At 63.8% G+C, this 57,671-nt stretch carries 50 protein-coding genes and 1 pseudogene (2 of these 51 only partly in view); 21 read left to right on the plus strand and 30 right to left on the minus strand.

What is annotated here, in order from left to right:
* The 4 genes from HAV22_RS01145 to HAV22_RS01160 all read left to right on the plus strand — a co-directional run.
* Positions 1-218, plus strand: the 3' portion of a protein-coding gene (locus HAV22_RS01145; protein ID WP_166855641.1) for a hypothetical protein. The gene continues 193 nt to the left of window position 1, outside the view; only the last 218 of its 411 coding nucleotides appear in the window; its start codon lies off the left edge, out of view; its stop codon occupies positions 216-218.
* Between the two features lie 146 nt (positions 219-364).
* Complete coding sequence (gene pstS, locus HAV22_RS01150; RefSeq protein WP_166855643.1) at positions 365-1,408, plus strand: phosphate ABC transporter substrate-binding protein PstS; 1,044 nt, start codon at positions 365-367, stop codon at positions 1,406-1,408.
* A gap of 169 nt (positions 1,409-1,577) precedes the next feature.
* Positions 1,578-2,285, plus strand: a complete 708-nt coding sequence (locus tag HAV22_RS01155; RefSeq protein ID WP_166855645.1) for a YukJ family protein — start codon at positions 1,578-1,580, stop codon at positions 2,283-2,285.
* Positions 2,286-2,357: 72 nt separating this feature from the next.
* The gene (locus tag HAV22_RS01160; RefSeq protein ID WP_166855647.1) at positions 2,358-3,746 is read left to right on the plus strand and encodes an esterase-like activity of phytase family protein; all 1,389 of its coding nucleotides are present in this window, start codon (positions 2,358-2,360) and stop codon (positions 3,744-3,746) included.
* Between the two features lie 25 nt (positions 3,747-3,771).
* On the opposite strand, the gene HAV22_RS01165 is transcribed toward HAV22_RS01160, so the two are convergent.
* The 6 genes from HAV22_RS01165 to HAV22_RS01190 all read right to left on the minus strand — a co-directional run bounded on the left by HAV22_RS01165 (position 3,772) and on the right by HAV22_RS01190 (position 12,883).
* Positions 3,772-4,887, minus strand: coding sequence for an extracellular catalytic domain type 1 short-chain-length polyhydroxyalkanoate depolymerase (locus HAV22_RS01165; protein WP_166855649.1), 1,116 nt, complete (start codon positions 4,885-4,887; stop codon positions 3,772-3,774).
* A gap of 98 nt (positions 4,888-4,985) precedes the next feature.
* Complete coding sequence (locus HAV22_RS01170) at positions 4,986-6,182, minus strand: AraC family transcriptional regulator (protein WP_166855651.1); 1,197 nt, start codon at positions 6,180-6,182, stop codon at positions 4,986-4,988.
* An 89-nt stretch (positions 6,183-6,271) separates the two neighbouring features.
* On the minus strand, positions 6,272-7,705 hold the full coding sequence (locus HAV22_RS01175) for a polysaccharide deacetylase family protein (protein WP_166855653.1): 1,434 nt from the start codon (positions 7,703-7,705) through the stop codon (positions 6,272-6,274).
* Positions 7,706-7,939: 234 nt separating this feature from the next.
* A complete protein-coding gene (locus HAV22_RS01180) occupies positions 7,940-9,130 on the minus strand; it encodes a helix-turn-helix domain-containing protein (protein ID WP_166855655.1) in 1,191 nt (396 codons plus the stop codon).
* Between the two features lie 50 nt (positions 9,131-9,180).
* Positions 9,181-11,577, minus strand: coding sequence for a TonB-dependent receptor (locus HAV22_RS01185; protein ID WP_166855656.1), 2,397 nt, complete (start codon positions 11,575-11,577; stop codon positions 9,181-9,183).
* A 412-nt stretch (positions 11,578-11,989) separates the two neighbouring features.
* Positions 11,990-12,883, minus strand: a complete 894-nt coding sequence (locus tag HAV22_RS01190; protein WP_166855659.1) for an NAD(P)/FAD-dependent oxidoreductase — start codon at positions 12,881-12,883, stop codon at positions 11,990-11,992.
* A 106-nt stretch (positions 12,884-12,989) separates the two neighbouring features.
* On the opposite strand from HAV22_RS01190, the gene HAV22_RS01195 reads away from it, so the two are divergent.
* Entirely contained in the window at positions 12,990-13,637 is a 648-nt protein-coding gene (locus HAV22_RS01195; RefSeq protein WP_166855661.1) for a TetR/AcrR family transcriptional regulator, read from the plus strand.
* A 216-nt stretch (positions 13,638-13,853) separates the two neighbouring features.
* The gene (locus HAV22_RS01200; RefSeq protein ID WP_166855663.1) at positions 13,854-14,120 is read left to right on the plus strand and encodes a hypothetical protein; all 267 of its coding nucleotides are present in this window, start codon (positions 13,854-13,856) and stop codon (positions 14,118-14,120) included.
* Here the strand turns inward: HAV22_RS01200 and HAV22_RS01205 are convergent.
* Positions 14,077-14,739, minus strand: a complete 663-nt coding sequence (locus tag HAV22_RS01205) for a hypothetical protein (RefSeq protein WP_166855665.1) — start codon at positions 14,737-14,739, stop codon at positions 14,077-14,079. The two genes, HAV22_RS01200 and HAV22_RS01205, sit on opposite strands and share 44 nt — an antisense overlap.
* Before the next feature lie 522 nt (positions 14,740-15,261).
* Here HAV22_RS01205 and HAV22_RS01210 point away from each other — a divergent pair.
* The 5 genes from HAV22_RS01210 to HAV22_RS01230 all read left to right on the plus strand — a co-directional run bounded on the left by HAV22_RS01210 (position 15,262) and on the right by HAV22_RS01230 (position 20,372).
* Complete coding sequence (locus HAV22_RS01210) at positions 15,262-16,380, plus strand: Re/Si-specific NAD(P)(+) transhydrogenase subunit alpha (protein WP_166855667.1); 1,119 nt, start codon at positions 15,262-15,264, stop codon at positions 16,378-16,380.
* A 22-nt stretch (positions 16,381-16,402) separates the two neighbouring features.
* Positions 16,403-16,717 carry an NAD(P) transhydrogenase subunit alpha part 2 gene (locus HAV22_RS01215; RefSeq protein ID WP_166855670.1) on the plus strand — a complete coding sequence of 105 codons (315 nt, stop codon included), beginning with the start codon at positions 16,403-16,405 and terminating at the stop codon, positions 16,715-16,717.
* Complete coding sequence (locus tag HAV22_RS01220; RefSeq protein WP_166855672.1) at positions 16,714-18,168, plus strand: NAD(P)(+) transhydrogenase (Re/Si-specific) subunit beta; 1,455 nt, start codon at positions 16,714-16,716, stop codon at positions 18,166-18,168. The genes HAV22_RS01215 and HAV22_RS01220 overlap by 4 nt, the downstream gene beginning before the upstream one ends.
* A gap of 143 nt (positions 18,169-18,311) precedes the next feature.
* Complete coding sequence (locus tag HAV22_RS01225; protein WP_166855674.1) at positions 18,312-18,896, plus strand: LysE family translocator; 585 nt, start codon at positions 18,312-18,314, stop codon at positions 18,894-18,896.
* Positions 18,897-18,905: 9 nt separating this feature from the next.
* Positions 18,906-20,372: an aminotransferase-like domain-containing protein gene (locus HAV22_RS01230; RefSeq protein ID WP_166855676.1), complete on the plus strand. Its 1,467-nt coding sequence runs from the start codon at positions 18,906-18,908 to the stop codon at positions 20,370-20,372.
* Between the two features lie 278 nt (positions 20,373-20,650).
* Here HAV22_RS01230 and HAV22_RS01235 read toward each other — a convergent pair whose 3' ends face one another.
* The 3 genes from HAV22_RS01235 to HAV22_RS01245 all read right to left on the minus strand — a co-directional run bounded on the left by HAV22_RS01235 (position 20,651) and on the right by HAV22_RS01245 (position 23,015).
* Positions 20,651-20,842 carry a hypothetical protein gene (locus HAV22_RS01235; RefSeq protein WP_208296004.1) on the minus strand — a complete coding sequence of 64 codons (192 nt, stop codon included), beginning with the start codon at positions 20,840-20,842 and terminating at the stop codon, positions 20,651-20,653.
* Positions 20,843-20,916: 74 nt separating this feature from the next.
* The gene (locus HAV22_RS01240) at positions 20,917-21,822 is read right to left on the minus strand and encodes an efflux RND transporter periplasmic adaptor subunit (protein ID WP_371869499.1); all 906 of its coding nucleotides are present in this window, start codon (positions 21,820-21,822) and stop codon (positions 20,917-20,919) included.
* A gap of 281 nt (positions 21,823-22,103) precedes the next feature.
* The gene (locus HAV22_RS01245; RefSeq protein ID WP_166855680.1) at positions 22,104-23,015 is read right to left on the minus strand and encodes a LysR family transcriptional regulator; all 912 of its coding nucleotides are present in this window, start codon (positions 23,013-23,015) and stop codon (positions 22,104-22,106) included.
* Positions 23,016-23,134: 119 nt separating this feature from the next.
* On the opposite strand from HAV22_RS01245, the gene HAV22_RS01250 reads away from it, so the two are divergent.
* From HAV22_RS01250 to HAV22_RS31750, 7 genes are all read left to right on the plus strand, one after another.
* Positions 23,135-24,025 carry an MBL fold metallo-hydrolase gene (locus tag HAV22_RS01250; protein ID WP_208296005.1) on the plus strand — a complete coding sequence of 297 codons (891 nt, stop codon included), beginning with the start codon at positions 23,135-23,137 and terminating at the stop codon, positions 24,023-24,025.
* 31 nt (positions 24,026-24,056) lie between these two features.
* Positions 24,057-24,554, plus strand: coding sequence for a nuclear transport factor 2 family protein (locus tag HAV22_RS01255; RefSeq protein WP_166855681.1), 498 nt, complete (start codon positions 24,057-24,059; stop codon positions 24,552-24,554).
* Between the two features lie 10 nt (positions 24,555-24,564).
* Positions 24,565-25,266: a DsbA family protein gene (locus tag HAV22_RS01260; protein ID WP_166855682.1), complete on the plus strand. Its 702-nt coding sequence runs from the start codon at positions 24,565-24,567 to the stop codon at positions 25,264-25,266.
* A 15-nt stretch (positions 25,267-25,281) separates the two neighbouring features.
* Positions 25,282-25,674, plus strand: coding sequence for a nuclear transport factor 2 family protein (locus tag HAV22_RS01265; protein ID WP_166855683.1), 393 nt, complete (start codon positions 25,282-25,284; stop codon positions 25,672-25,674).
* A gap of 4 nt (positions 25,675-25,678) precedes the next feature.
* A complete protein-coding gene (locus tag HAV22_RS01270) occupies positions 25,679-26,485 on the plus strand; it encodes an alpha/beta fold hydrolase (protein ID WP_208296006.1) in 807 nt (268 codons plus the stop codon).
* Positions 26,486-26,732: 247 nt separating this feature from the next.
* On the plus strand, positions 26,733-27,227 hold the full coding sequence (locus HAV22_RS01275; RefSeq protein WP_166855684.1) for a flavodoxin family protein: 495 nt from the start codon (positions 26,733-26,735) through the stop codon (positions 27,225-27,227).
* A 266-nt stretch (positions 27,228-27,493) separates the two neighbouring features.
* A complete protein-coding gene (locus tag HAV22_RS31750; protein WP_267874734.1) occupies positions 27,494-28,228 on the plus strand; it encodes a hypothetical protein in 735 nt (244 codons plus the stop codon).
* A gap of 133 nt (positions 28,229-28,361) precedes the next feature.
* Here HAV22_RS31750 and HAV22_RS31595 read toward each other — a convergent pair.
* The 3 genes and pseudogenes from HAV22_RS31595 to HAV22_RS30770 all read right to left on the minus strand — a co-directional run.
* Positions 28,362-29,871, minus strand: a pseudogene (locus HAV22_RS31595) (ABC transporter ATP-binding protein/permease); the annotation flags it as partial.
* A complete protein-coding gene (locus HAV22_RS30765; RefSeq protein WP_208296007.1) occupies positions 29,753-30,265 on the minus strand; it encodes an RND family efflux transporter in 513 nt (170 codons plus the stop codon). The pseudogene HAV22_RS31595 and the gene HAV22_RS30765, both read right to left, overlap by 119 nt.
* A gap of 66 nt (positions 30,266-30,331) precedes the next feature.
* Positions 30,332-30,997 carry an efflux RND transporter periplasmic adaptor subunit gene (locus HAV22_RS30770; protein ID WP_503827420.1) on the minus strand — a complete coding sequence of 222 codons (666 nt, stop codon included), beginning with the start codon at positions 30,995-30,997 and terminating at the stop codon, positions 30,332-30,334.
* A gap of 1,445 nt (positions 30,998-32,442) precedes the next feature.
* On the opposite strand from HAV22_RS30770, the gene HAV22_RS01290 reads away from it, so the two are divergent.
* From HAV22_RS01290 to HAV22_RS01300, 3 genes are all read left to right on the plus strand, one after another.
* Positions 32,443-33,378 carry a hypothetical protein gene (locus tag HAV22_RS01290; RefSeq protein WP_166855685.1) on the plus strand — a complete coding sequence of 312 codons (936 nt, stop codon included), beginning with the start codon at positions 32,443-32,445 and terminating at the stop codon, positions 33,376-33,378.
* Between the two features lie 102 nt (positions 33,379-33,480).
* Positions 33,481-35,559 carry an ATP-binding protein gene (locus tag HAV22_RS01295; protein ID WP_166855687.1) on the plus strand — a complete coding sequence of 693 codons (2,079 nt, stop codon included), beginning with the start codon at positions 33,481-33,483 and terminating at the stop codon, positions 35,557-35,559.
* 8 nt (positions 35,560-35,567) lie between these two features.
* Positions 35,568-36,203, plus strand: coding sequence for a response regulator transcription factor (locus HAV22_RS01300; RefSeq protein ID WP_166855689.1), 636 nt, complete (start codon positions 35,568-35,570; stop codon positions 36,201-36,203).
* A 63-nt stretch (positions 36,204-36,266) separates the two neighbouring features.
* Here HAV22_RS01300 and HAV22_RS01305 read toward each other — a convergent pair whose 3' ends face one another.
* The 17 genes from HAV22_RS01305 to HAV22_RS01390 all read right to left on the minus strand — a co-directional run.
* Positions 36,267-37,637: a polysaccharide deacetylase family protein gene (locus HAV22_RS01305; RefSeq protein WP_503827419.1), complete on the minus strand. Its 1,371-nt coding sequence runs from the start codon at positions 37,635-37,637 to the stop codon at positions 36,267-36,269.
* Positions 37,631-38,521 (minus strand): helix-turn-helix domain-containing protein, encoded by an 891-nt coding sequence (locus tag HAV22_RS01310; RefSeq protein ID WP_166855693.1) that lies wholly within the window; start codon positions 38,519-38,521, stop codon positions 37,631-37,633. Before HAV22_RS01310 ends, HAV22_RS01305 begins: the two co-directional genes overlap by 7 nt.
* A 655-nt stretch (positions 38,522-39,176) precedes the next feature.
* Positions 39,177-39,770, minus strand: a complete 594-nt coding sequence (locus HAV22_RS01315; protein ID WP_166855695.1) for a sugar transferase — start codon at positions 39,768-39,770, stop codon at positions 39,177-39,179.
* Positions 39,767-40,954: a DegT/DnrJ/EryC1/StrS family aminotransferase gene (locus tag HAV22_RS01320; RefSeq protein ID WP_166855697.1), complete on the minus strand. Its 1,188-nt coding sequence runs from the start codon at positions 40,952-40,954 to the stop codon at positions 39,767-39,769. Before HAV22_RS01320 ends, HAV22_RS01315 begins: the two co-directional genes overlap by 4 nt.
* An 11-nt stretch (positions 40,955-40,965) precedes the next feature.
* Positions 40,966-42,216 (minus strand): glycosyltransferase family 4 protein, encoded by a 1,251-nt coding sequence (locus HAV22_RS01325; RefSeq protein WP_166855699.1) that lies wholly within the window; start codon positions 42,214-42,216, stop codon positions 40,966-40,968.
* A 9-nt stretch (positions 42,217-42,225) separates the two neighbouring features.
* Positions 42,226-42,957 carry a hypothetical protein gene (locus HAV22_RS01330; RefSeq protein WP_229421003.1) on the minus strand — a complete coding sequence of 244 codons (732 nt, stop codon included), beginning with the start codon at positions 42,955-42,957 and terminating at the stop codon, positions 42,226-42,228.
* 31 nt (positions 42,958-42,988) lie between these two features.
* On the minus strand, positions 42,989-44,875 hold the full coding sequence (locus tag HAV22_RS31000; RefSeq protein ID WP_229421004.1) for a glycosyltransferase family 4 protein: 1,887 nt from the start codon (positions 44,873-44,875) through the stop codon (positions 42,989-42,991).
* Positions 44,805-46,019, minus strand: a complete 1,215-nt coding sequence (locus HAV22_RS01345; RefSeq protein ID WP_166855703.1) for an O-antigen ligase family protein — start codon at positions 46,017-46,019, stop codon at positions 44,805-44,807. Before HAV22_RS01345 ends, HAV22_RS31000 begins: the two co-directional genes overlap by 71 nt.
* Entirely contained in the window at positions 46,009-47,283 is a 1,275-nt protein-coding gene (locus tag HAV22_RS01350) for a lipopolysaccharide biosynthesis protein (RefSeq protein WP_166855705.1), read from the minus strand. Before HAV22_RS01350 ends, HAV22_RS01345 begins: the two co-directional genes overlap by 11 nt.
* Positions 47,280-48,389 carry a DegT/DnrJ/EryC1/StrS family aminotransferase gene (locus HAV22_RS01355; RefSeq protein ID WP_166855707.1) on the minus strand — a complete coding sequence of 370 codons (1,110 nt, stop codon included), beginning with the start codon at positions 48,387-48,389 and terminating at the stop codon, positions 47,280-47,282. Before HAV22_RS01355 ends, HAV22_RS01350 begins: the two co-directional genes overlap by 4 nt.
* A 4-nt stretch (positions 48,390-48,393) precedes the next feature.
* Positions 48,394-48,996 (minus strand): N-acetyltransferase, encoded by a 603-nt coding sequence (locus HAV22_RS01360; RefSeq protein WP_166855709.1) that lies wholly within the window; start codon positions 48,994-48,996, stop codon positions 48,394-48,396.
* Between the two features lie 2 nt (positions 48,997-48,998).
* The gene (locus HAV22_RS01365) at positions 48,999-50,093 is read right to left on the minus strand and encodes a Gfo/Idh/MocA family protein (protein ID WP_166855711.1); all 1,095 of its coding nucleotides are present in this window, start codon (positions 50,091-50,093) and stop codon (positions 48,999-49,001) included.
* A complete protein-coding gene (locus HAV22_RS01370) occupies positions 50,090-51,418 on the minus strand; it encodes a nucleotide sugar dehydrogenase (protein WP_166855713.1) in 1,329 nt (442 codons plus the stop codon). The genes HAV22_RS01365 and HAV22_RS01370 overlap by 4 nt, the downstream gene beginning before the upstream one ends.
* A gap of 35 nt (positions 51,419-51,453) precedes the next feature.
* Positions 51,454-53,385 (minus strand): polysaccharide biosynthesis protein, encoded by a 1,932-nt coding sequence (locus tag HAV22_RS01375; protein WP_166855715.1) that lies wholly within the window; start codon positions 53,383-53,385, stop codon positions 51,454-51,456.
* A gap of 204 nt (positions 53,386-53,589) precedes the next feature.
* Entirely contained in the window at positions 53,590-55,869 is a 2,280-nt protein-coding gene (locus HAV22_RS01380) for a GNVR domain-containing protein (RefSeq protein WP_308789179.1), read from the minus strand.
* A 12-nt stretch (positions 55,870-55,881) separates the two neighbouring features.
* The gene (locus HAV22_RS01385) at positions 55,882-56,970 is read right to left on the minus strand and encodes a polysaccharide biosynthesis/export family protein (RefSeq protein WP_166855720.1); all 1,089 of its coding nucleotides are present in this window, start codon (positions 56,968-56,970) and stop codon (positions 55,882-55,884) included.
* Between the two features lie 127 nt (positions 56,971-57,097).
* Positions 57,098-57,671 carry the 3' portion of a sigma-70 family RNA polymerase sigma factor gene (locus HAV22_RS01390; RefSeq protein WP_166855722.1) on the minus strand. It continues 20 nt past the right edge of the window, so 574 of the gene's 594 nt are visible here — the last part of the coding sequence; the start codon falls outside the window, past its right edge — the gene reads right to left on this strand; its stop codon occupies positions 57,098-57,100.

The following is a 57,671-nucleotide window of genomic DNA, read 5'->3' on the forward strand; positions in this document are numbered from 1 at the left end:
CCATCACCGAAGACGCGCTTCTGCAGGTCCTGGAAGAGGTCGCGGACTCGTACTGGCGCGTATCCGAGGGGCAAAGCGTTTCCACCGGATTCTTTCTCGACAGCTTCGGCCTGTCGCACCTGTCGGGATTCGTCCATTTCCAGTTCGACCACGACTTCGTGACGGTACTGGAACTGATCAGCCGCCAGTTGCGCGACGATGCCGAACGCCCGCCATGAATCCCAGCGAGCATGCCTGACCGGATCGGTCAGCCGCCGATGTCCCCTGGCGGCATCACATCCCTTTGACAACAATAGTTATGTCATGAACATGTTATTTATCTTGCTTACAATGCGTCCACTTTCTTAATAGCTGAGAGGCTGATATGCGCATGAAGCAACTGCTGGCAACCATCATCATCGGCACCACCGCCGCGTTCGCGAGCACCGCGACGCTGGCCGCCGACATCACCGGTGCTGGTTCGACCTTTGCCTACCCGATCTATTCGAAATGGGCGGAGATGTACAAGAAGACCAGCGGCAACGGCCTGAACTACCAGTCGATCGGCTCGGGCGCCGGCATCAAGCAGATCAAGGCCAAGACTGTCGACTTCGGCGCGTCGGACATGCCGCTGCCGGTCGAAGAATTGAACGAAGCGGGCCTGATGCAGTTCCCGACGATCATGGGCGGCGTCGTCGCCATCGTCAACCTGGACGGCGTGGCGCCGGGCCAGCTGAAGCTCACGGGTCCGGTGCTGGCCGACATCTACCTGGGCAAGATCACCAAGTGGAACGATAAAGAGATCGCCGCCCTTAACCCGGGTGTCAAGCTGCCGGCCGAAGACATCACGGTCGTGCACCGCGCCGACGGTTCGGGCACGTCGTTCCTGTTCACCAGTTTCCTGTCGCAGACCAACGCCGACTTCAAGTCGAAGATCGGTGCCGGCACCGCCGTGAAATGGGTCGTGGGCGTGGGCGGCAAGGGCAATGACGGCGTCGCCGCCAACGTCCAGCGCATCAAGGGTTCGATCGGCTATGTCGAGTGGGCCTACTCGAAGAAGAACAAGCTGGCGCACACCCAGCTGAAGAACCACGACGGCAACTTCCTGCAGCCGGACGATGACGCGTTCAAGGCGGCCGCCGCCAACGCCGACTGGGCCAAGGCACCGGGCTTCGGCGTCGTGCTGACCGACCAGCCGGGCAAGGCCGCATGGCCGATCACCGGTGTGACGTACGCCATCGTGCACAAGCAACAGCTTGATGCCGCCAAGGGCAAGGACGTGCTGAACTTCTTCAACTACGCGTTCAAGAACGGCGCCGCCGCAGCCACCGAACTGGACTACGTGCCGATGCCGGAATCGGTCGCCAAGCTGATCGAAACCGCCTGGAAGAACAACCTCAAGGACGGCGCCGGCAAGGCGGTCTGGTAAGCCGGGCCGCTGCACCATCCCCTCCTCCGCGCCCGCGTTTCAGCGGGCGCTTTTCGTCCGTTTCTGCTCGTCGGACGTAGAAACCACGAGAATTTCTGGCACTCTCGATGGATGGGCGAGCGTCATGCCATTCCGGCCATCGGCTTGCCCCCATCGAAAGGAACCATCCATGCCTGTTTCGAAGTACGGTGTCCTGAAGGGCACGATCGCCGGTCATTTGCGCGATGCCGACGACGACCATTACCAGATCCTCGTTTCCGCAGACGGAACCATGTTTCGCATCGCGGTCAACGTCAAATCGTCGGCACCCAAGGCGCCATCCGATTTACTGTTCATGACGTCGAACAGGATTCCCGACACGTACGTGGCCGCGCTGCAGGAACTGGGACCGGGTTACACGCGGTTGGCGTCGAAACCCGGTGGGCTCGCGCTCGATTACGTCCGTTGCGACTGGATCAAGCCAACGGCAATGCGCGCCGTGCCCCCGTATCAGGCGGGAGCCGATAACGACTTGAAGGACAAGATCGAAGCGGCCGTCGGCGCGGCGATCCGCCAGGAAGGCAGCGTCGTCTATGCGTTCGGCAGCAAATGGGGGCCCGAGAAAGATAAAAAGGACCGCTACTTTCGCTTCTTGCCCGGCAACGGCATCCACGATATCCACATGAACCAGGGGAATGGCGCCGGCTATCGCAAGGACAACGGTGTGTTCCAGGACGGCGGCCTCGTCTTCGAATACCCGAACGGCAAGCGCCAGGCGTTCTTCTTCGCTTTCCAGTCGCAGACGTTCGCGACGGATGACAAGACGGGCAACGCGCTGGACGATCGGAAACCAAAAAAGAACAAGCCGTCCAAGCGCGCGAACAAAAAATCCGCGTAATCCGACAGTAATCGTCCGGTAACCATCCAGCTTTAAAGTTGAATTATTTTCAATCAACTGGAGCTGGAGACAATGAAGAAATCGACACTTTCGATGGCCCTTCTCGTGGCGCTGTGCGGGCTGAAACCCGCGCTCGCCGCGCCCGTGTTGCTGGCGGCCGGAACACTGAGCGGCAGCGGTGGCGACCTGTCTGCCGCAACGGCTGGATCACTCGAAAACGGGACCGCCGGCAACCTGCTGGGCGGTATCGGTTCCGGCCTCGCGTGGGCGGGTGGCAATACCTTCATCGCGACACCGGACCGGGGCCCGAACGCGACGAACTGGAATGCGGCACTCGATAACACGACGTCCTATCTCTCCCGTTTTCAGACGCTCCAACTCGGCCTGGTCAAGAACAGCGGCGGCAGCGGCTGGACGTTGACGCCGACGCTGACCGCCACGACGCTGATGTACAGCGCCACGCGGCTCGCCTACGCGGCCGGCGCCACCCCGGCACTCAACGACGCCAGCCATTATTACTTCTCCGGGCGCTCGGACAATTTCGACCCCTCGCAGCCGTCGACCAACCCGCACAATGCGCGTCTCGACCCGGAAGGCGTACGCGTGTCGAAGGACGGCAAGTCGATCTTCGTGTCCGACGAATACGGCCCGTACGTCTACCAGATCGATCGCGCCACCGGCCAGCGCGTCCGCTCGTATGCCTTGCCGGGCAACCTTGCAGTCACTCACCTGAGCGCACAAGCCGATGCGGAAATCAGCGGCAACGCCGTCGGCCGCGTCGCCAACAAGGGCATGGAGGGGTTGGCGATCACGCCCGACGGCAAGACCCTCGTCGGCATCATGCAGGCCCCCCTGGAACAGGACGCGGCCAAGAACCTGCGCATCGTGACGGTCGATATCGCAACCGGCACCACGCACGAATACGCGTACATGCTGACCAGCGGTTCGGGCGTGAGCGAGATCGTCGCCCTGAACGACCACCAGTTCCTCGTCGACGAACGCGACGGCAAGGGCCTGGGGGATGGCACCAAGGCGTCGGTCAAGCAGATCTTCAAGATCGACCTGAATGGCGCACAGGACGTCGCGGCGCTGAGTGGCGACCTGTCGGCGAAGGCGGTTGCGAAAAGCCTCGTGCTCGATGTGGTGGCCGTGTTGGGCGCCAACGGCATCGCGCCCGCGCAAATCCCGGCCAAGATCGAAGGGCTGGCGTTCGGCGCGGACGTGGTCGACAACGGCGTGCTGATGCACACGCTGTACGTCGCGAACGACAATGACTTCGTGCGCGCGACCGCGGGCGACAACAAGTTTTACGTGTTCGGCATCAGCGACGCGGATCTGGGCAAGGTGGGCGCAACCTACTCGGCCCAGCAATTCGCTGCGGACGTACCGGAGCCGGCATCGATCGCGCTGGTGTTGGGTGGCCTGGGCATGCTGACGGCGCGCGTACGACGCCGGGCCTGAGCCGCCGGGCGGGCCTCGGCCCGTGTCATCTGACGGCGCGCCGATGCTTGCCAAGGAACTCCAGCAGCATGCGGCTCGCGTCCGGTCCCGCTTCCGCATTGAACCGCATTGCCGGATCGCCACCGCTCCAGGCATGGCCCAGACCCGCAATACGAACGACGCGCAGCACGACCTTGCGGCCTACGAGGTAGTCGTGGATCTCGTGAGCGTTCCGGCTTCCACCCCGCCCTGCGGGCTTGATGGCGACGCGCGTTGCAGGACCGTGCGGCAAGCCATTCAGTTGCAGCCACTGACGGGCCAACTGGTGCTGGTTGATCGGATGTACGACGCGATCGTCATCGCCCTGGATCAGCAGGGCGGGCATCGACGGCATCGCGCCGCGCGCCAATACGGCGACAATCGCCGCCTCCGACTGCACGGCCGCTCCGTGGCGCATTACCTGCAGCGCGCCCATCGGCGTGTGGCCGGCGCCGAACACGGGGCCGGAATGCATGCCGACGGCCGCGATCAGGTCCGGACGATTCACGGCGAGCACGGCCGCCATGCCGGCGCCGGCGGACAAGCCGCACGCGTAGATGCGGCGTCGATCGACCGGATGCTGCTCGCACACGCGCTCGATCAACCCTGCCAGCGCACCAGTCTCCCCGCCGCCTTGCTGGATCGATCGTTCGTACCAACGCCAGCAGCGCTGCGCCTGCACACGCATCGGCTGCTGGGGATACAGCACGGCGTACCCTTTTTCTTCCGCGAGCCGGTTCATGCGCGTGCCCTCGGCGAACTGCGTCGCGCTCTGCTGGCAGCCATGCAGCATCACGATCAGCGGCCACCCGTCCCGTGCCGCGCCGTCGGCACGAGGCGTCGGCAGGTACAGCCAGTACGACATGTGCTGCACGACGGCCTGTCCCGGCCGCGATGGCAGTGGATACCGTCCCGCCAGCCACTGGCCCTGCGCGCGCGGACCGGAGCGCTGGTCGGATGCCGTTGGCGCCACGACCGCAGGCGGGCGCGGCGCCGCCTTGCGCTTGCGTTTTTTCGATGGCGTAGCATGGCTGCCCAACATCCTGACGAGCGCCGCCTGTTGCGTTGTCGCGGCGCGCGCCAGGGTGCGCATGAGGCGGACGCCCGGGGCGCGTTTGGCCATAGGATCCCGGCGAAGTTGTGTTGCATCGCAATATAACGCCGACGATGCACGCGCTCTGTGCGCTGGCATACACCCGAACGTCGTCCGACTCGAGCGCGTCAGGCGGTGCCGGTCGGCGGCGCAGGTTCGGGAGGGGCTGCCTGTTGGGTTGCAACGCTCCGGAACACCCCGGGCGTGCACCCGTACTCTTCCTTGAACAGCTTGTTGAAATGCGAGATGCTGGCAAAACCGACGGAATACGCAATGTCTGCGATGGGTGTGCCGTGCCGGTCGTTCAGCAGCCGTGCAGCTTCCGTCAGCCTCAATGCATTGACGTAGCCCGTAAAGGTCAGGCCGAGCTCCGTTTTGAGGATCTCGTTGATTTTCTTGCGGTCCGCGCCGATCCGCGCGGAGACGGTGGCCATGTTCAGTTCAGGGTCGGCGAAGTGCATGCCGATGAACTGCAGAATAGCAGCCTTTTCCTTGTCCTTGAACGGTTCCAGCGTCAGTTCCCGGTAGGCGACGAACGGCATGTCGCTGTTCAACCGCGCATTCAGGCTCGCGGCCAGGGCGCGCGCGTGTGCCCGTAAAAACCAGACAGCGAATGCGCCCCAGCCGGCGGCGACGACGATGGCCAGTGCGACGAGGTAGCGATCATCGCGGCCGTGCAACGTGAATTCGCTGATCTCGACATGGGACGCGACGTCGCGCGGGCTGCGGTGGCTGATACCGAACACGAATTTGGCAACCTGGTCCAGCGTGTAGGACTGGCGCGCCGGATCGACGTTGTACGTCCCGAACCACCATGGCGGAATGGTGAGACGGGTCAGATCCAGCGACACCGGCGTTCCCCGTTCGCTGCACGAGAAATAGGTACTGGGCGACGGGTACGTCCAGAACTTGCCCGGTTGGGCGACGCGCGCGTCGAATAGCGGCATGGCGAACAGCAATGAGTTCGCGGGCACGCATTTGGCGACGAAAGACACGGTGGTGTACCTCGACAGGTCCGCAGGCATGGCATTCCCCTGGCTGTCTTCCAGCAGCATGTCCGCCGCGACGTAAGGATAGTTCGCGGCGCCCGTGAGCCTGAAATCGAAGCGGAGCGATTGCTGGCCGGGTTCGAGAATGCGAATGGTCGACGTCCCGCCCAATGCGGCGTCCGTCGTGGTGACCGGGCGCCAGTGCGGCCACCCTCGCCCCTGCGGAATGAGCGACGTGGAAGGATGGCTTTGATGGATGCAGAAACCGGCGGCCAGCGCATCGACGACCAGAAGGAGGATCAGCGCGACGAGCGCCTTCCTGAAGAATGCTTGCATAACGCTCAGCCGGATTCGTTCCTTTCCGATAGCCCGCCCGGATCATATCAGCTCTTGCCGGCGGCGAGCCCCGCCGGCAAGAACAGGGATTACTGCGTCCAGGTCAGCGATTGCACATCCAGCGACACCTCGTAGTAACCGCGCGAATTCCAGCTCAGCGGCGCGCCGTTCTGCGTCAGCGTGCCGCCATTCACCACGACACGCAGCTTGCGGCCCGACGGGAAGTTCGGGGGCAGCGTCCAGGTCCACGTCGTCACGCCGCCGACGGTCGTCGGCGTTGCCGCCTGCAGAAGCTGCTGGCCGCGCCAGTAGGCGCCGATGTTGACCACGCTGTCGATCCACATCGTGCCGAGCGATTTCGCGTAAGTCATATTGCCCGTGACCGCGTCGATGCCCTCCGCGCCGCCCCAGTTCTGCGTGGTGGGTACCAGCGTGTGGAACAGGTAGATCATCCACTTGCCCTGGCCCAGGGCGGTGTCCACGGCCGTGTTGAACGCGGACACGGGATGGCCGTCCGCCGTGGCATCGCCCGGCACCTGTGCAAGCGGCAGGTTCATCAGATCGCTACCGGTGCCGGGCGCGACCATGCCCGGCCACACGCCGCGCGCGACCATGAAGCGCGACGTGGCCGCTGGTTTGTAGTCCATGTCGCCGAACGGGTAGGCGGTGGTCCAGACGCCGGACTGTCCGATCTTCGTGCGGATGTAGTCGGTGGTGTCGTCGAACTCGGCCCCGGCGCTGCCCAGGCCTTGCGGACACGTGCCGGGATCGTTGTCGGTCAGCTCCGCGGCCTTGCAATGGTGCGTGGTGTGGTTACCGATTTCCGAACCCTGGGCGACGGCATCCTTCCAGGTCGCGTCGAAGTTGGGATACCAGTTGGCCGCGGGGTTGATGTAGTAGGTGACGCGGACGCGCTGGGCCTTCAGCTCCGGGTAGTGATCGATCTGCGACGGTTGCGAGTCGTCGAACGTGTAGGACATCGCGGCCTTGAAGCCGGCCCAGTCGAGCACGCGCAGCCCTGGCTGTCCCGTCGTGCCGGACGGACGGGCCACCTCGCGGTCCGCGAGCGGCAGCGGCAGGCCGGCCGCACCGCCGTCGTTCCACGCCAGCACCTGCACCTTCAGCGGGGCCTGCGTGCTGCGTTGGCCATCGCTGACCTGCACGACGAGGTCGTAGTCGTTGTGGGCATCGGCGTCGGCGGGCTTCGCCGTGTCGGGGGCCTGGCGGAACGCCAGGGCGCCGGTCGCGGGATCGATCTGGAAGCGGGCCGCATCGGTGCCCGAAATGGACCAGCTCGCGCTGCGCCCTGCCCCGACGGTCGCCGACGGCATCAGGAACGTCGCCGTCAGCCCTTCATGGACGTTCAGGGTCGCCGGGACGGACAGTACGGGGGCGGCCGCCGAAGGCTTGCTGGCAGCCAGGATGTCGGGGGTGTTGGTCGCCTTGCTGCCGCCACTGCAGGCTTCAAGGAAAGCGACGGCCAGGGCCGAGACGACGAAACGAAGATTGCACTTCCTGTTCAAGATAACTCCTCCAAGCTGGGCTGTTTTTAGTGTTCGAAGCGATTCATGCCTGCGCAAGCGTAGGCGCCGATCCGGCGACGCTCTAATGCTTATTGGGGAAATTTCCAGTCTGTGCAAAAATTCTTAGGAATGTGCGCAGATTGTTGAAGTGATCAGGCGTGCCGCGGCGTCTTGCGAGGCACGGAAAGAATCACATGGAGAAGCGCGGACGGCGCGATGAGCTGTTGGGAAAGCCTACCGTCCCGCGGGGTCCTGGTCGCCAAGGATGTCCGACCGGGCAGCCAGGTTTCTGAATTGCCTGGGCGAGCAACCGTACTCTTCCTTGAATATCCTGTTGAGATACGCACTGTTGGCATAGCCGACCGAACGCGCGATTTCCGCCACGGTCGCACCGGCTTCGGCGGTCAGCAACCTGGCCGCTTCGGTCAGCCTCAGCTTTTTCAGGTAGCTGTTGAATGTCATGCCGAGTTCCCCTTTCAGCACGTCATTGATCTTGCCGCGGTTCGCGCCCGTGCCCGCGGCGACACCGTCCAGGTCCAGTCCGGAATCGGCATAATGTGACGCGATGAAGCGCAGGATGGCCGCTTTTTCCTTGTCCTCGAACGGCTCGACGGTGAGGTGCCGATAGGCGACGAAAGTCAGGTCCTTCCTGAGCCGGGAGTCCACCGTCGCGGTGAGTGCGCGCGACTGTGCGCGAAAGAACCAGGCGCCGAACACGCACCAGCCGAGCACGACCACGACCGCCAGCACGACGAGGTAGCGATCGTCGCGGCCGTGCAGCGTGAGATCGCTGATCTCGACATGGGAATCCGTCTCGTGCAGGCTGAACGGGCCGGCACCGAATTCCAGTTTCGCCACACGGTCCAGCCTGTAGGACCTGCGCGCAATGTCGACATGTTCGGCCTCGTACCACCACCCCGGAATGGCCAGGCGCGTAAGGTCCAGCGACACGGGCATGCCTCTCTCGTTGCAGGAGAAATACGTCATGACAGGCAGCCAGGTCTGCTTGACACCCTGTTTCGTGACGCTCGCGTCAAGCGTGACGACGTTGAGTATCAGCGAATTTGCGGGCCGGCACTTCGCAAGAAAGGATAGGGTCGAGTACTTCGACAGGTCCGCGAGGCCCGGTTTCCCGTCCGCGCCGTCGATCAACAATGCGGCCCACGCCCAGGGATGCGGGATGATTCCGGACACCCTGAAGTCGAAGCGGAGCGACCGTTGCGTCGTGTCCAGGATGCGGACCGTCGACGCGCCGCCGAATGACACGTCCGTGATGGCGGCTGCGTGCCACCGTGTCGCGCCTGGTTCCGGCGGCATCAGTGACAGGGATGGATTGCTTCGATAGACGCAGTAGCACGCGACCAGCGCATCGGCAATCAGGAGGAAAACGAACACGACGAGCGCCTTCCTGTAAAAGTGCTGCATGTTTATCTGAAGACGGATCTGCTGGCGGCCTGCTCACATCGGCACAGCGCTCACAAGGCCCCACGCAGTTCGAGCGCGACCGTGCGCGGCTTGGACACATAGCTGTAAGGCGAGCCCACGACCGAACCGAGTGTGCTGACCGTTACGTATTGCTTGTTGGTGAGGTTCGTCACGACCGCGCCCACGCCCCACTTGCCGGATGGCGCCGACCAGCCGAGGCGCATGTCGACTTTCTCGCGAGCCGCCCCGGCATCGACATGACCGTCGGGGTTGCACGTGCCCTGCGCCGTCGTGTCGGCATTGCAGCGCCGCGCGCCGATGTAGCCGACCATCAGGTTGAAGTCCGCCGTGCCCGCCCACAGCGGCCAGCGCGCGGTGGCGCCCGCGGTGGCGCTCAGGCGCGGTGCCCCGACCGGCTGGCCGTCGAGCCCGACACCGGTCGGCGACACGTAGTGCGCATAGGTCTGGTCGAGATAGGCCAGCGCGCCGTTCAGGCGCCAGATCCGGTTGACGATCCACTGCGCGTTCAGCTCGGCCCCCGTCGCGCGCTGGTCGCTGTTGACGACCTGGTAGCTGGGCACGCCGGCCCCGGCATTGGCCGTCACCAGGGTGAGGCTTTGCAGATTCGTGTAGTCATAATGGAAGATCGACGCATCATAGGACACGCCCAGCGCACGCAGCTGCCCCTTGATGCCGACCTCGATATTCGTCACCAGTTCCTGGTCGTAATAGCCATTGACGCCGAGGGCATCGAAACCGCCGGCCAGATAGCCCTTGCTCCACGAGCCGTACACCATGTGGTCCGGCGCCAGGTGACGGTCCAGGACGAGGCGCGGACTGAAGTTGTTCCAGCTCCTCGATGCGGGGAACGGCGCGGCGCTCGATACGGCGTTGCTGAACTCGACATTGCGCGCGACGACTGCCTGCAGCGTTGCCGCCTGTTGCGGGGTCAGCAGTTTCAGGGCGACCGCGGTCGGAAACAGCTGTGCTTGCCGCAGGACGGCGAGACGCGCGTCGAGCTCGGTGGCGATACGCGGCGGGTTGTACCAGCTGAAGGTCTTGTCGTCGTGCGTGTAGCGGCCGCCAAGCGTGAGATTGGTAACGGGGTCCAGATGCCAAAGCATGTCGCCATATACGGCATAAGCACGGTATGCGCCCCTGTCGTAGATACTCTCGCGCCACGGCAGGCCGGCGAGGCTCAGTCCTTGCAGCGCTCCGTTCCCGGTGGCCTGGCCGATGCCCTGGGCGAGGCTCGTCAGCGTGGCGTACGGCGCCGTGCCGGCAGCGTGGCGAATCAGCGTATCCAGCGAACGGGTCGTCAAGTTCACGTTCTCCGCCTGGATGGCGCGCTCGCGGTACGCGCTGACACCACCCACCCAGTCGAGGGCGCCGGTCTGCCCGCTCAACTTGAACTCCTGCTGCCAGGTCGAATTCGATTCGACGTTGCCGATGCCGATATAGGCAGCCGGGTTCGCCGAGCCGTCGTTGTCCTGCCAGTTCTGCGTGTTGAAGTGGCGGTAAGCAGTGATGCTGCTCAGCGTCGCATGGCGCAGCGGCGTCGTCACGCGCAGCGTGAGGCCGTCGAACGTACGCGACTGCATATTGGGCAAGGCATCGTTGGCCAGCGGCTGCGTGCGCGGATCGACCCACGTCGCAGGTCCAGTGAAGTCGACCTTCCCGCCCGTGAGGGAATATACGGGCGGGCCGGACACGCGCATCACCTCGTGCTGCCAGCCCAGAACGGCGTCGGTGTCGTCGCGCCGCCAGCGCAGGGCGGCGCGCAAGCCGCTGACACCGTCGTCGCCCCCGCGCCGGCCGTTGAAGGTGTTGCGGGCCCAGCCGTTGTCGCGCTGGTCGATCGCCGCGATGCGCAGCGCCAGGCCCTCGGCCAATGGCGTGTTGTAGAGTGCTTCGGCATGGACCGCCCCGCGACTCCCGACCCGGACCAGCCCGCTGGCCTCGAACCGCTCGACCGGGTCGTTGGTGACGATCGAAATGACGCCGGCTGCCGCATTGCGCCCGAACAGCGTACCCTGCGGACCCTTCAACACCTCGATCCGCTTGACGTCGATGAAGTTCAGCAGCGCGCCGCCGGTCTTGCCGACGTATACGGAGTCCGTGTAGATACCGACCGGCGAGTCGGTGCCGATACCGTAGTCCTCGGTGCCGACGCCGCGCAGGAAGATGAGCGGACGGGTCGATTGCAGCGCATCGACCGTCAAGCCAGGGACGAACGCGTCCATGTCGGCCAGGTTGGCGACACCGACATCCTTGAGCGCGTTGCCGGCCAATGTCTGCATGGCGATCGGCACGTTCTGGATTTGCTGGCTGCGACTCTGCGCAGTGACCATGACGGCGGGCACGCTGTCTTGAGCGTGACCGACTTCCGGCGCACCCGCTGCCGCAACCGTCGTGGCCAGTGCAAGACTGACGGCATGTGGTTTCATACCTGCGCGCAAACTCCTTTGACTCGTCTTCATCGTGGGTCCATGCAACAATTCGATATTTTGCAGGACGCAGCATAACCGCTTGGGCGCCATCGTGCAGGCAATACTTGCCGTTGGCGCGATAACAATCGGTCCTCGATCGCGATTCGACCTTGGCCACGCTTTAAAACGGTCCGGCACGCGCGATCATGGTGCACAAAAAAGCCCGCCGAGGCGAGCCTTCTGAAACTACTCGAGCGGAGTTCAATAGGAAACCTTACTTCCATTCGACGATCAGCGGGGCATGACGCCGGTGACTTCACACGTCGATTTCAGCCTGCCCGGGTTCCAACCATCGAAAATACCATGGCATCGGACTCATCGAAAGGGTTTCATCATACAACTGCGGGAGACCGGCGAGGAGTCTATGCTCTCAGACCACCATCGATTGCTGGGCGAAGATACCTGCCATCGCGCCTTGCGACGACGCCTGCGTGACCGAGGGCATGAGAGGCGTGGCGAGGTCACCGGCCGCGTAGATGCCGGGCATGCTCGTCTGACGGCGCTCGTCGACCTTGAGGGCGATGCCGACGGGCGTATCCACCGTGGCGAGACCCAGCGCTTCATGCAGGCTTGCGGACGGCTTGTTGCGCGGATGAGCGAACAGGATGTCGACCGCGATATTGCGGCCGGTATCGAGATTGACGCTGGCGATATGCCCCTCGTGATGGGCGATCTCCACGATCCTTCCGTCGACGACCGGTATGTTACGCAATGCCAGATCGGCCCGGATATCGGGCGGCATGTCATGACCATCGGCGAAGACAGTCAATTTGTCGGTCCAGTCCCCGAACAGCTTGGCGGACTGGTACGAATGCGGGCCGGACCAGACGAGGCCCCAGTGCTGGCCGGCGACTTCAAAACCGTCGCAATACGGACAAGGCACGATGGACGTGCCCCAGCTTTCGGCAAAGCCCGGCACATCAGGCATCTGGTCGGCGACCCCATAGCTCAGGATCAGGCGGCGTGCCCTCAGGGATTCGTTATCGTCGGTGACGACGCAGAAATCGTCGATTGCGCCGGACACGCTCTCGGCCCGGGCATTGACCAGCCTGATCGTTGGATAGCGCGCCAGTTGCTGCCGCGCCTGGGCCAGGATGTCCAGCGGCGGCTTGTGATCGTGGCCGAGCAGGCCATGCGAATGGCCGGCGAAGCGGTTGCGCGGCCGGCCGGTATCGAGAACGATGACCTTTCGACGGGCGCGGCCGAGCTGCAGGGCGGCGGCGAGGCCGGCAAAGCTGCCGCCGATGATGATGACGTCATTCATGGTGATGGGCTCCGTGTCGTGGATGGAGGGGGCTGACTTGCATCTTTAAGATACTGCGTAGTATCATAACGATCGAATTTAAATACTGTCAAGTACTGGAATTGTCGTGACTGAAAACAACCATGGCCGGCGCGGTCGGCCCGCCAACGAGGCGCTTCGCCAAACGATCGTCGACGCCGCCGGCGAACTCTTCGTGGAATTGGGCTTTCAAGGGACGACGATGGACAAGGTCGCCCAGCGGGCGAAGATATCCAAGCTGAGCATCTATCGGCACTTCGAGAACAAGGAAGCTCTGTTCAGCGCGTCCATGGCGGCCCACTGCCATCCGTTTGCACCACAGGCCCTTGTTGAAGGCGTCGACGGTTCGGCCGAAGGTCAACTGATGGCGATGGGATCATCCCTGCTGCGCACGCTGTTGAGGCCGGACGTGCGCAGTGTCGAAGCCATGGTCTTGGCCGACAAGACGAATCAAAAATCGTTAAGCAAGCTCCATTACGAAGCCGGGCCCGCCCATGTCATCGCCCAGATCGAGGCACGGTTGCGGCAGTTGCACGCGAAGGCGATTCTCGACGTGCCCGATGTTCCCCGGTCCGCCCGCTTGTTCGCCGCGCTTTTCAAAGGATCCGATCTCCTGCATATCGCACGCTTCGATGAGGCGAAAGCCAACGACGACAACGACATCGAGTCGTATTGCCGGTCGGCCGTCGCCATGTTTCTCGCGGCGCACGGTCGCAACGGCCGCGCGGGCAGATAGGTAGCGACTCTGCTCCGAGCCCGGGAAACATTTCCCCTTGAACAGACACGTAGCCAAGGAGGCATCGGTGTACCGCTGGCGCCACGGTATCGTTGCAAGGCGAACCACCGATACCCCCGCTTATTCCGGATTTCACGCCACCGCTGCCTGCCTGCTGTATGCTGGATGACCTCAACGCTCCTGCCGAACGCACTGCCTATGCCAAACGCCACGAACATGCCCGACAGTGCCGCCACGCTCATGCACTATGTCGACGATGCCGGCTGGACCGAACATGCGGAGCTCGTCGTGCAGATCATGATGTCGAGCGTCCATCCGGACGTCGAGGCGTCACTCGCGACGGCGGCTTTGCTTCCGCAACGCGTACGCATGTCCGTCTCACGTTTCCTGAGCGAGATCCTCGCTGGCGAATTCAGCGACGAGCAGCGGCACGCGATTTTTACCTGGACGCAGTCCTGGGCGTTGGCCAGCCTGGACCAGTAATCAGTCCGCCCGGGCGCTTTGTCGCCCTCCCTCGGCGCGCGCGCCAGCCCAACAGGTCGAACAATCGTCTTGAAGTACGCGATCGGCACTTGCCGATGTCGGCGTTGAAGGACGCCGTCCACGCAGTATGGGCAGCGGTGCGCGGGCCTCGAGACAGAACACGGCAAGTGCCTCGGTCAGGTGCGCCGTCTGGTTCCTCGTCGCCCGGCAACGCGTAGAAGTCGTACATCACGGCCCCTGCCTGCGCTGCGCCGAGGACGAGTCCGACGCCGAGAACATGGCGAAACGCGCGCGCCCGCACCAGGCGCCAGGCGATGTAGGCAAGGTAGCACGACAGGACGCTCCACACGCACAGGTAGAACGCCGGCTGGACGTGCGCGGCCGTGTCGCCCACCACCAGGGCCGCCGTGCCCGCCGTCGCGCCGCAGAACAGGTAGAGATCGACATACGGCAGCGGCCCGTAGCCATGCGTCACCGCCATCGGGCCCAGGACCATGATGGCCGGGCCGCCGCATCCGCGCAGGAAGGCGTCGCAAAAATACGCGACGCTCCAGGCGGCATCCGCGTCGCCGAGCGCGTACACCACGATGCTCGCCCCGCCAATGCGACGACGAGCCATTCGGCACCGAGCACGTTATTGCCCTTCCCGGCGGACTTCACGCCGAAGACCGACGACGTCGGCGCAAGCAGACCGAACGACAGGACTAACAATTGCTGCTCGATCTCCTTGACGAATCCATACAAAGTTTTCTGCCGCCAATAGAACATGCTATCAAAGATAGGACAAGCAACCGGCGTTAACGTTGGAAATTCCTATCGCCGGCGAGGTCCGCAGTGTTTGTATTTCAAGATGAATATAGGACAAGTCTACAACCATCTAGACGTCAAAACCCGCACCCCGTTTCATAGCGCCGAACCATATTTCACATCACAAAATCCGCGCCCTCCGCAGTCGCTGCACCCGATCCCGTTCCGCAAAATCCGATCTCGCATCCTGAAAGCGCACCGGCAAGCTATTGATTATTGAGCGGAAGTTTTATGTTTTATGTCTTATATAAGATATAAATCGATCGACAGCCCTCCCTTATCATCGCAGCATGAGCATTGCCACACCATTTCGTCATCAACCATAGGAGCATTCATGAAGATAGGGATACCGGCCGAGACACGTCCGGGAGAGACGCGGGTCGCCGCCACGCCCGAAACCGTCAAGAAGCTGGCGGCCACGCACGAGGTCCTCGTCCAGTCGGGCGCCGGCCTGCGGGCGTCGATCGGCGACGACGCGTTCGCGGCGGCGGGCGCCACGATCGCCGCCGCGGCGGACGCGTTCGGCGCCGACATCGTCCTCAAGGTGCGCGCGCCGGACGCCAACGAGCGCGCGCTGATGCGGCGCGACGCAATCGTGATCGGCATGCTCGATCCGTTCGATTCCGCCAACCTGGCCGCGATGGCCGAAGCGGGACTGTGGGCCTTCGCGCTGGAAGCGGTACCGCGCATCACACGGGCGCAGTCGATGGACGTGCTGTCGTCGCAGGCCAACATTGCCGGCTACAAGGCCGTGATCCTGGCCGCCAACACGTACGGGCGCTTCATGCCGATGCTGATGACGGCCGCCGGCACGGTGAAGGCGGCGCGCGTGCTGATCATGGGCGTGGGCGTGGCGGGCCTGCAGGCCATCGCCACCGCCAAGCGCCTGGGCGCCGTGATCGAGGCGTCCGACGTGCGCCCGCCCGTCAAGGAGCAGGTGGAATCGCTGGGTGCGAAGTTCATCGACGTGCCCTATCTCACCGACGAGGAACGCGAGATCGCGCAAGGCAGCGGCGGCTATGCGCGGGCAATGCCGGCGGACTGGATGCGGCGCCAGGCGGAACTCGTGCACGAGCGCGCGAAGCTGGCCGACATCGTCATCACCACCGCGCTGATCCCGGGCCGCCGGGCGCCGGTGCTGATCGGCGAAGAGACCGTCAAGGCCATGAAGCCTGGCTCGGTGATCGTCGACCTGGCCGTGGCGCAGGGCGGCAACTGTCCGCTGTCGGAGCTCAACCAGACCGTCGTGCGGCACGGCGTGCACATCATCGGCCAGCCCGACCTCGCCTGCCTGGTGCCGGCCGACGCGTCGAGCCTGTACGCCCGCAACGTGCTCGATTTTCTCAAGCTGATCGTCGACAAGGACGGCAGGCTCACGATCGACCGCGAGGACGAGATCATCCGCGCGACGCTCCTGTGCGCCGGCGCCGAAGTCCTGCGCAAGAGCGCTTGATATCACGAATTACGGAGTTTCCATGGAAGTCAGTCATACCATCATCAACCTCATCATCTTCGTGCTGGCCGTGTACGTCGGCTACCACGTCGTCTGGACCGTCACCCCGGCGCTGCATACGCCGCTGATGGCCGTCACGAACGCCGTCTCCGCCATCATCATCGTCGGCGCCATGCTGGCCGCCGCGCTCACCAGCGGCATCGTCGCGCAGGTCGCGGGCACGGTCGCCGTGGCCCTGGCCGCCGTCAACGTGTTCGGCGGGTTCCTCGTCACCCAGCGCATGCTGGAGATGTTCAAGAAAAAGGAATCGAAGGCGAAAGCGGGAGGCCGCGCATGAACGCGGTCTCCATGAACATGGTCACCCTGCTGTACCTGGTGGCCTCGATCTGCTTCATCCAGGCGCTCAAGGGCCTGTCGTCGCCCGCCAACGCGCGCATGGGCAACGCGTTCGGCATGGCGGGCATGGTCATCGCCACGCTCACCACCGTCGCCCTCATCGTCAAGCTGCAGGCGATGATGGCCACCGGCTCGTTCGGCTTCGGCCTCATCCTGCTGGGCACCGTCGTCGGCGGCGGCATCGGCGCCGTCGCGGCGCGCAAGGTCGAGATGACCAAGATGCCGGAACTGGTCGCCGCCATGCACTCGCTGATCGGTCTCGCGGCCGTGTGCATCGCCGTGGCCGCCGTCTCGGAACCGTGGGCGTTCCGCATCGCCGAGCAGGGCCAGCCCCTCCCCTTCGGCAACCGCATCGAGCTGTTCATCGGCACGTTCGTCGGCGCCGTCACGTTCTCCGGTTCCGTGATCGCGTTCGGCAAACTGTCCGGCAAATACAAGTTCCGGCTGTTCCAGGGCGCGCCCGTGCGCTTCCCCGGCCAGCACATGGTCAATCTCGGCATCGCCGTCGCCATCGTCGCGCTGGGTCTCGTGTTCTGCTTCGACGGCGGCACCGCGCCCGCCTGGGCGCCGTTCATCGCGATGACGGCGCTGTCGTTCCTGCTCGGCGTGCTGATCATCATCCCGATCGGCGGCGCGGACATGCCCGTCGTCGTGTCGATGCTGAACTCCTATTCCGGCTGGGCAGCGGCCGGCATCGGCTTCTCGCTGAACAACGCGATGCTGATCATCGCCGGTTCGCTCGTCGGTTCGAGCGGCGCGATCCTTTCGTACATCATGTGCAAGACGATGAACCGCTCGTTCTTCAACGTGATCCTGGGCGGCTTCGGCGGCGACGGCGGCACCGTCGCGGCGGGCGAACAGGCGCAGCGCCCGGTGAAATCCGGCTCGGCCGACGACGCGACGTTCATCATGGCGAATGCGGAATCCGTGATCATCGTGCCGGGCTACGGCCTCGCGGTCGCGCGCGCCCAGCACGCGCTGAAGGAACTGGTGGAAAAGCTGACGCACAAGGGCGTCGCGGTGCGCTACGCGATCCACCCGGTGGCGGGCCGCATGCCGGGCCACATGAACGTGCTGCTCGCGGAGGCCGAGGTCCCGTACGACCAGGTGTTCGAGATGGAAGACATCAACGCCGAGTTCGGCCAGACCGACGTGGTGCTGGTGCTGGGCGCCAATGACGTCGTGAACCCGGCCGCGAAGGATCCGAAGTCGCCGATCGCCGGCATGCCGATCCTCGAGGCCTATAAAGCCAAGAGCATCATCGTCAACAAGCGCTCGATGGCATCGGGTTATGCCGGGTTGGACAACGACCTGTTCTACCAGGCGAACACGATGATGGTGTTCGGCGACGCCAAGAAGGTCATCGAGGACATGGTGAAGGCGGCCGACTGAGCGCCACGTCTCGGGCCGGCAGTATCGCCGCTGTAGCAGTCGTTCGACTGATACAGCATGTGCCTGCACGCGGCGCCTTGTGCCTGTTCGCCGCCGTGCCGCGCTTCTAGACTGGAGCCTCCTCCACTCTGCGACTGCATGCCATGACCGAACTCCTGCCCCTGATGAGCTATTGCTTCGTGATGTCCGCCACGCCCGGGCCGAACAACGTCATGCTTGCGACCACCGGCGCCAGCTTCGGCTACCGCGGTGCGTTGCCCGTCATCCTCGGCATCCAGGCCGGCCTCCTTGCGCAGACCATGCTCATGTGCCTGGGGCTCGGCAGCGTGTTCGTCGCGTACCCGATGGCGCAGCAGGTCCTGCGGATCGCGGGCGCCCTGTACCTGATGTTCCTGGCCTGGAAGCTTGCCGGCGCCTCGGTGGCGGGCACCAGCGCACCGAAGGCCGTGTCCTTTGCGCAGGCGACGCTGTTCCAGGCGCTGAATCCCAAGAGCTGGCTCAAGGCGATCACCATGGCATCGGTCTTCCTGCCTGCGCAAGGCAACCTGCTCGCCAACGCGCTACTCGTGTCCGTCATCGGCGCAGTGGTGGGAACGCCGTGCAACGTCATGTGGGCGCTGTTCGGCGTCTCGATCCGCAGCGTGCTGACGGCGCCCCGCAGCCAGCGCATGTTCAACGTGGCGATGGGGGGCATCCTGATGGTCCTCGCCGTGCAGTTTTTACGCTAGACTTCAACGATGTTCCCCATCGACCGCTCCTCGCCCGTTCCCCTGTTCAAGCAGATCGAGGCCGCATTGCGCCAGCAGATCGCGCAACGCGTCCTGCCCGGCGGGACCAGGCTGCCGTCGATCCGCCAGCTCGCCGCACAGATCTCCGTCAGCACCAATACCGTGGTGGTGGCGTACGACAGGCTGGTTGCCGCAGGCGTCATCGACACGCACGGCACCGCGGGCTTCTTCGTCCGCGCGCCAAGCGACGCCGGCCGCGCCGTTCCCGACGAGGTTGCGCTGGAAGCGGGCCAGGAACAGGAGCCCGTCTGGCTGATCCAGCAAGTGAACGACCAGCGCCCGGGCGTGCTGCTGGCCAGCAGCGGCGCCTTGCCGCCCACGTGGCTGCAGGACGGGCTGCCGGCGGCCGCCGTGCAACGTGGCCTGGCGCGCAGCGCGGCCGGCATGGCGTCGCGCTGTCCGCCGCAAGGGCTCGCCGAACTGCGTGAGCAGATCGCGCTGCTGTTGCGCGGCATCGGCGTCGCTGCGGACGCTGGTCACATCCTCACGACCTTCGGCGGCACCCATGCAATCGATCTGATCTGCCGCACGTTCCTGCAGCCCGGCGATACGGTGCTGGTCGAAGATCCCGGCTACTTCCTGATGTTCGGCAGGCTGCGCCAGGACGGCGTGCGCCTGGTGCCCATCAAGCGCCGCCCCGATGGCCTCGACCTCGACGAACTGGAAGCCGCCTGCCGCGCGCACCGTCCGCGCCTGCTGTTCGTGCAAACGGCGTTGCACAATCCCACCGGATGGAGCAGCAGCGCCACCAACCTGCACAAGGTGCTGAACATGGCGCAGCAGTACGGCGTCCTGATCGCCGAAGACGACGTGCACGGCCATTTCCAGCACGGCCACAGCACGCGCCTCGCATCGCTGTCCGGACTGGACGGCGTGATCTACTATTCCAGCCTGTGCAAGGCGCTGAGCCCCGCCCTGCGCATGGGCTACCTGGCCGCGGCGCCCGCCCTGCTGAAGCTGCTGATGCGCACGAAGATCCACGCCGTCATGACGTTGCCCGCGCTAAACGAATACGTGCTGCTCGAAGTGCTCAAGGCCGGCAACCTGCGCAAGCACCTGGACCGGCTGCAACGCAAGATCATGGTGGCGCGCAACGCCAGCACGCGGCAACTGAGCGCGGCCGGCGTGCGGTTCGAGCAGCCCGGCGACGCAGGCATTTTTTTGTGGGGCACCATGCCCGACGGGCTGGACGTGGACTTGCTGGTGCAGGACGCCTACCGCAACAAGATCCTCATGATGCGCGGCGCGGCGTTTTCCGCCGACGACAGGCCCGACCAGCACATCCGCTTCAACGTCGCCTTCAGCCAGCATCCGCGCGTGAGCGCCTACCTCGAGGAACGCTTGCGCGGGGTGGCTGACGCGCGCTCGACCCTCGCGCGCGCGCGCGGCACCGCCAGCATCAACGGCAAGCCCTGAGTCGCGAACACCGCAAAAAAAGCCCGGCGGTGTCGCCGCCGCCGGGCAAAGGTCCACCCAACAGGGGGATGGATGGAGGCACACCTTCAGGATCAGTGACGGGACGGTTGCCACGCCGGCGGCAGGATATGCAGGATGCCGAACAGCAGGGCCAGGATGACGCTCACCGCGAGCGCCCCCGGATAGCGCCGCACGTACTTGAATGCGACGACAGCCTCGAGGTAAAGAAAACGACAGCGGCTGCTGTCGTTCCCTCGTTGCGGCGTGATCCGCGCGGATCAGCCGTCCACAGCGCCCGTCGCCGGACCTGGCAGGATGCTGTCGAAGGCGGCGCGGAACTTGGCGTCGAAACCGCGCGTGTGGCGACGCTTGCGCCGTCCCGCGCCGAGCTGGCAGGTGATGCCGTCGGCCAGCGCGACGAGCAGGGTTGCGCGATGCAGGCTGTCGGCGGGCTTGCACTCGGGGTCCATCGCCCGCACGAACTTCGCGATACAGAGCAAGCGAACAATGCCAGCGTCAAGGCGCGGTACGTCATCGGCGCACCTCAGGAGCCCGATGCCGCGGGAGACTTCGTGCCGGCATCCGGCGCGGACCCGACCAGCACCTTGTCGCCTGGGGCCAAGCCGGACAGGATCTGCACCTGCTGCACATTGCGCAATCCGACCTTCACCTTGCGGGCGGCAACGTGTTGGCCGGCGTCGAGCGCATTGACCCTGTACTGGCCGTCCTCGTCCTGCGCACCAAGGCCGTTCGCCGGCAGCAGCAACGTATCGCGCGCCTGCGCGACGACGAACTGGACCTGCGCACTCATGCCGCTCATCAGTTCGTGATCCGCATTCTTGACCTCGAACAGGACAGTATAAAAGGCCTGCTTGCCCTGCTCGCCCGTGCCCTCGTCCGGGATGGGAGTGACTTGGCGCAGCGTTCCCGACCAGTGTTTTCCCGGATAGCCAGGGGTCGTGAAACTCGCTGCCATGCCGGGCCGCAGGCGCGTCACATCGCTTTCCGCGACGCGCGCCGCCATCGACACCACAGTGCCGGCAATCGGCGACCGTACCAGCGTTTTCTGGCACGCTTCCTCATCGATTTTCAATGTCGCTTCGCGTTCGTGGATCTGCGCCGCGATCGCATCGACGCGCGCGTTTGCCGATGACGCGTTCATCCGCGCCGATTCGAAGGCGTCCTCGCGAGTCGCGTTTTGCGCTTTCAAGGGTCTGGCGCTTGAGTCGAGCAGGGCCTGGTCGACCTGGACCGTGTCACCGATGGCGACCAACACCTCTTTCACCTGTCCGCCAATCCGGGCGTACGCGTCGGCCCATGTGTGGAGTTGGAGCTTGCCGGCAGCGTCGACCGTTTGCCGGAAGTCGCCGCGGCGCGCGGTGACGGTGTCGAGCTTGACGGGCGCGGCTGAGGCCTCGGGCGGTGACGGTTTGGTTGCTTGCGCCAACACGGGACTGGCTCCGAGCACAGCAGCCAGGGAAAGCAGAGCCACGGTCACGTCGCGGGAAGCCACGCGCTGGGCGCGGGTGGCCCAGGGCGGAGTTCTGTCTTGTCGATCAGCAGGCATGGGACCACATCAGAAAAATTCCGAGAATACACACATTCCGGGAGCCGGCTGACCGCCTCGCAAAACATATCCCGCCCTCCCGTCGGCAATCGTGTGCACATCAGTCTCTTGCCACGATCGTGTGCGCAGTCGGGACGACAGATCCGACTTGGCACCACTCGGTTTTACAGCATATTCCTGTCCCACGGTGCAACATCGCCGCCGAAACGCTGCGCAAGGAAGTCCAGCAACAGTTGCAAGGCAAGCGGCCGGTGCCGGCGCGACAGGTACACGGCGTGGATGCCCAGCGGCTCCGGCTCAAAGTCGGCCAATACGCGCACCAGCCGTCCGGTGCGAAGATCGTCACCGACATAATAAGTGGGCAGCATGCCCAGCCCGGCACCGGCGAGAACCGCTCTGCGCAAGATCGCGGTTTCGTTGGTGAAGAGCATGCCGTTGGCCGGCACGTCCACCGTTTGCCCACGGTATCGGAAGCGGTAATGCGCCCCGGCGCCAAAGGAGTTGGTCACGAATCGATGCGCGTTCAATGCCTCGATCCCGGCCGGCTGGCCGTCCTGCGCGAGGTAGTCGGGAGATGCGCACAGCACCGAACGGCATTGCGCCAATGGCCGCGCAACGATGGCCGGATCCAGAGAGTTCGTGATCCGCACCGCGAGATCGATGCGATCCTCGACGAGATCCACCGGCCGGTCCGCGACGAGCAACTCGACCTGCACGCGTGCATGCAGACGCTGGAAATCGACCACGGCCGTGGTCAGCTGTGCCTCGGCGAAGGAGCTGGATGTCGCAACGCGCAGCTTGCCCTCCGGTTCCCGGTTGCGGTTGCCGGCAATGTGTTCGACGTCGTCCGCCAGTTCGAGCAGTTGCCGGCAGGACGACAACACCGCCTGCCCGGCATCGGTCAGGGTGATGCGCCTGGTGGTCCTGTGCAGCAGGCGCGCTCCCACCCAGCCTTCCATCGCCGCCAAGTAGCGGCTGACCATGGCCTGCGACATCTCCAGGCGTGCGGCAGTCTGGGTGAAGCTGCCGCGCTCGGCGACTTCCACGAAGACCCGGGCAGCGGTCAAGCGATCCATTCAGCGGTCCATTTCATCGATTCATGCAATTATAAATTTCAATAACGGCAGTTTATCTGCTGAATCGATAGGAATAAAGTACGCATCGCATTACAACCCATTCGACTCAGGAGATCGCCATGTTTTCAGCCAAGAAGATTGCCCGTTTTGTCGTTCCCGCCCTGGCGCTCGGCGTTGTCGCCGCCGACGGCGCCGGAGCACAGGCCGCTGCGCCGCTGACCCTGAAGGTCTACAACGCCGACGGCCCCAGCTTCCACGTCAATTCCGTCCTCATCAGCGGCAAGACCGAGGCGCTGGTGATCGACAGCGGCTTCACCCGCGCCGATGCGCTGCGCATCGCCGCCAACGTGCTCGATTCGGGCAAGACGCTCAAGGCCATCTTCATCAGCAACGCGGACCCGGATTTCTACTTCGGCGCCGAGACGCTGAAGAGCCTGTTCCCGCAGGCCCAGGTGTTGACCACGCCTGCCGTGCGCGAAAAAATCCAGGCCAAGCTGGCCGGCAAAATGGCGGTCTGGGCGCCGAAGATGGGCGCCAATGCGCCGAAGCAGCCCATCGTGCCGGACGAACTCGAGGGCACGACGCTGACGGTGGATGGCGAAACGATCGAGGTGCGCGGCACGACCGGAGAGCTCGCGCACCGTCCGTACATGTGGATCCCGTCCCTCAGCGCCATCGTCGGCAACATCGCGGTGTTCGGCAATCTGCACGTCTGGACGGCCGATACGCAAAAGCCCAGCGAACGCCAGGCATGGTTCGCACAGCTCGACGAGATGCAGGCGCTGAAGCCGGCAACCGTCGTGCCGGGTCACATGGCCGCGGGCACCGCGCTCGACGCCAGCAGCATTGCCTATACCCGCGACTACCTGCAGCGCTTCGACGCCGAAGCCGCAAAGGCCAAGAACGCCGCTGACCTGATCGAGGCGATGCAGAAGGCGTATCCGAGGGCGGGCCTGGGTATTGCGCTGGACATCGGCGCCAAGGTCAACAAGGGTGAGATGAAGTGGTGATCGGACCACGGACAACCAAGGAAACAGAACCATGATCAAGACCCGAACACTCGCCTTGTCGCTGGTCCTGGCGCTCGGCGCCACGACGCTGCCCGCCGCCCAGGCGGCAGAGGCGCAGCCGGCCGCGCCTGCCAAGTCCCACGTCCACGACACAGCCGCAGCCAACAAGGCACTGGTGCTCAACGCCTACCAGGCGCTGTTCGGCGACCACGACCTCGGCGCCGTCGACCGCTACTGGGCGAAAGACTACATCCAGCACAACCCGTACATGGCCGACGGTACCGAGGCAGTCAAGCAGTTCGTCGAGGAACTCGGACTGCTCCAGGGACCGAAGTTCAAGGTCGAGTTCCTGCGCGTCGCGGCCGAGGGAGACCTGGTCTTCGTGCAGACCCGCCAGCCGAAGATGGGCGCCAACCCGGAAATGGTCATCGTGGACATTTTCCGCGTCGCGAACGGCAAGATCGCCGAACACTGGGACGTGATGCAGGCGGTGCCTGCCGACAAGGTGAACCCGCGGCCGATGTACTGAGGAGAAGCCCATGAGCACCACGACGCTGCACTACATCCACGATCCCCTTTGCGGGTGGTGCTATGGCGCCGCCCCGCTGGTAAAGGCCGCCCGCGAGGTCGTGCCCGTGCGGGCGCACGGGGGCGGCATGATGGCGGGGGCGCGCCGGCAACCGGTCACGCCGCAGTTGCGTGACTACGTGATGCCGCACGACCGGCGCATCGCGGAGCTCACCGGCCAGCCATTCGGCGACGCTTATTTCGAAGGCCTCTTGCGCGATGCCTCGGCGGTATTCGACTCCGCGCCGCCGACGGCTGCGGTGCTGGCGGCCGAAACGCTCGCCGGCCGCGGCCTGGACATGCTGTCCCGCCTGCAGTCCGCGCACTATGTCGAGGGCCGGCGCATCGCCGACCGCGCCGTGCTCGTCGAGATGGCTGGCGCGATCGGGCTGGACGCCACTGCCTTCGCGCGGGCGCTGGACGACGCACAACGCGAGGAACTGCACGCACACATTGCCGAGACGCGCAGGCTGATGGAACGCGCCGGCGCACGTGGCTTCCCCAGCTTCGTGCTCGAACGCGACGGCAAGCTCACCGTGCTCGACGCGGGAGCCTTCCTTGGCCGCCCGCAGGCGCTGCGGGATTGGCTGAGGGCTCAACTGCCTGATGACGTGGCGTCGCAGGGAAGCGCGCCGGCGGCGTTCGGCTGCGGCCCCGACAGCTGTTCAATCTGAAGACGGAGAAGCATCATGCGAAGCAACTTGCAAATCGTGTCCGAGCACTATGCCGCATCGGACCGCGGCGACCTCGCCGCCATGCTGGCCGATGTCGCGCCGGACGCGCGCTGGACGGAGATGGCGGGTTTCCCTTGCGAGGGTACGTGGATCGGCCCCGCGCAAATTGCTGCACACGTGTTCAAGGTCCTGGTCAGCGAGTGGAATGACTACCGCATGACGCTCGAGTCCCTGGTCGACGGCGGCGACTGCATCGTCGGTATCGGCACCTATTCCGGTACGTACAAGCGCACCGGACGGGGCATGCAAGCGCGCGTGGCCCACGTGTGGCGGCTCGCCGGCGGCAAGATCGTGGCCTTCGAGCAGTTCACCGATACCCTGCTCGTAGCCAACGCCATGGAGACGTAATGCCATGACACCGACAATGTTTCGACGAGCCTGGTCCGGATGGCTGCGCACGATGGCTGCCGCAGCCGCGTTGGCGGTCGCTGTCGTTCCGCAGGGCGCGTACGCTGAACCGGGCGCGCCCGGCCTGCGCAATATCGTGCTCGTGCATGGCGCATTTGCCGACGGCTCGAGCTGGTCCGAGGTCATCGCGATCCTGCAGCGCAAGGGTTACCGCGTGACCGCCGTGCAGAATGCCCTGACGTCGCTGGCCGACGACGTCGCCGCGACGCGCCGCGTGCTGGACCGGCAGAAAGGCGACGTGCTGCTCGTCGGCCACTCCTGGGCCGGCGCCGTGGTCACGGAAGCGGGCAACGCACCGAACGTGAAAGGACTCGTCTATCTGTCGGCGCTCGTCCCCGACAGCAATGAATCCGTCAGCGATCTGCTCACGCGTTTGCACGCGCCGATGCAGGGCCTGACGCCCGACGGGAATGGACTGATCTGGCTGGACGATCCAGCGGCCTATCGCCAGGTCATGGCGGGGGATGTGCCCTCGGCCAAGGCACGCCTCCTCGCGGCCGTACAACAGCCAATCGCCGCCGGTGCGTTCGGCGAGAAGGTGTCCCATGCGGCCTGGCGCGACAAGCCCACTTGGTATCTCGTCACCGGGAACGATCACGCACTGCCCCCTGCCGTGCAACGGGAGCTCGCCAAGGAAACCGGTGCGCATCGCGTGACGCTGGCATCCAGTCACATGTCGATGGTGTCCCATCCGGCGGACGTCGCCAGGCTGATTGATCGCGCAGCGCGCGATTCGATCGAGCATCAATAAGGACAAAGCTTCCTCACGCCGCGACCAAGGTTCGCGAAGCGGCCCACGTTGCCGCCATCGCCTTTTGTCGGGGCCACCTCCGCGACCCGGGCATACATTGGCCGCAGCGTCGCGTTAGCCGATCAGATCAGCCGCGTTCTGATTGCATATTTGATCTAACTCAAACAAATTGGGAGGCCCGCGGGTGCACGATGATGTCTTCGCGTTTGCATCCCGGCGCCGCCGGGCAGGAAGCGAAGGAGTTCACATGAAACCTTGTCTCGTCGTTTATTACTCCCGAACGGGTATCACGCAGGACGTCGCGACGCGGATCGCGGCGGCGTGCGCATGCGATATCGAGCCCGTCCGCGATGTCCGTCCGCGCACTGGATGGGCCGGCTACCTGCGCAGCGGTCGCGAGGCATTCGCGCGCAAGACGCCGCCCATCGCCGCCATGACGAGGAACCCCGACGACTACGAGCTCGTCATCCTCGGCTCGCCTGTCTGGGTCGGCCGGCTCAGCGCCCCGATGCGCAGCTACGTACAGGCGAATGCGGCGCGGTTCCGGCGGGTCGCGGCCTTCTGCACGATGGGAGGATCGGGCGGCGACAAGGTACTCGACGGGATCGCCGCGCTGTGCGGCAAGCCGCTGCTCGCCCGCATGGCGCTGGCGGACCACGAGATCAAGTCCGGACAGGACCGGGATAAGATCGGCATGTTCGTCCAGGCAGCCACCGCGGCACCCACCCGGCCGCTCGCCTAGTCCCGCGACCATGCAAGAAGTCACCCCGCTCGACGCCATCGCCACCGCTGCGCCACGACCCGGTCCGCCACAGGCGATGCCGACGAGCAGGCATGACTGACGCGGGGTCCGGGCCGCGCATGCCATCCCCGCTTCCCGCAGTGCCGGCGGCCCTCAACGGTCGGGACGCACACCCCGCAATCGGTACCGAGGCCAAGCTCGCTCTCCTGTCGCGGCCTGCGAGCTTTCCGGGGCCGGCGCACGACGTCAACACAATCGAAACCCATATGTCCTGGGTGTTCCTGACGGACGACTACGCATACAAGCTCAAGAAGCCCGTCCGTCTCGCGCCCTTCGATGCCCGCACGCTTGCCGCCAGGCGCCGCTACTGCGACGAGGAGGTGCGCCTGAATCGTCGTCTCGCGCCCGACGTCTATCTCGGCGTCGTGGCGCTGCGCGTCGATACGCGCGGACAGTTGCAGCTCGGCGGGGACGGCATCATCGTCGACTGGCTCGTCTGGATGCGCCGCCTCCCGGCCGCCCACATGCTCGACCGGGCAATCGGTGCCGGGTCGGTGCGGCAGGACGACCTGCGCCGCGTCGCGGCCCACCTGGCCGCGTTCTATCGCGCCGCGCCGCCGTTGACCATCGACGCCGGGGCCTACCGTGCCGCGTTCGCGCGCGACGTGGACCGTAACCGGCGCGCACTGACGCGAGCGGCATACGGCCTCGCGCCAGGCCCCGTGCGCGACTTGTGCACGGCCCAGCAGGCCATGCTCGCAGCCAGGGCGGACTGGCTCGATGAACGGGTCCGGTTACGCCGGATCGTCGAGGGACACGGCGACCTGCGGCCCGAACACATCTGCCTGGCGCCGCAGGTGTGTGTCATCGATTGCCTCGAATTCGCGCGTCCCTGCGCATCGTCGACCCGGCCGACGAGCTGGGATTCCTGGCCCTGGAATGCGAGCGGCTGGGCGCGGCAGCGACGGGCACGTACCTGGCCTGCACGTAGATCTGGTTGACGTAGCCGGTCAGGCGCGGCTGCAGGCCGAACGGATTCGGCGCCTGCGGATACGCCACGGCCAGGCTGTTCGACTGGCTCGGCGTGGCGACGCCCATGATCTTGCGCTCGGCGGTCGCAAACGGCACCATCACGAGGTCGCCCTGGTCCTGGCCATACGCCGTCTGCCCTTTCGGGGCGTACAGGCCGACGATGCGCACCGGCAGGCCGCGCACCAGGATCGTCGCGCCGACCGGGCTCTCGGTCGGCGCAAAGAGCTGGCGGCGCACGGTGTCGCCGACGACCGCGACGAGCGCCGCGCCGCGGTCGTCCTGGTCTTCGAGCATGCGGCCTTCGGCGAGATGCCAGTGCGTAGCGACCGGAAACGACGCGGTCACGCCCTGGATCATGGTCGTCCAGTTCTGGTCGCCATACTGCACTTGCCCGCTCTGGCGCATCAGGTAGCTGACGGCGCCGACCATGGCCGCCTCGCGCCGGATCGCATCGGCATCAGCCACCGTCAGCGTCGAGGCGCTGCCGAAACCGGCGCGCACGCCGCCGCTCGTGGCCGCTCCCGGCACGACCACGAACTGGTCCGTCCCGATGCTCTCGATCTGGCGGCGCACGGCATCGTCGGCGCCCTGGCCGACCGCGATCATCGCGATCAGCGCCGCCACGCCGATGAACACGCCGAACATCGTGAGCGCGGAGCGCGTCCGGTTGCGCCACAGCGCCTGCGCCGCCGCGGCCATGATCATCAGCGCGAACGCCCAGGAGCAGGCCTGCCCGGCACTTGCCGGCGCGGGCCGGACCGCCCGCGGCGCGGGCACGGCGCCCGTCCGCTCCGGATTGCGGCGGTCGGACACGATCGCGCCGTCGCGCATCGTCACCACCCGCTGCGCGTAGGCGGCAATGTCGGATTCGTGCGTGACGACGATCACCGTGACACCCTGCTCGCCGTTCAGGCGCACCAGCGTCTCCATGATCTCGTGCGACGTGTGCGTATCGAGGTTCCCGGTCGGCTCGTCGGCGAGGAGCACGTCCGGCGCGTTGATCAATGCACGCGCGATCGCCACCCGCCGCTGCTGCCCGCCGGACAGCTGCGCCGGCGTGTTGCCGGCGCGGTCGGCGAGACCGAACCGGTCGAGCGCCGCGCGGGCGCGCGGTGCGCCCGGCGACGTCCGGCGGACCATGGCGGGAATAGAACAACGGAAGCGCCACATTATCGATGGCGCTGGTGCGGGCCAGCAGGTTGAAGCTCTGGAAGACGAACCCGAGGCGGCCGCCCCGGATGTCCGCCAGCCAGCTCTCGACGAGCCCGGCGACGTCGACCCCGTCCAGCAGGTACGTGCCGCCGGTGGGGCGGTCGAGGCACCCGAGGATTGCCATCAGTGTCGATTTTCCCGAGCCGGAGGCCCCCCTGATCGCCACGAACTCGCCCCGCTCGATCGCCAGCGTGACGCCGCGCAGCGCGTGGACCTCGACGTCGCCGGCGCGGTAGGTCCGCACCAGTTGCCTGACGTCGATGCAAGGGGCGCCCATGGCGTCAGCGGCGCACGGGCTGCAAGCCGGGCATCGCCGCTGGCCTGCGGGCCGTGTCGCCGCCGTTCTCGGCGACGATGACGGCCTCGCCGGACCGTAGGCCGCCGCCCTTGATCTCGGCATACGTACCGTCGTCCAGGCCCGTCGCGACGGCGACGCGCCGGGGCCGTCCGGCATCGAGCACCCACACCTGCGGGCCGCGCGTTCGGTCGGCGTCGCCGGCCAGCGCGGGCCGGTAGCGCAATGCCTGGTCGGGCACGCGCAGGACGGGGCCAACCTGCCTGCTCACGATGCGGATGGAGGCCGTCATGCCGGGTTTGAGCTCGAGGTCGGCATTGGCCACGTCGACGACGACGTCGTACGTGACCACGTTCTGCACGGACTGCGGGGCCTGCCGCACCTGGCGCACCGTGCCCGCAAACACGCGCTCGGGAAATGCCGACACGGTGAACGTCGCCGCGTTGCCGACCACGACCTGCCCGATGTCGGACTCGCTGACGTTCGCATCGACCTGCATCCGCGTGAGGTCCGTGGCGATGAGGAAGAGCGTCGGCGTCTGGAAGCTCGCCGCGACGGTCTGCCCCTAGGTCACGTTGCGCGACACGACCGTGCCGTCGACCGGCGAGACGATGTCCGTATAGCCGAGGTTGATGCGCGCGGCCCGCAACTGGGCTTGGCGCTGCACGATGTCCGCCTGGTCGAGTGCCACCTGGGCCCGGGCCTGGGCGACCGTACTGGCTGCTGCGTCGACCGTTTCCGAGGACACGAACCCGCGTTGTGCCAGAGTCCGGTTGCGCGACTCGATACGTTGCGCGTTGGCGAGACCGGCCCGGTCCTTGTCCAGCTGGGCCTGCGCCGTTCCGAGCACGGCCGCGGCCTGCTCGACCATGGACTCGTACGGACGCGCGTCGATCCGCGCGCACAACTGGCCGGCTTTCACGCGCGTATTGAAATCGCAGGAAACCGTCCGGATCACACCCGAGACGTAGCTGCCGACCTGGATCGTCGTCACCGGGTTGACGGTGCCGCTCGACAGCACCGCCGGCGCCACCGTCCCGACGCTGGCGGCAACGGTGGAATAATGGACAGGAACGCGGCCGGTCCGGCTCCGCACGTAGGCCGCGCCCAGCGCGATCAGGACCAGCACGGCAAGCGGCACGAGCACGCGTCCGCGCTTCGCCGATGTCGCACCGGGCCGGGTCGAGGACACGACCTCTTGCGGGGAACTGCCAGCGACGTTGGACAGCATCGACACTCCGTGAGCTCATACACGTCCTGCCCCATGCTAAGGGCGGCCGACGCTATCAAGGTTTGACTATCGTCAAATTGGGACCAGAGAGTTCAGTCTAGCGCGTAGAACATCAGACTGCTAACGACCTCGATGAACGGCATCAGGAACTGGTCCTTGCCGCGGAGTCACAGCTTCAGTGTCGACGTTCAAGAGGTCTCGGGATGAGCGCCAAACGATCCGCTGGGCAACGCCGCATGTTGCGGGGGCTTTCGGAGACTTTTACAGTTCGGGGCATTACAGCAGATGGCGCATTCCAAGTCATTGAAATGTAAGCCATCATTCTCCTGGCACAGACATTGCTCACCATCTGTCGAAAGTACGGTTACTGGCCTGTCGACCGAGGAGACAATCATGAACTCGTCAATGAACAACGAATCGACGCACCGCCTGATCGCCACTGCGAGAATCAACAGGTCCGTGCTGTTGGGAGTGTGTCTGATCGCTCTAACCGCTATCCTGTTTTACGGACCCGTCTTGCTGTTGTTGTGGCGCGAACTGCGATGAAGTGCCATTGCGCCATGAACGCATGAGATTCCCACTCTACACGGCCACCCCGACCCTGTGGCTCATCTCTGGTGTTAAATCCCGCACGGTGCCCCGGCAAGTGCTACAGTAATCTAATGCGTGGCGTGATCCGGCATCCCATGCAAATCCGTACGCGACCGGGCCGCTCCACAGCGTGGTTGCGCTGCCTGATCCGTTTCAGGCCAGGAATCTCGGGATCGGACTCGCCACGCACGAACGTCGAGCAATAACTCCGGAGCCGTTCATGAGTATAGAAAGGTTGCTGATCCGAGCCGATGCTGCGAGACTTGAGATTCAAACCGATGCCGTCCCGGCAACTTATTTCAGAAGAGACGGGCGAACGGCTCGCATGATCTACAAAGCATTGGCAATACGCAGATCGTTCGGCCCGCAGGCAGCCCGCGTATTCCTCATGTCGATGGGTGTGACCGCATCCCTTGTGCACCGGATCGTCAGTTCTCCAGTGGAGCGGCTGCGACGTTGACTTCAGTATCCCGAAGTTCAGATCCTTCTGCAGGGGAAACTTCTTACGCCACCAACCATGAAATCCGGGCAGTTTTTTTTACAGTGTTCGGCCTGAGCCATCCGAACTCGGACCGATTCGAATGTCTCGTCCGACTCAATCATCCTGAGCTCTGCGGCCGCCGCGCCGCATTTGGTGCAGCACTGCACGCGGCGCGCTCGGCTGGCGTCACTTGCCGTTGCTCATGACCAAAGACGCCCCGTCAGCCCCGATCTTGTTCCATTCTCGGCTTGAAAGCCTACGCCAAGCCCGCAATTCAACGGCCTGCAATTTTTTGACGCGGCCTGATCTCACGCAAACTTCGGTCAAATTCCTGATCGAAAATCTCCGTTAGATCATTGCCTGGGGATCAAAAATGCCGATTTCTTTCCCAGTTCTTTCTCGTGGGCAGCTAGTGCAAGTGCACGAACTGGATTATGTCCTCGCCACGCTCGACAGTGACGGGAAACTTGACGGTCTGCCATTCATGCCTGAAATGGCGGCGCTGTGCGGGCAATCCTTCCGTGTCACACGCCGGGTTGAACGTACTTGCGTGGCCGGGGCAGGCATGCGTCGGATGCGTGACACCGTCTTCCTCGATACCGCGCGCTGCGATGGCCAGGCCCACGACGGCTGCCAGCGCGGCTGCCAAATGTTCTGGAAAACCGCTTGGCTGTTCCCGATTCAGGCAGTGTCGTCAAGAACCCGTGACGCCCCGATCAGCGAGCACCCGGCTTCCCTGCCGACACGTATCGCGGAGCGCTATGTCTGCCAATCGACTGAACTGGCTGGTGCCAGCCGGCCCCTGTCCCGCTGGAGTGTCCTGCCATTTCTTCGCGAGATAGCCAACGGCGACCTGTCGTGGGCCGCATTTGCGCGGATTGCCACCCGTGCCGCACGCCGTCGTCTGTTCCCTGGCCTGGAGAGCGAGTCGCTGGCCGGCACCCCGGGCAAGAAATCGAAAGGGGCGTTGGGGCTGGCCGGCGGCGATTGGGTCGATGTCAAGGGCGCGGCCGATATCGTTGAGTCGCTGGATGAACATGGCACTAATTGCGGCCTCGGCTTCACGCCCACCATGATCCCGGCCATAGGGCAGCGGCATCAGGTGCTCTATCCCATTCGCAAGATCATTGTGGAACAGGACGGACGGATGGTTCACTTGAGCAATACGGTCGTGTTAGACGGGGTCGTTTGCCAAGGCACTTGCGTGAACCAATGTCCCCGGGCCGAATATTTGTACTGGCGCGAAAGCTGGCTGGACCGCGCAGACGGCCCCTCGATGTCGAGCGTACCCGGCTCGGGCAGTGTGTAGTAAAAAGGACGTTGCAGTTTTATTTTGTATGGACGCCCCTGCATATTTTGCCTATCTTGTTAGAGGTACCGAACGGGCTTGATTAAAAAGCAAAGGAACACTATGCCGAGTAATCAGAGCAACGGAACGCCGGTAACAGAACGCCGTTGTCATACTCGTCTGGTAGGCACACAGCCACCAGCATCGAATTTCGCCGCAACCGCACCATGCACATCGCGCCCGGCGTCTCAGCAGACCGAACGCGTCAGAGACACGCCGTGCAGGGCCAACGGAGCGCTCGTCGTACACGACGAAGCGGGCCAAATCGTGTTCGTCAACAAACAGGGGGCCGAGCTGCTGGACTCTACTGCGGAGGCGCTGGTACAGATGAACGTACGCGAGCTGGCGGCGCAGGGCCACGGCTGGCTCAGCCCGAGAGACCTACCGTCTATGTCGCGGAACCAGCCGATCTCCATGGATACCGCCGTGCTTCAGCGATTCGACCAGAAGTTTCTCGTCGAGGTTCAACGGGAACGTATCAAGATAGATGGACGCAACTTTTACCTGCACACGGTGCGAGACATTTCGCAGCAGCTCCAGACCAAGGAGGCTCTGCAGCGCCTGAATACGCACCTCGAAGAACAGGTGGCCATCCGCACCGCACGGCTGAGGGAGGAGAAAGTACTTGCTGAGGGCAAAAGCAAGGCAAAAACTGATTTCCTTGCCCGGATGAGCCACGAAATTCGCACTCCCATGGGGCTCACCATCAGCCTGACCGATCTGGCGCTGGCCCATGCAACCGATCCGCGCCAGCGCGATTACCTGAGCAAGATCCGCATGGCTAGCACCCATCTGCTGAGTGTCGTCGACGATATCCTTGACCTCAGCAAGATCGAAGCCAACAAGTTTTGCCTGCGCCCTGCCGACTTCGACTTCCGCCTCTTTTTCGAAGGATTGAAATGCCTGAGCCAAAGCGCAGCGGACAAGGGATTGACGCTGTCGTTCCACAGTGATCCCCAGCTCCATCGAACCATCCGGGCAGACAGCGGGCGGCTCAAGCAGGTGCTGCTGAACTATATCTCCAATGCAATCAAATTCACGACCGCCGGGCGAATTGAAGTCCGTGCAAGCTTGCGCTCGGCGCCTGATGGCGCTCCCGAAATATTGTTCGAGGTAGCCGATACCGGCATCGGGCTCACCCCCAGCCAAATACAGCAGTTGTTTCAGCCTTTCTATCAGGCAGGAAATCCGGAGATCAACCACGACGGCAGCACCGGCCTCGGTCTGTCGATTTGCAAACAGCTGGTGAAACTAATGGGAGGAAAGATCGGGGTCAACAGCACTGCTGGTGTCGGTAGCACGTTTTGGGTTCAAATCCCGATCAAGTGGGGCAAGGCCATCGGGGGCCATGGCACGGCGCGTGCCAACGGAGACCAGGCCCGGAAGCAATTGCAGTGTCAGGTGAGCGAACGCGACTTGACTCGCGTGCTCGTTGCGGACGATAACAAAGTGAACCAGCAGATCGTGCTGGAGATGCTTGCCCCATGCGGCATCGAGACAGTGGTTGCCGACGACGGCCGTGCTGCATTGGAGGTGCTTGCCCGCCAGCGCATCGACTGCATCCTGATGGATTTGCAAATGCCCGAGATGGATGGCTACGCTGCGATACAGGCCATTCGGCGCAACCCTGCTACCGCGCCGCCGTACGTGATTGCGCTGACAGCCGATGTGCTGGTTGACAATGCGCAGCGCTGCAGCGATAGCGGTTTCGACGCCATCCTGACCAAACCCTTTTCTCCGCGCGCGCTATACCAGCATATCAGCGAAGCCCTGTCGCGATCACAACCCGTACCAGAACAACCGGATCAGACCGGAGGACTGTCGCGCTGGACAGGGGGCGACTCGGAGGCCGCGCTGCGCCTTCGTGAGCTGTTTCTGCTGGTCGCACTGGACTGCTCGGCGCAGATACGCAAGGCCTGTGCCGCCCGACGGTCGATGGAAATCGCGCGTCAGACCCATAAGTTGCTGCCCAGTGCACGCATGGTCGATGCGGTCGAGGTGGCCCGCCTCTGCACGGAGCTCGATGGTCAACTGGCTGACCCCGACTGGCACCATATCGCACGCATCTCCGCGGCGCTGGACGAAGTGCTGGACCAAATGATGTCGGCACAGTCGGCCGCCCTGCCCCCACGAAAGCCTTGAGGCCCGCCATGATCCGCGTGGTGATTGCAGATGACCACCCGATGATGCGCGAGGGCCTGAAATACATGCTCGGCCATCAAGAAGATATTGAAATTGTTGGCGAGGCCCGCAATGGTCTTGAAGTGATTGCGGCAGTGCGCGCGCTCGATATCGACGTTCTGGTGCTGGATCTGAACATGCCGGGCCGCCATGGGATTGAACTCATCACCCAGATTGTTTCGGAAGCCCCCAAGATATCCATCCTCGTCTGGAGCGGACTGGATGAACGGCAGTATGCGCTGCGTGCCATGCGAGCCGGAGCGCGCGGCTACGTCAACAAGGAACGCGAACCTGGCCAGTTGCTTGAGGCCATTCGCCGGGTTGCCAGTGGCCAGCGATGGATTGATTTGGAAGTCGCTGAACTGATAACCCAGGCCTGGTTGTCGCCGAATCCGGACCTGCCGCACACTTCTCTGTCGCCACGCGAGTACGAGATCTTCTGGCTGCTCATCCAGGGGCACTCCATGGCCGAGATTGCACAGAGTCAATTCCTGAGCAATAAGACGGTCAGCACCCACAAGACACACATTCTGGCGAAAATGAACATGCACACGGTCGTGGAACTCGTGCACTATGCGGTGGCCCACAAGCTGATTGATTGCTAGCAGTCCTTCGCGTTCCCCGTGCCCGCGTACACGGAGCGGATCGGGCCCCGTGTACCGCCCGCACTAGGCGGCCAGAATATCGCGGTAGATGCCGCGTTCACGCGGATGATCCAGGTTCGAGTTGTGCCACAACAACGTAAAGTCGCCGCGGTAGCGACGGCATAACTGCCGATAGTGGGTCACCGCTTCCACAGCTCCGCTGCTCCGCGCTGTTAGCCGGTAGCGCATGGGTTCCATCGACAGCAAGGGCCGCTGGCGCAGATGCATGGCGCGTCGCCCGACCAAGTCGAACATGGCGAATTCGCGGCAGGTACCGCAGCGAAACCCGGGTTGGTTGGCATAGCCCAGGCTGGAGTCGTAATCAAGACCGTTCTCTTCCCATAGTTGCGGCGTGACGTGAACACGCCAGCGCAAGTAGTGTTGCCGTCCACCCAGAATCGGCTGGCTGATGCCCAGATGCGCCATTGCGGCGCGCAAGCGGGCAACACTACGTGACATGGCGTTCGGATGGTGATAGGTGTTATACCCGGGATGAATACCTATCTCGTGCCCCCTTGCATGTACCGTGCGCATCACATCGAGCAGGCGCGCATCGTACAAGTCGATGCTCCGGTCAACTGCAGGGTCGGTCACGGCCGGAATGAGATTGAATGCGACCCGGTTCCCTTTGCGGGAATTGACCTCCATGATCCAGTCGAGCGCCTGCAGATAAGGATCGCGCCCGTGTTCACCTCGGCGCACTGCCATGTAATTGCCGACAAGGGTCGACATGCCGCTTGCCGTGCCTTGGCGCAGGCTGCGCCCCACCATGCGTTTCAACAGCCGGTAGGCCGAGGCGCATGCCGGATCGACCGGCAGGTCAACATCACAGCTGATCAGGGTACGCGCGCCCCGTACCGCGCGCTGCATGTCCGGACATATCTTTTGAATTGCGGCCCACAGGATCTCGGCGTATTCGTCAATAACGGGACGCTGCTGGAAGCCGGCACGCACGGCCAGGGCAGCCTGGTCGGGAAATCGCCCATGCTCGTCCTGCGCCAGACTATCAAGTTCTTCGTACCGGCTCAGCATGAAGAACGCCGAGCCAATAATATCCAGCGGCAATCGAATCGCACCGGCCGGTTGCTCCAGGGTAGCGCTTTCGCCAAAAATAACCGGCACCGTTTCTCCGCAGAGCACTGCATCCAGCCCGGCGCTGCGCGGGTCCCAGAGCGGCAAGGGCAAGCGAACCTTGGCTCCCGCTTCGGAGGCGCGGCGATAGAGCTGGGCGAAAAACACATCGGGCATCTCGATCCAGCCGGGCCCGCACAGCAAGCGATACTGGCGCGGTGGCCCCTGCCGCAGGGCGTAATCGAGACCGAGAAAGGTCTTGAACAGCACGTCGCATATCCAGGAAATCTCGGGCGTAACGGCCGGAACCGACAATATCAACACGGCGCTACCTCAGCCGACGCGCCACTCAATGGGTGCACGCCTGTCTCATGGCAGTTGCGCAAGAGGCGCCTGCGCACGCGGTTGGCTTCGATCTGCTTGAGTCGCGCCGGGGATGCCGGCAGGCGTTCCACAGTCGACAATGCGTGGCGGTCGACGATGCGCAGATTGTGGTGCCGGACTTCGATGATGCCCAAAGAATGCAGCGTGGTCAGGGTGCGGCAAACGGTTTCGGGAGTAACGCCCAGCAGAGAGCCGATGTCGCACCGCCGCATGCGCAACATGAACTTCGAATCGGAGTAGCCCAGTGCGGCGTGGCGCGACGCAAGAAGCATGAGAAAACGCGCAATGCGTGCTTCGGCGAAGCGCAGCGCCAGCAGCCTGACCATCGACAGGTTGCTTTCCAGTTCGGCACTGATCGCGCTGAAGATCCGGGCGTACAAATCTGGATGGGTCCGGGCCAGGTTCAGCAGTGCCACGTAAGGAATCAGAATCAGTTCGCCACTGCTGAGCGCCTGCGTACAGGATTGGTGGCGGCCCGAGTCAATCCCATCGATACCTAGAATACTGCCACGCATGGGAAAGCCGAGCACCTGTTCACTCGCGCCGTCATTGACGGCGAACGTTTTCAAGAAGCCCAGGCGGACGATGGCGAGGGTATGAAATGCCTGCCCGATTTCGAACAGGCGTTGGCCGCACTCGAAGTGTACCCGCCGTAAGCCGGGCAAGCAGCCGGGTGTCTCGCACGGGTCTCTCTCTTGCAGTGCCAGGTACACGTCGGCTGCCGACACACCGCAGGGACGCTGGTCCTCTGCCCATGCCCATCGAGAATCCTGATGAATGGCCGGGTTGCCGGAATCGCGTCCGTATTCGATCGTAGAGTCCATCGAATTCCTCCTTCGTCAACGACGGTGCCGATGCCCTCGGCCTGGCGGTGACCCGACTGGCCTTGAGCGCCGGACATGATCGGATAGCAACAAGTTTGGCACCAGCACCGGCCACAATGAATCGGCCAAGCATCCGCAATCACGCAGATATTTGCTAGTTCTGGGATAGGGAAAATCCTCGGCGGGGTTCGGAAATCGTGAGGAACGCCTTCTTGATTTGCAAAGTGAGCACCGTCAAATAACGGGACAAGGTCGCTCCTAAGATGGTTCCAGCCCCTGAATGACGGACGCCGATGGCAGTGCCGTCCAGCGCTCTACCGGAGCCGGCGGTCGGGAAAGATACCGGCACCAATTTGCGTCCGCACGCGGCGTTTGCACTTGCGGGCGGAAGGCCGCGTGTCGCCCCAATGCCGGGTCATGGCGCAACAGTATTCGCGTCGTGCTTGCGATCGTGCGTAGATGGAATTAGTAAGCGCGCCGATTTGCATGACACTCGGATCAACCTCGCTTGATCGGCGGATGAGGTCGATGTGGTTGCGGTTCGAAGCTTTTGTACGGCGTCCGCGATCGTGTACAGACCTATTGCGGACCCCGACCACTCACCCCAACGTTGATGCGTCCTTGGAACGTTGAACTGCAGATCAATGCGGCTCTCCTAGCGCCACAATGTGCTCACTGTACTGGCGATAATGCGCAGGTCCATCCAGAAGCTGCGCTGGTCAACATAGCGCTGGTAGAAAGCCAGCTTGACCGGCAAAATGTCCTCGATATACGTGCGCTCCGGGTCGGCTGCCGCGGCCAGCAAACTGCCTTCGTCACGGTACTTGATCGAGCCCCAATCTGTAATACCAGGAGCAACCGACAGCACCTTCTCCCGCACTGCAGGCGGATAGCATGCGACATAGCGCGCCAGTTCAGGCCGCGGGCCCACCAGGCTCATCTGACCCAGCACGACATTGGCCAGCTGCGGCAACTCATCGAGTTTGGTGCGGCGCAGCCAGTGGCCTGCACGGGTGATGCACGGTGCGGGCCACATCCTCGGTACATTGCCCGCCGTGCCATCATGCGCCATCGTGCGAAATTTGAATATTGCAAATGGCACCCCATGACGGCCAACCCGCTGCTGCACGAACAAAGCCGGCCCCGGCGAATCGAACTTGACCCAGCACGCGATGAGCAGCATGAGCGGCGCCAACAGACACAGGCCGATCAGGCCCGCCACCAGGTCAAAGCAGCGCTTGAGCTTCATAACAGCTCGGCAAGGGCTTCGACCACGCGCCGCTGATCGGCCTCCTGCATACGGGTATAGAGCGGCAGTGACAGAATGGTGCGGTATGCCTGGTCAGCGTGCGGAAATCGTCCGTCCTGTAGTCCGTAGGTATCGTGCCAGTAAGGATGGCGGTGCAGAGGGATAAAGTGCACGCTGGCACCGATGCCGCGTTCATAAAGTTTGCGGATCAATTCGTCGCGATCGATGCTGGCGTCGGCTTGCAGACGCACGGGGTACAGATGCCATGCATGGGTGGTGCCGGCAGGAGCAGCTGGCGGCAGGTCCAATGGCAAGTCGGCCAGGGCCTCATGGTATGTCCATGCAAGCTCGGTACGCCGCCTCAGGAAAGCATCGATCTTGTGCAGTTGCTGGATCCCGATAGAAGCGGCAACATCGCTCATGTTGTACTTGAATCCCGGGGCCACCACTTCATAGAACCAGGCCGGGACGTCCGACACGTAACGGTCAAACGCATCTTGCCGGATACCGTGCAGGCGCATCACGCGTGCGCGTGCCGCGATTGACGGATCACGGGTGACGAGCATGCCGCCTTCGCCGGTGGTCATGGTTTTGTTGGCATAGAAGCTGAATACCGTCGCATCGCTGTCAAGGCTGCCGATCAGGCGCCCGCCATAACGTGCAGGAAAAGCATGGGCAGCATCCTCGATCACGGCCATCCCATGCGCATGTGCCAGCGCGATGATCGGGTCCATGTCACACGGCAGACCGGCGAAATGCACAGGTATCACTGCACTTGTACGGGGGCTGAGCGCTGCCCGCATGGCTTCGATGTCGATGTTCAGCGTCGCCGGTTCAATGTCGACCAGTACCGGATTCGCGCCCAGGTAGCGTACCACTTCGGCCGTGGCGGTAAACGTCATGGTCGGCACGATGACCTCGTCGCCGGGCCCTACGCCGGCCGCTTCGAGCGCCAGGTGCAGCCCGGCGGTGGCTGAACTGACGGCAAGCGCCTGCAGTCCCGGGCCCAGATAGTCGGCAAATTCGGCCTCGAAGCGGCGCGCTTTGGGGCCGGTGGTGATCCAGCCGGAACGCAGCGTATCGAGCACCTCGGCAATTTCCTCTTCGCCGATGTCAGGCAACGAGAATGGCATAAACTGCGGCTTGGGGGCGAGCGGGTGCGGATCAGGGCAGGACAGCTTCATGGTGGTCTCCATCAGGTCAGGGATATTGCACCGCACGGTTCAGCGCACGCGCTCAGGAAGGACGGCGCCAGATGGCGGTAGTCGTGTTGTGCCAGCACGTGGGCCCGACCCCGTTCGCCCATGCGCCGGCGCTGAGACGGGTCGAGGGCGGATAGCGCTTCAATGGCGTCGGCCAGCGCGGTCGCATCCTCTGGTGCGATACTGATGCCACATCCGGCCTCGGCTACGGGGTCGTTGCCAGCCTTGACCGCATGCACGATCGGCAAAGCGGCCATCATGTAGTCCATCAGCTTGTTCGGGGCGATCCCGAAACGGTACAGCGGATGCGGGCGCCAGCCGAGATAGGCCAGGTCGAACTGTGCGAGCAAAGCCGGTACCTGGGCTTTGGGTAACGGGTCGAGGAAAAATACGTTCTGCTGGCCCTGCGCGGATGCCATCAGGGCTGGCTTGTCGACGCCGGCACCTGCAAGCACGAAGGCGTAGCGCCGGGGGTCGAGCCGCTGCGCCGCCTCGAGCATCGCTTCAAGCGCATTGGCCTTGCCGTGTCCCCCCGCATAGCCGACCACGAAACGTCGCTGCGCTTTCTGTTGTGCCAACAGGGCCGACACCGGCGCAGGCAGCTGCTCGGCACCCTGTTCCCACTCGGCCGGATCGATACCATTGGGTATCCACTGCAGCTTGTGCGGCGCCATGCCGTGTTGTTGCAGGTAGCTGCCTACATGGGGCAGCAGCGACACCACCGCATCGGCGCGCCTGCAGGCGTAGTCTTCAGCTGCCTGCAGCCATTGCACGAACGGGTGCCAGCGGGACATGCCGTGCAACTCCACCGGGGTCAGCGGCCACAGGTCATGCACCTCATACACCAGGCGTGCGCCGGCGCGGCCGGCAATCGCGGCCGCGGTCCAGATATCGAGCGGATAGGTACTGGATGCGATGACCAGATCGGGCGCCAGCTCGCTGGCCAGTGCCTTTGCACGACGTGCGAGAGCGCCAAGGAAAACAGCAATATTCGCCATGCGACCGAGCCCGTTTCCCCGGTAACGGGGTGTAGCGATCCATCGATAGTCGATACCGTCGATCCACTCCTGCCGCATCTGCTGGCCGTTCATGACTGGCGCCTGCTGTCGCAGATGCGATGCCGAGGCAGCCACGATGCAGACGGCATTGCCAGCCCTGACCCACTCACGGGCCAGGTAGTAGGGACGAAATTCCATCCCATGATGGGGTGATCCGGCGTAATGATTGATGAGCAATATCTGCATGACAGTTCCTTACCACGACCACGACTCGCGAAGCCGGGTGAGATTGTGCCTGCTGGTTTCGCGCCAGTTCGTACGCCAGTGCACCGGGTGGCTGGTGAAGTAGATGCGCTCATGAATACCGAAGACCTCCAGCGGCGAACATGGGCAATACAGTTCAGGACAGGGCCGGTCACTGATATAGATGCCGAAGCGCTGCATCAATGCCTGATCGTAGGCCTCATGGGTGATGCCGCAGCGCTGGCGCAGCGCTGCGTTCTGAAGCAACTCGTGGTTGATGATGCCGAGCTTGCGGTTGACAAAGTCACCGTGACTGGCGACCGTGCGCAGCTTGATGCCGGTGCGCCTTTCGATATCGGTAAAATTGATGAAGAACTGGTCTTCGACCTCGCCCATGCGTGCCCGCAGCTGGGCAGGACAGCGAATGTCGTGTCGCTTCACGAAATCCGCGATTTCCTCGAAGTGGTAGCTTGCCTCGCTGCCATACTTCTCGAGCTCGACCATCAGCCGGATATCAAGCGTGGTCAGGCGAAAGTAATAGGTGGCCAGGACGCCAAGGGAGCGCTCGATCTCGAACAAGCGGCGGGCCGTGGCCGGATCGGTGTCGATATCGTGGCGCAGCACCATGATGCGTCGTGGCGCGGCCTGCCCAAAGTCGATGAAGTCGCGTACCGACATGAGCGCGTAGCCGGCGCAGATCGCTGCCCTCAGCAGCGCCTCGTAGTCTGAAGTACGGTCGGCCATTAGATAATCCGAATAGATACGGCGGCCAACGTTAATCAAGCAGTTCATAGCTCACGTAATGGGGCTGGAACCCAAGCATGCGTTTGAAGGCCTGCATACCCGCGCTGGCGCCAAAGAAGGTGTCATACATCAGAAAGCGCGCCCGCTTTTCGGTAATGAGCGAACTGACCAGGTCGACGAGAAGCAAATGCATCGCCCCGTCGTTGTTGCGGTAGCCCATCAGCTGAGCAAGTGCCGCGAAATCGCCGTAGTAACCCATGTTGGCATACGCCACCAGCTTGCCGCCGGGTGCGAGCACCCCGTAGTAGCGGTAATTGGGGAGCTGATCGAAGTGCTGCGTTCGGGACGTGTAAGCGGCCGACATCGGGCGCCCCTGACGCTCGGTGAGCGATGTGTTGATGGCGTGAATTTCATCGACATAGGCATTACGATCGATCTGGGCAACCGTGTAGCCACGCTTGCGCGCGCGCTGGGCAAGGCTGGCACCCCGGTTTTTGCCACCGATTTCGGCCAGATAGCGTTCCGGGGAGTCGAACTGTCGCAGGTTCACGAGTGCCACCCCGATCGCCTTGTGGCGGACCAGGGGAAAACGCGGGTGCGGCTTGGTAAAACTGAGGTAGGTAGCGCGAACCTCGGCAGGATTGAGGTGGGTCTGGAACTGTAGTCGTACCCGTGGCATGCGCCGCAACTCGCTCAACAGGGCACGATACTTGTGCCAGAGTGCCACTTTCGTCGTATCTCCCCGCTGGGGAGCCACGGCATTCACGCTCGCCGCGGCAGGCTCACGGTCAAGAAGTTTTGCATACAAGGCCAGCAACGACTTGAATTCGCGCTCCCAGTGGAAGTGCGTCAAAACCGCCGTGCGGCCATTTGTCCCCATACGCTGTGCGGCCAACGGATCGGCGTCAAGGCTATCGATCGCGCCGGCGATCGCATCGGGATCGAGCGGATCGACACAAACGCCACACTGGTAAGTATCAATGATCGCCCGCCAAGCGGGAAAATTCGAGGCGATCACGGGAATCCCGGCCGCCATATATTCGAACATCTTGATTGGGAGCGAATCCAGATAGTTCGCGGTCGGATGCAAGGTGACGAGGCCGGCGCGCGATTGCGCAAGCAGCCTGCGCACGCCCTTCCGATCGACCTGCCCGAGGGTATTGACACGCTGCCAGCCGGGTTCGCGTTGCAGCTGGCCGAGCAGCTCCGGCGCCGCGGCGCATCCAGCAAGGTTCAGGCGCGTTGCCCCGCGCACCCGGCCCATCGCACGCACCATTTCATGCGCTCCCCGTATGGCCGTGATATCGCCCAGGTAGCACACCGTGTCGTTGCGCTCATCCCATGGCGTCGGGGCCTGAAACTCGGCCAGCAACGGATAATTGCAAACGCACGTCGTGGCGCTGTTGTGGGGCGCAAACCGGCCCGCAATGCTGGGGGTGGCAGTCACGATCCCGTCAAACCGGTGCGCCGCCACTTTCTGCAGCCAGCCATATGCGGAGGCGAACACGCGCCGCAGCGGCCGCGCCAGATAGGGCTTGCACAGCAATTGCAACGGTACGTCTTCATGGGCATCGAAGACGACCCGCTTCCCTTCCCGCTTGAGCAACAGACCCACCGGCAACAGCTCGGGGTCGTGTAACTGATACACGTCACCTTGCAACGCCAGTGCCGCACGATACACGCGCCACACTCCCGCGCTCATGCGCTGCAGACGTCCCGCACAGGCGCCTGCGTCGACAATCTGCACGCCGTCGCGCTGCTCGTCGCCAAGGCCATCGGCAACCACAAGGGACACCTGGTAGCCACGTGCGGCAAGGCTGCAGCACTGCTTGGTGAAAATGCGGATGTCATACCGCGGATGTGCTGAACTGAGATGAACGATTCGAGTCCGCACGATATCGTGAGTTATAGAGTTCATACGATCCCAAAGTGGCGGCAATCAACATGTCGTGATAGTGATGAGAACCCAGTAAAAGCAACACCGTGGTGCAACACAGGCAAAGCGGCAGCTCGACGTCTTGACCCATATCGCGTCGCAGAAAACACTGCACGAGCAGGCGCTGAAGTGGCCATAACAGCAGCGCCACGAGCGCGAGGAATCCGAACAGGCCAAGGTCGACCCAGGCCGACAATATGTTGTGGGCGTAGCTTCCCGGCTCATAGCTGGCATAGCTGCCCTGCAGTGGATGATTGGCGATGGTCTCAAGTGCCTGAACGGTCAACTGATGGCGTAATGTTGCCGAGCTCGATTGTGAAAGATCGAGCAGTTCGAGCGTGCGGTTCTCCGGCAGGTATTGGGTGCCGTACATAAGGGTCAGCTTGACGAGCAGCGCGACGGCGCACAGCAGCCCAAGCGCACGGGCGCGCTGCCGCGCCCGGTACAGCTCGATCAATGGGACGCTGCCCAGCATCGCCACGAATTCGCTGCGGGCACCATTGACGTACAGCGTGGCGCCAGCCAGCAGGTAGAGCGCCAGGCGCGCGGTTCTCGACTGCAAACGTACGCTCACGACCAGATAGACAAAGAGGTAGGAACGTGAAAAGCCCTGATAGGTAGCGACCGCCTCCGGATCGCGTGCGAGACCAAGATTACCGAGATAGAACATCCCATCCTGGGCGAAGGTAAAGACAATGGCGGACATCAGCAGCAGGCACACCAGCGCTTCGCGCTGCAAGGACACGGCGCGCACGTCCAGCAGCCGGAAGATGATGAATACCACCACTGCGTCGAGCAGGAAGAGCAGATGGCTGCGGGTGATGGTGCCGTTGGCACCAGCGGCAACCTCCACCACCCACATGGCACCCATATACAGAATGAAGCCGAAAAATGCCAGTTCGCCGGGCCCGGGACCGCCGGAGCGACGCAACTGCCCCGCATAGGCAAACAGGAGCGGAAGGACCAGCACGAGCGCAGCCGGGGTGAAGTATCCCCCCGCGAAAGCGCCGATGTAACCCAGGCCGAGGGCACTGTGATAAAAGAAGAAGCCAGGGAAAAGCAGCAGGAAAGCCACCTGAGGCAACCCCTGCGGGCCGTGGCCGGTGACCGTACGGTTAGCGTGCATTGCAGTGCTCCCTTGACGGCGAAGTCGCCAGCGCCGCACGGTAGGAGAGGCTCATGTACAGCAGGTACATGGCAATACGGCCCCAGACATAAGCGAGCAGGCATTGCCGGAGCGTGGCCGGTAGCAGGAAGGCCGCCAGTGTGACCAGCAGCAGCCCACCCTGCCAAGCCAGCTCGACATGCTGGCGACCGGTGATATACAGGACATAGCCCAGCGGACTGGCGACAAAGCCGACGAGATAGAGGGGCGCAAGCAGGCTGGCCATGTCGCCTGCCGCGCGCCAGCTGGGGCCGAATACCAGGGCGAACAGAGGCGGTGCTACCCACCAAAGCAACAGCGACGGCAGCGCGCCGATTGCCAGCAGCAGTTTGAACGTATGACGGTAGGACTGGCGACAGTCGCCGTTTCTACGCCACTCCTGAGCAGCCTGCGCTTTGAAGACCTCCAGAATTGAGCTCGACAGCACCGATGCGGGGGCTGCAAGCACCCGGTGGGTCAGCGCATACAGGCCCGCCGCTGTGGCACCTTGGGCACTGCCGATCAGCAGCAGGGGCAACTGCCCGACCAGGGTATTGAGGAGATCCGAAGGCAGGCTGAACTGCACGAACCGCACGTGCCGCCGCACTACACCCCAGTCGGCGGGACGCAGGCGCCAATGCAACGCCACGGCGGGCGGGCGTACGTAGCGGCGCGCGGCAGACACGCCCAGCAGCAGCCCCACGAGCTGACCAAGCGGCAGGGCAACAGAGCCGCGGCCCAACCACTGCAGCAGTACCAATTGGGTTGCGGTGATTGCCACCACGGTCCACACTTTGGTCCGCGCGGCGGCACCAAAGCGCTGATGGGAAACAGCATAGGCATTCACGATACTGTGGTAAGCCATCAGCCAGACGGCGCCGCCGAGCATGAACAGCGCCGGCGAGGTCTGCATGGAGGCCAGTGGCAGGCCCGCCAGCCGCGCCGCAAATGCGGCCATCACGAGCGCCAGTGCGAACACCGTCGCCCAGTAGGCCACCACGCGCACACATGCGCCCTGCCCGGCCAGATCCGATTCGAGCAGCATCGGCGTCTCCATGCGCAGGGTGGCTACCACCGATACAGTGGCCGCCACCCCGAGCCAGGTACCGAATGCCCCGATCTCGGCCGGCGTGCACAGGCGCGTGAGCAGCGGGGCCGCGAGGATGGGTAGCGCCTGCGCTGCCAGCGTGCCTGCCAGTACTTTCAGCACAGGCGGCACGTTGACAGTGGCTGACGTGGTGCTCATTCCGTAGCACCCATCGCATCGTATTCGGCCGCCAGGACGCTGGTACAGATGCGGTCGATGTCGGTGTCGGAAAGATACGGCCCCATCGGCAGACTCAGCACCTGGCGCGAAAGGCGCAACGCTTCAGGACAGTGGGCGTCCTTGTCCATCTGGTAGTAAGCCGGCTGCTGAGTAATCGGTCGCGGATAATGGACTGCGCTTGGGATGCCGTCCGCCTCCAGGCGCGCGCGCAAGGCGTCGCGCCGTGCGCTGATGATGGTGTACTGCGCATACGCACTGGTCCGCCCTTCACGCAATGCCATGACGGGAATATTGTCCTTGAGCCAGTAGGCGTAGCGCGCGGCCGCGCGGCGTCGCTGCGCCAGCTCCCAATCGAAACTGGGCAGTTTGGCCAGCACGATGGCACACTGCAGGGTATCCATGCGTCCGCCAACCCCGATCCGCGCATGCACATAGCGTTCCTCGGCCCCGTGCACGCGGATCGCCCGTAAAGAAGCGGCCAGGCGGTCGTCGCTCGTGAATATCGCACCGCCGTCTCCATAACAGCCGAGTGGCTTGCTCGGGAAAAAGCTGGTACAAGCCAGTTGCGACAAGTTGCCGCTGCGTCGACCGCCATAGGTGGCGCCAAAACTTTGTGCCGCGTCTTCGATGACCGCAAGGTCATGCTGGTCGGCCAGGGCATTGATAGCGTCCATGTCGGCGCACTGGCCGTACAGCGACACCGGAATGATGGCCCGCGTGCGCGGTGTGATGCGCTCGGCAATGCGATCGACACTGATGTTGCCTGAGTCGGGTTCGACGTCCGCAAACACCGGACGCGCGCCCGCCAACACAATGACTTCGGCAGTGGCGATGAAGGAGAACGGCGTGGTGATCACTTCATCACCAGGGCCAACGTCCAGGGCCATCAGCGACATCAGCAGCGCTTCGGTGCCGGATGCCGCAGTGATACAGTGGGCCGCCCCCGTGTATTCCGCGAGCTGCCGCTCCAGTTGAACCACTTCGGGCCCCATGATGTAGTGGCCGTGCTCGAGCACCCGAGCGATGTGCGCATCGATCGTGCTGCGCAATACCGTGTACTGCGTTTTCAGGTCGGCGAATTCCATGTGATTATCCTTGGCCGGATGACGCGCTGAATGGCGACGACAGAATGCTGCACCGCCCCGCCTCTACCCTGTAGCGTTCGCCGCTCAGGTGACAGGTCGCATAGCCGTCCCGGTCGGGGACCAGAGATGCACCTTGCCGGCTGATCCAGCCGACATGGCGTGCAGGCACACCTGCCACGACGGAGTAGTCGGCGGTATCGGACTTGACGACGGCACCAGCAGCCACCATGCCGTAGCATCCGATCGTGACGCCGCAGACAATGGTGGCGTTGGCACCAAGCGAAGCGCCACGCCGCACCAGGGTGGGTCGGTATTCATCCTTGCGTACGATAGCGGCGCGCGGGTTATAGACGTTGGTGAATACCACGCTGGGTCCGCAGAAGACCTCGTCTTCCAGCGTCACCGCGTCATACACCGACACATTGTTCTGCACCTTGACGCCGCGCCCGAGTACGGCAGCAGACCCGACGAACACGTTCTGTCCAAGGGAGCAGTCCGGCCCGATGCGAGCGCCCGCGCACACATGGGTAAAGTGCCAGATGCGGGTGCCGGCGCCAATCTGCGCGCCGTCGTCGACAATGGCGCTGGGATGGATGAATTGGTCCATGTTCAGTACTCCAGAGGCAAGGCAACGCGCCTGCCGTCACGCGCCGACAGGTAGCTTGCAATGAGCACCTCGAGCGACTTCAGGCCTTCCCGCCCATCCGTCTCCGGTGCGGCTTCTCCGCGCATGACCTTGATGACGTTGTCGTAATAGAGTGGATGTCCGAAGCCGTACACGGAGGTGGTCTCGTAACTGGCCCGCGCAATGCCCTCATCCTCCGGACGTTCCTCGGCAAATTGCCATTGCTGGATCTGGTTGACGGCCACGCCGCCTATCCGCACCGTGCCCAGCTCGCCGATGATCGTGATCGAGCCCTCCAGATTGCTGGGGTAAGTGAGCATGGTGACGTTCATGGAACCGAGCGCACCGTTGCGCCAGCGCACACTGATCACCCCCGTATCCTCGACTTCGATATCGCGCGCCAGGGTCGCCGTGTAGGCTTGCACCGACTCGATCGGGCCCACGATCCAGTCGAGCAGGTCAACGTAGTGGCTGGCCTGGTTCATGAATGCGCCGCCATCGAATTCCCATGTGCCGCGCCAACTGGCGCTGTCGTAATACTCCTGCGGTCGGGTCCAGAAGACGTTCATGGTGACCATGTAAATGCGGCCAAAGCGGCGCTGCGCGACAGCTCGTTTAAGCAGCTGCAAGGTGGCGTTGCGGCGATTTTGCTTGACCACGAACAGGTGCACGCCGGCTGCGTCGCACGCTGCCACCATGCGCTTGCCGTCCTCCCAGCGGGTGGCCATCGGCTTCTCCGTGATCACGCTGCGTCCGCTGGCAGCCGCCTCGATTGCCTGTTCAGCGTGCAGGCCCGAGGGCGTGGCGAGGATCACGCAGTCGGCATCGCAGTGGGCCAGCATCTTGTGCATGCTGGCGAAAGGACGCGCACCGGTAAGCTCGGCCGCGGCCGCCAGCGCCAGCGGGTCGGTATCGCACACTGCCGTCAGCTCGCAGCGTTCGGCGTGCTGGGTAATCGCCTTGAAGTGGTTCTGGGCGATCCGGCCGCAACCGACCAGCGCCAGGCGCAGGCGGCGTTCCTTCAAGGGCGCCGGTAGATCGTGCAGGGCGCTGCACGCCGTAACCGCATCGCGCTTCATGCGTGCACCACATTGGTTGCTTGGTCACGGTAGACGCCACGCGTGTCGACGATCATCTGGGCACTGCCCAGGATCATCGGGTAGTCGAAGGCGGTGTGGTCGGTGGCAAGCAGCACCACGTCGAACTCGGCCACCGTTGCGGCCGACAGGTCCACGCTATCGAGGTCGAAATGATGTTCGCGCATGTCCGGGAAGTGCGGCACATGCGGGTCCGAATAGGCGACCTCGGCCCCCTTGGAGCGTAACAGCTCCATCAGTTGGACCGACGGGGACTCGCGCATATCGTCGACATTTCGCTTGTAGGCGATGCCCAGAACCAGGATCTTGCTGCCTTTGATTGCGAGGCCACGCTGATTGAGAGCCTCGCCCACCTTGTCCACCACCCATTTGGGCATATCGCTATTGATCTCGCCGGCCAGCTCGATGAACCGGGTATGCAGGCCGAACTGTCGCGCTTTCCAAGTCAGGTAGAACGGATCGATGGGAATGCAGTGCCCGCCCAGTCCCGGGCCGGGAAAATAGGCAGTGAAGCCGAACGGTTTGGTGGCGGCGGCACGGATGACCTCATGGATATCGATCTGCATCCGGTCGGCGATGATTTTCATTTCGTTGACCAGGCCGATGTTGACGGCGCGATGAATGTTTTCCAAGAGCTTGGTCAACTCGGCGGCGCGGGTCGACGAGACCGGCACCACCGTATCGATGGCAACGCGGTAAAGCGCGAGCCCGGCCTGCAGGCAGGCTGGCGTCGTGCCTCCGCAAATTTTCGGAATGGTGCGCGTATCGAACTCCGGATTGCCCGGGTCTTCGCGCTCAGGCGAAAACACGAGAAATACGTCCTCACCCACTGTCCAACCGCGCGCCTGCAGACGGGGAAGCAGCTCCTCCTGGGTGGTGCCGGGATAGGTCGTGCTCTCCAGCGACAGCAGCTGACCGGTTCGCATGTGCGGCACCAGCGCTTCCACCGTCGCCAGCACGTACGACAAGTCCGGTTCGCGGTAGGCATTGAGCGGCGTGGGTACGCAGATGATGAGCGCATCCGCCTCCGCAGCGCGGCTGAAATCGGTGCTGGCCTCGGCGCCGCCGCCGCGCGCGCATTCGATCCGTTGGCCGGAAATATGTTCGATATAGCTGCGCCCCCGGTTGAACTTGTCCACCTTGGAACGGTCTACATCCAGGCCAAGCACTTTGTAGCCGGCGTCCGCAAAACGCAGCAGCAGGGGCAGCCCGACATAGCCGAGACCGACAATGCCAATGGTGGCGCTGCGTTGGTCCAGCTTGGCGAGAAAATTGTCCAGTGGGAGTGAGCTATCGTGGTCGCGCATGATGAGACCTTCTAGGAAACTGGGTTATGGGAGCGCTAGGCGCGCACTGTGTTGACAGCGTGCGAAACCTCACGCTGGACAGCCGTGGTGACTGGCCTGGAGGGCCGTTCAGGGGCAGTACGGAATTCCGGCACCAGTGCACGGAGCGTGACGTCGATCTGGCGGCGGTCATTGCTCTGGCATGCCAGCAGCAACTGCTCGATCCGGCGCGTCAGCTCCGGGCCGACCAGCGCCGGCTCGCGTACCCGCAAGATGGCCGGGTGGTCACTGGGCTCGGCGCCATCACCGATCAGTAGTTCCTCGTACAGTTTTTCACCGGGGAAGAGTCCGATGTATTCGATCTCGATGTCGCCATCCGGGTTGCGCCCATTGCGCTCGGTCAGGCCGGACAAACCAATCATGGTCCTGGCCAAATCGAGGATGCGGACCGGTTCGCCCATATCCAACACGAACACCTCGCCCCCGCGCGCCATCGCGCCGGCCTGCACGACGAGTTGCGCCGCTTCGGTGATCAGCATGAAATAACGAATGATCTCCGGATGCGTGATGGTGAGCGGCCCGCCGCGCGCGATCTGCTGCTGGAACAGGGGCACCACCGACCCCGATGAGCCAAGGACGTTCCCGAAGCGCACCATCGAAAACCGCGTGACGGTGCCGGGTACGGCCGCTGCGGCCTGGAAGACCAATTCGGCAATACGCTTACTGGCCCCCATCACGTTAGTCGGGCGAACTGCTTTGTCGCTTGATACCAGCACACAAGTCGTCACGCCTCCTTCATGGGCGGCGTGCGCGATCGCCATGCTACCGAGCACGTTGTTGCGGATGCCTTCCACGACGTTCGCTTCCACAATCGGCACATGCTTGTAAGCCGCTGCGTGATAGATGGTGTTGGTCGCTGCGCTTGCGATCACGCGCTTGAGCAAGGCAGCGTTGCATACGGAACCAAGGTGGGCATGCACTGCTACCCTGGGCCAGCGACGGCGCAGTTCGGCGGTGATGGTATACAGGGCAAACTCGGAATGATCGATCAAGTCCAGGCGTCCCGGCTGCAATGCACATATCTGGCGGCACAGTTCAGCGCCGATCGACCCGCCTGCGCCGGTGACCAGTACGTTCTTGCCCTGCACGCATTGGCCGAACAGGCGCATATCGGGTGCGACAGGTATGCGCCCGAGCAGATGCTCGAGGCGTATTTCGCTCAGTGTGCCCCGTACTTCACCCTGTTCGTGCATGTCGAGCAGGTTACGGAACCAGCGCACCCGGACGCCGGCCTGAACCAGCTTACGGGTCAGTGCCCGCATCCGTAACGGAGAGCTGCTGGGCAGGGCGATCACGATGGAGCCGATACGGTGCCGCGCGACCTGCTCCTGCAGCGCAGAGACGGGAAACACCTCCAGGCCGGCCACACTGCGATGAATGAACGCGCTTTTCTCATCGAAGAAGCAGATCGGCCGGAACTCCCTGCTGCTGGTCATGGCACGTGCCAATTGCGCGCCAGCTTCGCCAGCGCCATAGATCGCGACGGGCTGCGCGTGCGGCGTGCTGCGCTGCTGGAGCAGGATGCGCACGCACAATCGTGACAACCAGAGATAGGTCATTGCCGCCGCACCGAAGCCAAGGGCGAAGGACCAGGGTGCAAGCGAGCCGGCGCGGCTTGCACTCAGGCCCAGCCCGACGGTGAGCAACAACAGTCCAGCGCTGGCAAAAGCCAGGCTGCGCCAGACCAGATAGCGCGTGACAGAACGGTACAGGCGCGCAACGGCCAGTGCGGCAAGGCCACCACTCACCGCCAGCACTGTCAGCGCAAGTGCCGCCACGGTCTGACCGCTGACAAGCGCCGCGAGCGCCATGCTGGCTGCCAGCGCCAGGCTGTCGACGCCGAGCATCAAGCCCAGTTTGGTAGGGCGGTCCAGAGCAACCAGGCGTGCTGCCAACCTCTGGCCAATCCGCTGCGATGTATCCGTCATGGCTTTTCCCGTTCAGTTCAGACAGCCGCACTGGTGGCGACCAGGGCGTCGGTGCTGACCTGCGCTCGGCGCTGCCGCGTCGATTTGGAGCAGGAATGTGATCTCGAGCACCGTATTTCTTATTGATTTTTAATCAGTATCAAACCACCATCCCGCTGAAGTTTGACTGTGCTCACTGTGCCCGCGATTTTGTGGCGTCAGATGTCACAACCGCGCAGCCTGGTTTGGCCGGCCACCCTCCTCGCGGGCCGCTGCCTGCCCCCTGCTCTCGCCCAGACGCGCTGCCAGGTCGTTGCATAGCACGCCTTGCGGTGCGATACCCGCCTGATTGAGGCGCAGTACAGCCTCTCGCAACTGGTCTGCGCGGGTTACGCCGGCGCGCGTGAGTACGAACACCGCGCCGGCGTGGCTGCCGATCGTCAGCGCGTCGGCACTATCGAGCACGGGGGCCGAACCAACGAGAACCACGTCATAGCGGCTCGACAGGGTTTCCAGAAGCTCACCGAAGTTCACGTTGACCAGCTGCTCGCTGCGCTCGGCCGATCGCTCGCCACGAGCAATGAAGTCGACCCCATCGCTGACCTGGCGATGCACGACGTGGTCAAGGGGCACCCGGCCGGCCAGCACGTCTTCCAATCCGGGTGTCGCGGCCAGCTGGAAGCGGCGATGCAGGTGGCCATGAGCCAGGTTGGCATCGAGCAGCAACACGCGCTTACCGGCTGTACCCAGCAGTGCCGCCACATTGGACAAGACAAACGATTGTCCCGAGTGCGCGCCGGGGCTGCAGATGAGCACGATATTGTTGTGAAAATGGGGTAGCGCATACAGCAGCGCGGCGCGGAAGCTGCGCAGCGCTTCGACAGCGGGATCGGCAGGTGCCGACCACGCCAGCAGGCCGCGCCGCCGGCCCTGCACGGCACTACTGTGCGGAATGCTGGCGTACATCGCGCGACGGCCCAGCATGCTGGCCACGACGGCCGGGTCAGTGATGGCGCCGCGCCAGCTATTGCGCATGACGGCAGCCAGTAAGCCGAGGAACAGTCCTGTCACCGCGGCCCAGGCCAGCGTGAGTGCCGGACGTGGCCGCACAGGGTGCTGCGGGATTTGTGCCGGGTCCACCAGGCGCACGTTACTGACCCGGCCCATGGCAACGATGCGCAACTGTTCTGCGGTTTTGCCGAGGCTGCCAACGAGTTCGCTGTCCTGCTGGATCTCCCGCTGCAATCGCCCCTGCTCCTGCTCAATCAACGGCAGGCTCTTGACGTACGCGGCCTGCTCCGCCAGGTTCCGATCGATCGTGGCCAGTTGCTTGTCGAGGGCGACTACCTGGGGATGTTCGGGGGTGAAGCCTGTCAGCAGGTCGATGCGCTTTTGCTGGAGCTCATCGCGACGCTGGCGTTGCCAAGCGGCGCGCTGCAGGCCGAGACGCGCCTCTTCGGCCAGATCGATGCTGCCGTAGCGGCTGCGCAGCATGCGCAAGCGCTCCTCCGATTGCTCCAGCCGCTTGGCCAATGCCGGCAACTTCTGGCTGACGAAATCGAGCGCGTTGCTGACTTCTTCCTGCTTGCGCGCCAGATTCTGCGCTGCGAAAGCCTGCCCGACGGCGGCCAGTATGCGGCCGGTCAGGCGCGCATCGGTGCCTTCCAGCCGCACGTCGAGGATGCCCGACTGCTTGCCTTGCTCGTTCACCTGCAGGGCTTGCTGCAAGTCGTCGACCGCATCCTGGCGGGGACGGCGCTGGATGTCAAACTGGGCGCCGGGGAGCGCATCGAGCTGGCCAATGCGCAGGCGCACCTTGCCGGCACTCCCCTGTCCTTCCAGCTCGGTGCCTAGCGGCCCTTCCAGCACTTTCCTGCCAGACGGGTCATCGAGGCGGACACGCTGGCCGTCGAGCACCGTCAGGCGCAGCGACTCGCCGAGCCACGCATCAGGTACCTCGAAGCGCACCGGCTGGAGGGCCTGCCGGCCCCACACGTAGCCGCCAACAACAGCGGCCGCCGCACGTCCGCCGTAGCGCGCGCTCAGGGCACCGAGCACGGGGAAGTAGCGCGGCTGGCTGGCGACCGCCAGCTGAAGCTGGTCGACCACCGTACCCACCACCAGCCGGGAGCGCAGCAGCTCGATTTCGGCCAAAGGAGCAGCCTTTTTTTCGAATGCGGTTGACAAGTCCGACACCATGTTTCGCTGCGCTGCCGGGCTGTCTTCTTCAACGTGGAACAGCATCGAGCTTTCGTACACTGGCGGCGTCCATATCAGCCACACCAGTGCAGCCAGCAAAAACGCGGCAGTGCAGCCGGCAATCAGGCGCACGTGCTGCGCCATGACTGTCACATACGAGACCAGATCTGGCCCACTGCCAGCGCTGGTGGGAGACGGGGTCCGCAACGGGGTCCGCATTGGCACACTGCGCGTAGGCGACACATGAGGCGTAGGCGGCGGATGTGGAATGTGGATTTCGGCGGGTGGGAGGTGCATATGGTGCATGTTCGTCTCCTGCTAGGGCTTGGTCGCACTGATCGCGGACGACAGCTCGCCCGGAAACAGGAGACTCAGCTTGCGGTGCCAGTTGGCCAGTGCCGATGGGGACACGTAGACCAGGTCCTTGGGTTCGAGTTCGAACTGTTCGGCGATCGCCATGGCGCCCGGCGCACGGGCATCAAGTTGGAAGACCTGGGGCCCGCGAGCGCCGCGGCGCACGACATAGACCTGGCTTGGCTCGCTGGTGGTCGGATTCATGCCGCCGGATTCGCCCAGTGCCTCGTTGAGGCTCATGCGCCCGTCATGCATGCTCAGCGCACGCGGGGTTTGAACTTCGCCCGTCACAAACACCCTGCTTTGCTCGCGCGCGCCGACTTGCAGTCGGTCGCCATCCACCAGCATGATCGTTGAGGCGTTGATGTCCTGTCCGTTCAATTCGCGCAAGTCGATCAGATAGCGCCGTTTGCCGCGTTCGAGCACCACCCGGCTACGGTCGCCAGTGGGCAGAACGCCGCCGGCGCGGTGCAGGGCCTCGGGCAAATTCATGGGAATGTCATTCACCGGGTACAGTCCCGGATTCTTGACTTCACCATCGATATAGACGCGCTTGCTGCGGTAGCCCTGCACCGCGAGGGTGACGCGCGGTGATTGCAGGTACTTGCTGAGCGCTTTGGCCAGCGCGGCGGCGGCCTGGCTTTCGCTCAGCCCCGCCACCCGGACCATGCCGGCGTACGGGAAGTGCAACATACCGTCGTGGTCCACCAGCAGCGCATTGCTGGTCCCGCTACCCGAAACCAGTGCGTCGGCGGCACCGGGTGTAGATGTAAGGACCCTGCCGTTCAATTCGGGATGGTCCCAGACAAATACGGTGAGAACATCGCCAGCACCGATCAGATACACGGGATTTGGCGCCCCCCGAAGGGCGGCCAGGTCGTCGATGCGCCGGCGTTCGCGCTCTTGCTGTTGCGCGTGCAGTAGGGGCTGATCGATGACGGTGAGCTCGGCCTGACCGCCAGGATCCGTTGAGCGATCTGGCAGTGCGGCGGGTCCGGCACAGCCACACGCCAGTAGTGCGGTGGCAAGCGCCCCTGTTAACGGAAACTTCATTGCCATTCTCCTTCAGGATAACGAGGGCGGAATGCGGTCACGCCATCTTGATGTTCCTAAATATCTTCGCAACACAAAGTGGGCTGACGTTGATCGATCACAGCTTTCAAAGCCAAATTCTCGGGACCTAGTGGCGGACCTGCCGCTTCGCATCGGCCGCGATCGCACTGGCCAACACTTCACGAGCCCGGGCTAGCCTGCTGCGCACGGTCGTCACCGGACAATGCAACGCCCGCGCGATCTCGGCATAGCTGAGCTCTTCGAACTCGCGCAGCAACAGCACGGAGCGCAGCTCAGCACTCAATCCGGCGATTGCGTATGCCAACCGCTCTCCAAGCTCGCGGGTACTGAGCAGCGTCTCGGGGTCGTCGGTATCGACATGGCCCGCAATCCATTGCTGAGGCATACCCCAGGCGCCGCCGGCCCCGCTGGTGACAGCGCGGCGGCGTGCTTCTATCGCCCGGAAATCCGTCACCATGTTCAGGGCGATTCGAAACAGCCAGGTGGTAAATTTGGCGTCTCCGCGAAAATCATCGATGGCGGAATAGGCCCGGATCAGCGTTTCCTGCGCCAGGTCTTCGGCATCGCTATGGTCCGCAAGCCGGCGCGAAATAAAACGCACCAGATGGTCATGATGTTTATCGACCAGGTCACCAAAGGCCGCGCGGTCCCCAGCCTGGATTCGAGAAATCAGTTGGGCG

The sequence above is a fragment of the Telluria antibiotica genome, from assembly GCF_011682055.1.
GTDB lineage: Bacteria > Pseudomonadota > Gammaproteobacteria > Burkholderiales > Burkholderiaceae_D > Telluria > Telluria antibiotica.

Excerpts from the sequence above, each read along its gene's own strand:
- HAV22_RS01250 (WP_208296005.1), top strand. The coding sequence starts at position 23,135 with ATGTTTTCAGCCAAGAAGATTGCCCGTTTTGTCGTTCCCGCCCTGGCG.
- HAV22_RS01295 (WP_166855687.1), top strand. The coding sequence starts at position 33,481 with ATGCCGAGTAATCAGAGCAACGGAACGCCGGTAACAGAACGCCGTTGT.
- HAV22_RS01205 (WP_166855665.1), bottom strand. The coding sequence starts at position 14,739 with ATGGCTCGTCGTCGCATTGGCGGGGCGAGCATCGTGGTGTACGCGCTC.
- HAV22_RS01260 (WP_166855682.1), top strand. The coding sequence starts at position 24,565 with ATGAGCACCACGACGCTGCACTACATCCACGATCCCCTTTGCGGGTGG.
- pstS (WP_166855643.1), top strand. The coding sequence starts at position 365 with ATGCGCATGAAGCAACTGCTGGCAACCATCATCATCGGCACCACCGCC.
- HAV22_RS01310 (WP_166855693.1), bottom strand. The coding sequence starts at position 38,521 with ATGGACTCTACGATCGAATACGGACGCGATTCCGGCAACCCGGCCATT.
- HAV22_RS01315 (WP_166855695.1), bottom strand. The coding sequence starts at position 39,770 with ATGAAGCTCAAGCGCTGCTTTGACCTGGTGGCGGGCCTGATCGGCCTG.
- HAV22_RS01300 (WP_166855689.1), top strand. The coding sequence starts at position 35,568 with ATGATCCGCGTGGTGATTGCAGATGACCACCCGATGATGCGCGAGGGC.
- HAV22_RS01180 (WP_166855655.1), bottom strand. The coding sequence starts at position 9,130 with ATGCAGCACTTTTACAGGAAGGCGCTCGTCGTGTTCGTTTTCCTCCTG.
- HAV22_RS01170 (WP_166855651.1), bottom strand. The coding sequence starts at position 6,182 with ATGCAAGCATTCTTCAGGAAGGCGCTCGTCGCGCTGATCCTCCTTCTG.
- HAV22_RS01265 (WP_166855683.1), top strand. The coding sequence starts at position 25,282 with ATGCGAAGCAACTTGCAAATCGTGTCCGAGCACTATGCCGCATCGGAC.
- HAV22_RS01350 (WP_166855705.1), bottom strand. The coding sequence starts at position 47,283 with ATGAGCACCACGTCAGCCACTGTCAACGTGCCGCCTGTGCTGAAAGTA.
- HAV22_RS31000 (WP_229421004.1), bottom strand. The coding sequence starts at position 44,875 with ATGAACTCTATAACTCACGATATCGTGCGGACTCGAATCGTTCATCTC.
- HAV22_RS01220 (WP_166855672.1), top strand. The coding sequence starts at position 16,714 with ATGAACGCGGTCTCCATGAACATGGTCACCCTGCTGTACCTGGTGGCC.
- HAV22_RS01185 (WP_166855656.1), bottom strand. The coding sequence starts at position 11,577 with ATGAAACCACATGCCGTCAGTCTTGCACTGGCCACGACGGTTGCGGCA.
- HAV22_RS01355 (WP_166855707.1), bottom strand. The coding sequence starts at position 48,389 with ATGGAATTCGCCGACCTGAAAACGCAGTACACGGTATTGCGCAGCACG.
- HAV22_RS01290 (WP_166855685.1), top strand. The coding sequence starts at position 32,443 with ATGCCGATTTCTTTCCCAGTTCTTTCTCGTGGGCAGCTAGTGCAAGTG.
- HAV22_RS01385 (WP_166855720.1), bottom strand. The coding sequence starts at position 56,970 with ATGAAGTTTCCGTTAACAGGGGCGCTTGCCACCGCACTACTGGCGTGT.
- HAV22_RS01365 (WP_166855711.1), bottom strand. The coding sequence starts at position 50,093 with ATGAAGCGCGATGCGGTTACGGCGTGCAGCGCCCTGCACGATCTACCG.
- HAV22_RS30770 (WP_503827420.1), bottom strand. The coding sequence starts at position 30,997 with ATGCTGTCCAACGTCGCTGGCAGTTCCCCGCAAGAGGTCGTGTCCTCG.
- HAV22_RS01345 (WP_166855703.1), bottom strand. The coding sequence starts at position 46,019 with ATGCACGCTAACCGTACGGTCACCGGCCACGGCCCGCAGGGGTTGCCT.
- HAV22_RS30765 (WP_208296007.1), bottom strand. The coding sequence starts at position 30,265 with ATGCAGGTCGATGCGAACGTCAGCGAGTCCGACATCGGGCAGGTCGTG.
- HAV22_RS01215 (WP_166855670.1), top strand. The coding sequence starts at position 16,403 with ATGGAAGTCAGTCATACCATCATCAACCTCATCATCTTCGTGCTGGCC.
- HAV22_RS01190 (WP_166855659.1), bottom strand. The coding sequence starts at position 12,883 with ATGAATGACGTCATCATCATCGGCGGCAGCTTTGCCGGCCTCGCCGCC.
- HAV22_RS01225 (WP_166855674.1), top strand. The coding sequence starts at position 18,312 with ATGACCGAACTCCTGCCCCTGATGAGCTATTGCTTCGTGATGTCCGCC.
- HAV22_RS01330 (WP_229421003.1), bottom strand. The coding sequence starts at position 42,957 with ATGGCCGACCGTACTTCAGACTACGAGGCGCTGCTGAGGGCAGCGATC.
- HAV22_RS01325 (WP_166855699.1), bottom strand. The coding sequence starts at position 42,216 with ATGCAGATATTGCTCATCAATCATTACGCCGGATCACCCCATCATGGG.
- HAV22_RS01230 (WP_166855676.1), top strand. The coding sequence starts at position 18,906 with ATGTTCCCCATCGACCGCTCCTCGCCCGTTCCCCTGTTCAAGCAGATC.
- HAV22_RS01375 (WP_166855715.1), bottom strand. The coding sequence starts at position 53,385 with ATGACGGATACATCGCAGCGGATTGGCCAGAGGTTGGCAGCACGCCTG.
- HAV22_RS01235 (WP_208296004.1), bottom strand. The coding sequence starts at position 20,842 with ATGGACCCCGAGTGCAAGCCCGCCGACAGCCTGCATCGCGCAACCCTG.
- HAV22_RS01360 (WP_166855709.1), bottom strand. The coding sequence starts at position 48,996 with ATGGACCAATTCATCCATCCCAGCGCCATTGTCGACGACGGCGCGCAG.
- HAV22_RS01275 (WP_166855684.1), top strand. The coding sequence starts at position 26,733 with ATGAAACCTTGTCTCGTCGTTTATTACTCCCGAACGGGTATCACGCAG.
- HAV22_RS01245 (WP_166855680.1), bottom strand. The coding sequence starts at position 23,015 with ATGGATCGCTTGACCGCTGCCCGGGTCTTCGTGGAAGTCGCCGAGCGC.
- HAV22_RS01370 (WP_166855713.1), bottom strand. The coding sequence starts at position 51,418 with ATGCGCGACCACGATAGCTCACTCCCACTGGACAATTTTCTCGCCAAG.
- HAV22_RS01160 (WP_166855647.1), top strand. The coding sequence starts at position 2,358 with ATGAAGAAATCGACACTTTCGATGGCCCTTCTCGTGGCGCTGTGCGGG.
- HAV22_RS01165 (WP_166855649.1), bottom strand. The coding sequence starts at position 4,887 with ATGGCCAAACGCGCCCCGGGCGTCCGCCTCATGCGCACCCTGGCGCGC.
- HAV22_RS01270 (WP_208296006.1), top strand. The coding sequence starts at position 25,679 with ATGACACCGACAATGTTTCGACGAGCCTGGTCCGGATGGCTGCGCACG.
- HAV22_RS01380 (WP_308789179.1), bottom strand. The coding sequence starts at position 55,869 with ATGCACCATATGCACCTCCCACCCGCCGAAATCCACATTCCACATCCG.
- HAV22_RS01200 (WP_166855663.1), top strand. The coding sequence starts at position 13,854 with ATGCCCGACAGTGCCGCCACGCTCATGCACTATGTCGACGATGCCGGC.
- HAV22_RS31750 (WP_267874734.1), top strand. The coding sequence starts at position 27,494 with ATGTCCTGGGTGTTCCTGACGGACGACTACGCATACAAGCTCAAGAAG.
- HAV22_RS01255 (WP_166855681.1), top strand. The coding sequence starts at position 24,057 with ATGATCAAGACCCGAACACTCGCCTTGTCGCTGGTCCTGGCGCTCGGC.
- HAV22_RS01320 (WP_166855697.1), bottom strand. The coding sequence starts at position 40,954 with ATGAAGCTGTCCTGCCCTGATCCGCACCCGCTCGCCCCCAAGCCGCAG.
- HAV22_RS01155 (WP_166855645.1), top strand. The coding sequence starts at position 1,578 with ATGCCTGTTTCGAAGTACGGTGTCCTGAAGGGCACGATCGCCGGTCAT.
- HAV22_RS01210 (WP_166855667.1), top strand. The coding sequence starts at position 15,262 with ATGAAGATAGGGATACCGGCCGAGACACGTCCGGGAGAGACGCGGGTC.